This is a genomic window from Candidatus Phyllobacterium onerii (assembly GCF_028331445.1).
Lineage (GTDB): Bacteria > Pseudomonadota > Alphaproteobacteria > Rhizobiales > Rhizobiaceae > Phyllobacterium > Phyllobacterium onerii.
On sequence record NZ_JAQMHX010000006.1, the window covers coordinates 339,882 to 393,280 of the forward strand.

49 protein-coding genes, 1 tRNA gene and 1 pseudogene (1 of these 51 only partly in view) are annotated in these 53,399 nt (G+C 57.5%); 26 read left to right on the forward strand and 25 right to left on the reverse strand.

The genetic code is table 11. From position 1 onward, the window contains the following. Positions 1-322, forward strand: the final stretch of a protein-coding gene (locus tag PHA01_RS16385; protein ID WP_271897279.1) for a YdcF family protein. 377 nt of this gene lie to the left of the window's left edge; only the last 322 of its 699 coding nucleotides appear in the window; its start codon lies off the left edge, out of view; its stop codon occupies positions 320-322. 61 nt (positions 323-383) lie between these two features. Continuing rightward, positions 384-1,163, forward strand: coding sequence for a lysophospholipid acyltransferase family protein (locus PHA01_RS16390; RefSeq protein ID WP_271897281.1), 780 nt, complete (start codon positions 384-386; stop codon positions 1,161-1,163). A gap of 219 nt (positions 1,164-1,382) precedes the next feature. Here PHA01_RS16390 and PHA01_RS16395 read toward each other — a convergent pair whose 3' ends face one another. The 11 genes from PHA01_RS16395 to PHA01_RS16445 form a co-directional block, all read right to left on the reverse strand. Next, positions 1,383-4,094, reverse strand: a complete 2,712-nt coding sequence (locus tag PHA01_RS16395; RefSeq protein WP_271897283.1) for an alpha/beta hydrolase family protein — start codon at positions 4,092-4,094, stop codon at positions 1,383-1,385. A gap of 441 nt (positions 4,095-4,535) precedes the next feature. Continuing rightward, the gene (locus PHA01_RS16400; RefSeq protein ID WP_271897285.1) at positions 4,536-6,464 is read right to left on the reverse strand and encodes a DEAD/DEAH box helicase; all 1,929 of its coding nucleotides are present in this window, start codon (positions 6,462-6,464) and stop codon (positions 4,536-4,538) included. Positions 6,465-6,614: 150 nt separating this feature from the next. Then, a complete protein-coding gene (locus PHA01_RS16405; protein WP_271897286.1) occupies positions 6,615-7,091 on the reverse strand; it encodes a YaiI/YqxD family protein in 477 nt (158 codons plus the stop codon). 2 nt (positions 7,092-7,093) lie between these two features. Continuing rightward, positions 7,094-7,717: an exopolysaccharide biosynthesis protein gene (locus PHA01_RS16410; protein ID WP_271897288.1), complete on the reverse strand. Its 624-nt coding sequence runs from the start codon at positions 7,715-7,717 to the stop codon at positions 7,094-7,096. A gap of 147 nt (positions 7,718-7,864) precedes the next feature. Further along, the gene (locus tag PHA01_RS16415; protein ID WP_271897290.1) at positions 7,865-8,746 is read right to left on the reverse strand and encodes a 3-hydroxybutyryl-CoA dehydrogenase; all 882 of its coding nucleotides are present in this window, start codon (positions 8,744-8,746) and stop codon (positions 7,865-7,867) included. A gap of 104 nt (positions 8,747-8,850) precedes the next feature. Then, complete coding sequence (locus tag PHA01_RS16420) at positions 8,851-9,780, reverse strand: electron transfer flavoprotein subunit alpha/FixB family protein (protein WP_271897292.1); 930 nt, start codon at positions 9,778-9,780, stop codon at positions 8,851-8,853. 18 nt (positions 9,781-9,798) lie between these two features. Further along, positions 9,799-10,551 (reverse strand): electron transfer flavoprotein subunit beta/FixA family protein, encoded by a 753-nt coding sequence (locus tag PHA01_RS16425; RefSeq protein ID WP_271897294.1) that lies wholly within the window; start codon positions 10,549-10,551, stop codon positions 9,799-9,801. 182 nt (positions 10,552-10,733) lie between these two features. Further along, positions 10,734-11,495 (reverse strand): rhomboid family intramembrane serine protease, encoded by a 762-nt coding sequence (locus PHA01_RS16430; RefSeq protein WP_271897296.1) that lies wholly within the window; start codon positions 11,493-11,495, stop codon positions 10,734-10,736. 50 nt (positions 11,496-11,545) lie between these two features. After that, positions 11,546-12,127, reverse strand: coding sequence for a cob(I)yrinic acid a,c-diamide adenosyltransferase (locus tag PHA01_RS16435; protein ID WP_271897298.1), 582 nt, complete (start codon positions 12,125-12,127; stop codon positions 11,546-11,548). 13 nt (positions 12,128-12,140) lie between these two features. Next, on the reverse strand, positions 12,141-12,338 hold the full coding sequence (locus tag PHA01_RS16440) for a twin transmembrane helix small protein (protein ID WP_112523457.1): 198 nt from the start codon (positions 12,336-12,338) through the stop codon (positions 12,141-12,143). Between the two features lie 43 nt (positions 12,339-12,381). Beyond that, entirely contained in the window at positions 12,382-13,215 is an 834-nt protein-coding gene (locus PHA01_RS16445) for an SDR family oxidoreductase (protein ID WP_271897301.1), read from the reverse strand. Between the two features lie 94 nt (positions 13,216-13,309). Between PHA01_RS16445 and PHA01_RS16450 the strand changes: the two genes are divergently transcribed. Beyond that, entirely contained in the window at positions 13,310-14,164 is an 855-nt protein-coding gene (locus PHA01_RS16450; protein WP_271897303.1) for a YihY/virulence factor BrkB family protein, read from the forward strand. On the opposite strand, the gene PHA01_RS16455 is transcribed toward PHA01_RS16450, so the two are convergent. Together PHA01_RS16455 and gluQRS are read right to left on the reverse strand one after the other, a co-directional pair. Continuing rightward, positions 14,131-15,015, reverse strand: a complete 885-nt coding sequence (locus PHA01_RS16455) for a DMT family transporter (protein WP_271897402.1) — start codon at positions 15,013-15,015, stop codon at positions 14,131-14,133. The two genes, PHA01_RS16450 and PHA01_RS16455, sit on opposite strands and share 34 nt — an antisense overlap. A 67-nt stretch (positions 15,016-15,082) precedes the next feature. Beyond that, a complete protein-coding gene (gene gluQRS, locus PHA01_RS16460) occupies positions 15,083-15,943 on the reverse strand; it encodes a tRNA glutamyl-Q(34) synthetase GluQRS (protein WP_271897305.1) in 861 nt (286 codons plus the stop codon). A gap of 80 nt (positions 15,944-16,023) precedes the next feature. Between gluQRS and PHA01_RS16465 the strand changes: the two genes are divergently transcribed. Together PHA01_RS16465 and PHA01_RS16470 are read left to right on the forward strand one after the other, a co-directional pair. Further along, a complete protein-coding gene (locus PHA01_RS16465) occupies positions 16,024-16,668 on the forward strand; it encodes a DNA-3-methyladenine glycosylase family protein (RefSeq protein WP_271897307.1) in 645 nt (214 codons plus the stop codon). Positions 16,669-16,778: 110 nt separating this feature from the next. Next, the gene (locus PHA01_RS16470; protein ID WP_114431685.1) at positions 16,779-17,336 is read left to right on the forward strand and encodes an HNH endonuclease; all 558 of its coding nucleotides are present in this window, start codon (positions 16,779-16,781) and stop codon (positions 17,334-17,336) included. Positions 17,337-17,505: 169 nt separating this feature from the next. Here PHA01_RS16470 and PHA01_RS16475 read toward each other — a convergent pair whose 3' ends face one another. Next, entirely contained in the window at positions 17,506-18,009 is a 504-nt protein-coding gene (locus tag PHA01_RS16475; protein WP_271897310.1) for a disulfide bond formation protein B, read from the reverse strand. Between the two features lie 33 nt (positions 18,010-18,042). Beyond that, on the reverse strand, positions 18,043-18,633 hold the full coding sequence (locus PHA01_RS16480; protein WP_271897312.1) for a YqaA family protein: 591 nt from the start codon (positions 18,631-18,633) through the stop codon (positions 18,043-18,045). A 260-nt stretch (positions 18,634-18,893) separates the two neighbouring features. Here PHA01_RS16480 and PHA01_RS16485 point away from each other — a divergent pair. Next, positions 18,894-18,978: transfer RNA gene (locus tag PHA01_RS16485), tRNA-Leu, on the forward strand. A gap of 368 nt (positions 18,979-19,346) precedes the next feature. Here PHA01_RS16485 and PHA01_RS16490 read toward each other — a convergent pair. After that, positions 19,347-19,775, reverse strand: coding sequence for a hypothetical protein (locus tag PHA01_RS16490; RefSeq protein ID WP_271897314.1), 429 nt, complete (start codon positions 19,773-19,775; stop codon positions 19,347-19,349). Between the two features lie 271 nt (positions 19,776-20,046). Here PHA01_RS16490 and PHA01_RS16495 point away from each other — a divergent pair, with 271 nt between their 5' ends. Further along, positions 20,047-20,562, forward strand: coding sequence for a hypothetical protein (locus PHA01_RS16495; RefSeq protein WP_271897316.1), 516 nt, complete (start codon positions 20,047-20,049; stop codon positions 20,560-20,562). Positions 20,563-20,568: 6 nt separating this feature from the next. Here PHA01_RS16495 and PHA01_RS16500 read toward each other — a convergent pair whose 3' ends face one another. Next, positions 20,569-21,243 (reverse strand): response regulator, encoded by a 675-nt coding sequence (locus PHA01_RS16500; protein WP_271897318.1) that lies wholly within the window; start codon positions 21,241-21,243, stop codon positions 20,569-20,571. Next, a complete protein-coding gene (locus tag PHA01_RS16505; RefSeq protein WP_271897320.1) occupies positions 21,240-22,637 on the reverse strand; it encodes a sensor histidine kinase in 1,398 nt (465 codons plus the stop codon). The genes PHA01_RS16500 and PHA01_RS16505 overlap by 4 nt, the downstream gene beginning before the upstream one ends. A gap of 245 nt (positions 22,638-22,882) precedes the next feature. Between PHA01_RS16505 and PHA01_RS16510 the strand changes: the two genes are divergently transcribed. Then, entirely contained in the window at positions 22,883-23,245 is a 363-nt protein-coding gene (locus PHA01_RS16510; protein WP_271897322.1) for a nuclear transport factor 2 family protein, read from the forward strand. Positions 23,246-23,306: 61 nt separating this feature from the next. On the opposite strand, the gene bspF is transcribed toward PHA01_RS16510, so the two are convergent. The 3 genes from bspF to secA all read right to left on the reverse strand — a co-directional run bounded on the left by bspF (position 23,307) and on the right by secA (position 28,861). After that, a complete protein-coding gene (gene bspF, locus PHA01_RS16515) occupies positions 23,307-24,590 on the reverse strand; it encodes a type IV secretion system effector crotonyl transferase BspF (protein ID WP_112532268.1) in 1,284 nt (427 codons plus the stop codon). After that, positions 24,590-26,005, reverse strand: coding sequence for a lipopolysaccharide biosynthesis protein (locus PHA01_RS16520; RefSeq protein ID WP_271897325.1), 1,416 nt, complete (start codon positions 26,003-26,005; stop codon positions 24,590-24,592). Before PHA01_RS16520 ends, bspF begins: the two co-directional genes overlap by 1 nt. A gap of 129 nt (positions 26,006-26,134) precedes the next feature. Next, positions 26,135-28,861, reverse strand: coding sequence for a preprotein translocase subunit SecA (secA, locus tag PHA01_RS16525; RefSeq protein ID WP_271897327.1), 2,727 nt, complete (start codon positions 28,859-28,861; stop codon positions 26,135-26,137). A 270-nt stretch (positions 28,862-29,131) separates the two neighbouring features. Between secA and PHA01_RS16530 the strand changes: the two genes are divergently transcribed. From PHA01_RS16530 to PHA01_RS16550, 5 genes are all read left to right on the forward strand, one after another. Continuing rightward, positions 29,132-30,049, forward strand: coding sequence for a peptidylprolyl isomerase (locus PHA01_RS16530; protein ID WP_271897330.1), 918 nt, complete (start codon positions 29,132-29,134; stop codon positions 30,047-30,049). An 82-nt stretch (positions 30,050-30,131) separates the two neighbouring features. Further along, positions 30,132-31,373, forward strand: a complete 1,242-nt coding sequence (gene argJ, locus PHA01_RS16535; RefSeq protein WP_271897332.1) for a bifunctional glutamate N-acetyltransferase/amino-acid acetyltransferase ArgJ — start codon at positions 30,132-30,134, stop codon at positions 31,371-31,373. A 153-nt stretch (positions 31,374-31,526) separates the two neighbouring features. Then, complete coding sequence (locus PHA01_RS16540) at positions 31,527-32,279, forward strand: GNAT family N-acetyltransferase (RefSeq protein ID WP_271897334.1); 753 nt, start codon at positions 31,527-31,529, stop codon at positions 32,277-32,279. Further along, positions 32,276-32,683, forward strand: coding sequence for a (deoxy)nucleoside triphosphate pyrophosphohydrolase (locus tag PHA01_RS16545; protein WP_271897336.1), 408 nt, complete (start codon positions 32,276-32,278; stop codon positions 32,681-32,683). Before PHA01_RS16540 ends, PHA01_RS16545 begins: the two co-directional genes overlap by 4 nt. A 252-nt stretch (positions 32,684-32,935) precedes the next feature. Next, the gene (locus PHA01_RS16550) at positions 32,936-33,265 is read left to right on the forward strand and encodes a hypothetical protein (RefSeq protein ID WP_271897338.1); all 330 of its coding nucleotides are present in this window, start codon (positions 32,936-32,938) and stop codon (positions 33,263-33,265) included. A gap of 145 nt (positions 33,266-33,410) precedes the next feature. Here PHA01_RS16550 and PHA01_RS16555 read toward each other — a convergent pair whose 3' ends face one another. Continuing rightward, a complete protein-coding gene (locus PHA01_RS16555) occupies positions 33,411-34,301 on the reverse strand; it encodes a methyltransferase domain-containing protein (RefSeq protein WP_271897341.1) in 891 nt (296 codons plus the stop codon). Between the two features lie 63 nt (positions 34,302-34,364). Between PHA01_RS16555 and PHA01_RS16560 the strand changes: the two genes are divergently transcribed. The 5 genes from PHA01_RS16560 (at position 34,365) to PHA01_RS16580 (ending at position 37,748) form a co-directional block, all read left to right on the forward strand. Beyond that, positions 34,365-35,144 (forward strand): ComF family protein, encoded by a 780-nt coding sequence (locus PHA01_RS16560; protein ID WP_334312030.1) that lies wholly within the window; start codon positions 34,365-34,367, stop codon positions 35,142-35,144. Between the two features lie 77 nt (positions 35,145-35,221). Beyond that, positions 35,222-35,491 (forward strand): glutaredoxin 3, encoded by a 270-nt coding sequence (grxC, locus tag PHA01_RS16565; RefSeq protein ID WP_271897342.1) that lies wholly within the window; start codon positions 35,222-35,224, stop codon positions 35,489-35,491. A 10-nt stretch (positions 35,492-35,501) separates the two neighbouring features. After that, positions 35,502-36,368 carry a carbon-nitrogen hydrolase family protein gene (locus PHA01_RS16570; RefSeq protein ID WP_271897344.1) on the forward strand — a complete coding sequence of 289 codons (867 nt, stop codon included), beginning with the start codon at positions 35,502-35,504 and terminating at the stop codon, positions 36,366-36,368. Continuing rightward, positions 36,365-36,778 carry a DUF1178 family protein gene (locus PHA01_RS16575; protein ID WP_271897346.1) on the forward strand — a complete coding sequence of 138 codons (414 nt, stop codon included), beginning with the start codon at positions 36,365-36,367 and terminating at the stop codon, positions 36,776-36,778. Before PHA01_RS16570 ends, PHA01_RS16575 begins: the two co-directional genes overlap by 4 nt. A gap of 64 nt (positions 36,779-36,842) precedes the next feature. Further along, positions 36,843-37,748, forward strand: a complete 906-nt coding sequence (locus tag PHA01_RS16580; RefSeq protein WP_271897348.1) for a DMT family transporter — start codon at positions 36,843-36,845, stop codon at positions 37,746-37,748. Here PHA01_RS16580 and ubiG read toward each other — a convergent pair. Together ubiG and PHA01_RS16590 are read right to left on the reverse strand one after the other, a co-directional pair. Beyond that, complete coding sequence (gene ubiG, locus PHA01_RS16585) at positions 37,732-38,478, reverse strand: bifunctional 2-polyprenyl-6-hydroxyphenol methylase/3-demethylubiquinol 3-O-methyltransferase UbiG (RefSeq protein ID WP_271897350.1); 747 nt, start codon at positions 38,476-38,478, stop codon at positions 37,732-37,734. The two genes, PHA01_RS16580 and ubiG, sit on opposite strands and share 17 nt — an antisense overlap. An 87-nt stretch (positions 38,479-38,565) precedes the next feature. Next, positions 38,566-38,958, reverse strand: a complete 393-nt coding sequence (locus PHA01_RS16590; RefSeq protein WP_271897352.1) for a GFA family protein — start codon at positions 38,956-38,958, stop codon at positions 38,566-38,568. Positions 38,959-39,204: 246 nt separating this feature from the next. Between PHA01_RS16590 and PHA01_RS16595 the strand changes: the two genes are divergently transcribed. The 8 genes and pseudogenes from PHA01_RS16595 (at position 39,205) to PHA01_RS16630 (ending at position 50,968) form a co-directional block, all read left to right on the forward strand. Further along, a complete protein-coding gene (locus PHA01_RS16595; protein WP_271897354.1) occupies positions 39,205-40,458 on the forward strand; it encodes an aspartate kinase in 1,254 nt (417 codons plus the stop codon). 138 nt (positions 40,459-40,596) lie between these two features. After that, complete coding sequence (gene ptsP / locus PHA01_RS16600; protein ID WP_112532269.1) at positions 40,597-42,837, forward strand: phosphoenolpyruvate--protein phosphotransferase; 2,241 nt, start codon at positions 40,597-40,599, stop codon at positions 42,835-42,837. A gap of 12 nt (positions 42,838-42,849) precedes the next feature. Beyond that, on the forward strand, positions 42,850-43,926 hold the full coding sequence (gene prfA / locus PHA01_RS16605; protein WP_271897356.1) for a peptide chain release factor 1: 1,077 nt from the start codon (positions 42,850-42,852) through the stop codon (positions 43,924-43,926). Between the two features lie 5 nt (positions 43,927-43,931). Next, complete coding sequence (prmC, locus tag PHA01_RS16610; RefSeq protein ID WP_271897405.1) at positions 43,932-44,801, forward strand: peptide chain release factor N(5)-glutamine methyltransferase; 870 nt, start codon at positions 43,932-43,934, stop codon at positions 44,799-44,801. A gap of 322 nt (positions 44,802-45,123) precedes the next feature. Continuing rightward, positions 45,124-45,294 (forward strand): annotated as a pseudogene (locus PHA01_RS16615) (DUF4167 domain-containing protein); the annotation flags it as partial. A 309-nt stretch (positions 45,295-45,603) separates the two neighbouring features. Then, positions 45,604-45,939, forward strand: a complete 336-nt coding sequence (locus PHA01_RS16620) for a hypothetical protein (RefSeq protein ID WP_271897412.1) — start codon at positions 45,604-45,606, stop codon at positions 45,937-45,939. Positions 45,940-46,791: 852 nt separating this feature from the next. After that, complete coding sequence (gene clpB, locus PHA01_RS16625; RefSeq protein WP_271897359.1) at positions 46,792-49,404, forward strand: ATP-dependent chaperone ClpB; 2,613 nt, start codon at positions 46,792-46,794, stop codon at positions 49,402-49,404. A gap of 208 nt (positions 49,405-49,612) precedes the next feature. Further along, a complete protein-coding gene (locus tag PHA01_RS16630; RefSeq protein ID WP_271897407.1) occupies positions 49,613-50,968 on the forward strand; it encodes a L,D-transpeptidase in 1,356 nt (451 codons plus the stop codon). A gap of 3 nt (positions 50,969-50,971) precedes the next feature. Here PHA01_RS16630 and PHA01_RS16635 read toward each other — a convergent pair whose 3' ends face one another. Next, positions 50,972-52,924 carry a M23 family metallopeptidase gene (locus PHA01_RS16635; RefSeq protein ID WP_271897361.1) on the reverse strand — a complete coding sequence of 651 codons (1,953 nt, stop codon included), beginning with the start codon at positions 52,922-52,924 and terminating at the stop codon, positions 50,972-50,974. Positions 52,925-53,399 lie beyond the last annotated feature (475 nt).

A 53,399-nucleotide genomic window follows, 5' to 3' on the forward strand; every position in this document is an offset into this window, starting at 1 on the left:
CGACCGTTCGGCTCTGGACACGGTCGGCAATGCGGCCGAGAGCGTCAAGTGGGCCCATTTAAACCAGTACAAGCGGGTGATCGTGGTCACCAACAACTACCATATTCCCCGCACGATGGTGGAACTCCGGCGCGTCTCGCAGGACATCGAATTCATCCCCTATCCGATCATCAACACGAACCTGCGCGACGGCGACTGGATTTCCCGCGGCCTGGTGGTGCGGGTGCTTCTGGTCGAATATATGAAATATCTTGGTGCTGAAGTTCGCTCGCATCTCCCCGATAGCCTGTTCGGGCTCAAGCTTGGCGCGAAGACTTTTTGAGAGTTCACGGCATCGCGGCATTAGTATACGAAGGCGCAAGGCCAACCGTCCCGAGACTCAGATGACGATCATTCGATCAATCGCCTTCAACACACTCTTCTATCTGAATTTGATCATCCGGATGATCATCTTCACGCCCTATTATTTCTTGAGCCCGCGCAAGCAAGCGTGGAGCGTTCCGAAAAACTGGGCGAAATCAAATCTGTGGCTGCAAAAGGTGATCGTCGGCGCAGACGTCCACATCGATGGGCTGGAGAATATTCCGGATGGTCCGTATATATGTGCGCCGAAGCACCAATCCTTCTGGGATACCTATGCCTTCCTGCCGCACATCGCCGACCCGGTCTATATCCTCAAGCGCGAGCTGACCTGGATTCCGCTGTTCGGCTGGTACATTCAGAAAATGAAAATGGTGCCGATCGATCGCGGCAAGCGTTCCGCGGCCATGAAAGTGGCTGTCAGGGGTGCGCGCGAAGCTGTCGCCGGAGGGCGGCAGCTGATGATTTATCCTGAAGGCACACGGACCGCGCCGGGTGCGCCGCCGCATTACAAATACGGCGTCGCGCATATCTATGGCGAACTCGGTGTTCCCGTCGTTCCGATCGCCCACAATGCCGGGCTCTACTGGCCGCGCCGCAAGTTCATGCGCTATCCCGGCGTCATCCGCTGCCGCATTTTGCCGCCGATCCAGCCAGGACTCGACAATGACGCGTTTTTGAAAAAGCTCGAAGAGGTTACCGAAGCGGCCTGCGACGAGATCCTGATCGAAGCGGCGAAGTCGGACAATCCGCCGCCCATGCCGCCAACGGCAGTCAGGCGGCTGAAGGAACTCGGCGTCTAGGGTCCGTCGATATTCGCGCTCTGACGGCCTGCAAACGGCGTTTCTCTGCGCTCCGGTGCTCACGTACCTTAAAGTACGCTACGCTCCGGTGCTCGAAAGCCACCGTTTTCGGCTCGTCATAGCGCGAATCTCAACAGACCCAGTGCAAGTTCTGTCCAAATTACCTGTCTCCCCTCCTTGCGGTGACAAGAAGGGGAGCGATGCGCTGGTAGCAGTTCGCTATTGCTTGGCGAGCTTCTGCGAAGGTTTCTCCCGGCCAAGGTTCTGCAGTTCTATATCGGTGATGGCCACCTTGCCGCTCTCCTTGGGGAAGACGAGTTTCAGCTCTTTCAAGCTAGTCAGGTCAATGCCCTCGAAGGCCTTGAGCGGGATGGCGACCATGTTCATGAGGATCTTTACTTGACCATCGGCGAAGGGTGAATCATCCGGATGATCGACCATCGGAATGCTTGTAGCCTTTTTGTCTTCGCCCCCGTCCAGATGCGTAACCGCCGGTTCCTCATCGGACTTTTTCCGTGGCGCGTTGTAGGTTGCATTGCTGAAATCGCTTGCCTTTAGCATTGCTGTCCTGCCGGCGCTGTCTGTCAGCGTCACCTCAACCTCCTGGCCCATGGGCCGTACCACGCCGATGCGAAAGGTGAGTGAATCCATGCCCTTGGCGGAAAGGCCCTTGAGGTCGGTGACGACGGAGGGTTCTTTGGCTGACCAGGCGAGTTCGAGATGGTCGGCAATGGAAAGCATGCCACCATCACCGTATTCGAACCCAGGTAGCAGGCCAGGCAAACAATCGCCGATCGGATATTTCGTCGCTGCGTACCAAAATCCTGGCACTAAGTATGACGGGCCAATTGGCATCTCACAGCGCGCGGACGCATCAAAGCCCTTCAAGGTGATCGCACCGCCAAACTCATTCTCGGTTGCACTCTCATCGCGCGCGAAACGTGCGATGAGCTTGCGGCTGGGCGCGCCTTTTTGCACAGTCAGGACGATACGTTCGTCACATGGACCGTCCGTCGAGGGGCAGGCGGCACCCGGCAATTGCGCAGTGCCATTCCAGTATGCTGCGAATTTTTGCTCCCCGCCCACATGATAACGCATGAAGGAATTGATGAGAAAGCTGCCGCCGCGGCGCTGATCGACCCGGTTCAGGCGAATAGAGCCAGGCCGATCGTCCGCGCAATAGGATGTTCCGCCGCTGTCGAAATCATCCTCCCACCACTCGGTATTGTAGAAATTGTGGTTGGCACCAAAGACCTGGATTTGATAGCGCGGTGCCGTATCGGTGATTGGGCCGAAACGGTTGTGGTCATACGATCTTGCGCCATAGAGGGAGCTCACATCGCCATCGCATGTGGGCAGCAAATTGGCGAGCGGTACATTGTTGACGCCAAGATTGCCATTATTGTCCATCGGCGCGAGCATGAATGCGCCCTTGAAATCGTAAGGCGGGATGGTTTCCCGGCCGGCGGCATAGAAGATATTGTATTTTTTGACCGCGTCCTCGAACGTCATTTTCGCGCTATCATTCGACTGGGTTTCTTCATTATTTTCGTTCGAATTATCTTCTGCTACCGGCTGGATGATCGCCGGTATGATCGTGGCCAGCAAATCGGGAAAAAAGCCGCCCAAGGGAAAATGACCCGCGAGCAGTAGGGTTTTGGTGGCTTCGGCGTCAGGCAATAATCCGCCGACAAGTGGCGATTCTTTAGATTTGTCGTAGGCGGTCTTGAACTTTGCCTCGTCGATGCTGACCGTTGGTTCCTTCTCCACCATTTCCGTGGTCGCAGGTATGACCGTTGCTAGCAAATCGGGAAAAAAGCCACCCAAGGGAAATTGACCGGAGAGCAGTAAAGCTTTGGTGGCTTCGGCGTCAGGCAATAATCCGCCGACCAAGGGCGTTTCTTTGGATTTCTCGTAGGCGATCTTGAACTTTGCCTCATCGAAGTGGGCCGGCACGACTTTCTCGATTTTCGCGACAGCCGGCGTGACGACCGGTTGCGTCGTTGCGGGTGTTACTGCAGCGACAAGATCCGGATAGTCGTTCGCGAAGAAATCGGGATGGTCCTCCAACGCTTTTTTCAGATCGCCCGGACTGACCCCCACCCGGGTCTGATTGTATTTGATGGCGTTGGAGACACCTTGCCCGCCGCGCGAATGGCCCATGATACCGACGCGGGTGAAGTCGAGCTTGCCTTTCAGGAAATTGAGCGGTCCGGCTTCCCCCGATTCGTCGACCTGACCGAGCTCGTCAATCTGCTGCAAACGATCGAGCGTACCGAGGATCAATTGTGCCCGTGCCTGACCTTGTTTATCTCCACCCCAATTACCATTGATCGCATTCCCGTCGACTGAAAGAACGACATAGCCGTGGCTCGCCAGTTCCTCGGCGAGATAGTCATAACCTTTGTAACTGGGGTCGGACGGCGAATGTTGGCCGTGCTCGAAGACAATGACAGGAAAGCGTCCTTTTGGTGCAAGCGGCTTGGGGTCCTGCGGATAGCGTATCCAGCCGGCAACCTGAGAGATGAAAAACTTATCGTCACTAGCCGAGGTTAGATCATTTGCCACCGACGCAACAAGATTGCCGAGATCATAGTCCATCTCCGGCGATGACCGGAACGTCGCCCCGCCAGCGGTATCAGGGGCGATTTCGGTAAAGCGCCCGACCTTTGTGGCCAGCGGAATGGCAAAGCCGCCGGTGGTTACCGGGTCCTGTGCTGGCTTGCCAACAGTCACTGTACCTTTGACCGGCTCGTCCTTGGGGACCTCTGCCGTAACAACGGTTTTTACCGCCGGCACATCGAATGTCGTGTCGGATGATGTCTTATCCTCATTGCAGCCTGATAAAGTAGCAGCAAGTAGTGCCGATATGCACGCTGTTTGTGCAAGTCTGCACGCCAAGCGCGTGCCTGGTTTCAACCATTGCGTCATTGTAAATAATTCCCTCAACTGGAGGTCGTATTTTGAAAATAATCGACCGTGAAATGACAAAAAATATGAGATGGCAAATAATCATGCGGCTGCGGGACATGTATGCCCGCATCAATCATGTAAGCAATGATCGTGCCAGTTTGGGACTCAAGGGAGATTCTCAGGCGTAAAAGCCACCTCTCCGTCATCTTCGTCCCCTGGGTTTAGCCCGCGGATGACCCGAGGACCCATTTGGGAATGTCCAAACTGCAGCGTTGAGTTCTTCCTTCTGCACGAAGTGTGGGTCCTCGGGTCAAGCCCGAGGATGACGGAGAGGGCGGCGTCAGGGAGCGCAACCTCCGGATCGTGAAGGCCGCCGAACACTAGTCCTGAAACAACACCGGGCATAAAAAAAGCTCCATCGTGAGATGGAGCTTCTTTAGATTATGCGAACGCGCTGAATTACTCAGCTCCTCCTGCTGCGGCTTTCCGTGCCTTCTTGGCCTTGTACTTGTCAAAGCCATGCAGTTCGCCTGGTTTGCGTTCTTTTGGTGTTTTCTTCGGCTTTTCCGGCTTTTCTGTGGTCCAGCCTTCCGGCTTTGCCTTCGCTGGCTTGGCCGCCCAATCGGTCCTGGGCTTCTCATCATTGGAGCGCGGCTTGCGATTGTCGAATTCGCGCTTCTCGCCGAATTGCTTCCTCGGCTTGAAGTCGCCGCCCTCAGTGCGACGCGGCGAGGAAGGGCCAGCCCCTTCGCTGCGCGTGATATTCACGCCCTTTTCGCCGGAACCGAATTGCTTGATCCGCGCCATGAAGGCATCGGCCTTGCTGGCTGTGATTTCGAAACGCGTCTCCGTCTCGAGGATCTTGATCGAGCCGACATCGGTCTTGGTGATATCGCCGGCCTTGCAGATCAGCGGCAGGAGCCAGCGCGGCTCGGCGCGCTGCTTGCGGCCAACACTCAAGGAAAACCATGCTCCGCTTTCGAACTGCTCAAAGCGATCCGAACGTGGAGCGCGCTCGCCGCGGCCGGGCCGATCGTCAAAACTGCCTTTGCGGATCGGTTCCAGAACGTGCGACGGCGTGTTGGAAAGTTCTTCCGGGGCAGGGCGCGCAGCCATCTGCTGGCGCAAATAGGCGGCGGCGATCTGTTCGGCAGAATGCAGGCCGAGCAATTCGGCAACATATCCGGCCTCTTCCTCGCTCACGACTTCCGTCAGGGAAGGGTCATTGAGAATCCGGTCATGGTTGCGCTTGTTGATCGCATCGGCGTCCGGCGGCGGTACCATGGTCGTTGACAGCTTGGCACCCTGCAGCAGGCGCTCGGCGGTACGGCGGCGCGATGCCGGTACGATCAAGACGCAGATGCCTTTGCGTCCCGCGCGTCCTGTGCGTCCCGAACGATGCAGAAGCGTCTCGGAATTGTTCGGCAGGTCGGCGTGGATAACGAGGTCGAGATTGGGCAGGTCGATGCCGCGCGCCGCAACGTCGGTCGCAACACAGACGCGGGCACGGCCATCGCGCATCGCCTGCAGGGCGTTGGTGCGTTCGGCCTGGCTGAGTTCGCCTGAAAGGGAAACGACGGAAAAGCCGCGATTGGAGAGGCGGCTGGTCAGATGCTTCACCGCCTCACGGGTCGAGCCGAAAATAATGGTGTTTTGCGCATCATAGAAGAGCAGGGAATTGATGATGGCGTTTTCGCGCTCACGCGGCGCCACTGGCATGATGTGATATTCAATATCCGCGTGCTGCTCGCGGTCGCTCGTCGCGGAAATGCGCAGGGCGTCCTTCTGGAACTGCTTGGCGAGCAAAGCGATGGGCTTTGGCACGGTCGCCGAGAACATCAGGGTGCGGCGGTCTTTCGGCGCTTCGCCGAGAATGAATTCGAGGTCTTCGCGGAAACCGAGATCGAGCATCTCGTCGGCTTCATCGAGCACGACTGCGCGCAGTTCCTTCATGTCGAGCGAACCGCGGGTGATATGGTCGCGCAAACGGCCGGGTGTGCCGACGACGATATGCGCGCCCTGTTGAAGCGCGCGGCGCTCCTTGGTCATGTCCATACCGCCAACGCAGGAGGCGATGCGCGCGCCGGTCGGCTCGTAGAGCCATTCGAGTTCGCGGCGAACCTGCAATGCCAGTTCGCGCGTCGGGGCGATGACCAGCGCGTAAGGTGCGCCAATGGAGGTGAAGCGGTCTTCGCCTTCAAGCAAGGTCGGTGCGATGGCGATACCGAAGGCGACGGTCTTGCCGGAGCCGGTCTGGGCTGAGACCAGTAGGTCGGCGCCCTCGGCTTCCGGCGCCAGAACAGCGGTCTGCACCGGCGTCAGGGTCTCGTAGCCACGGGCTGCCAATGCACCGGACAACGCCGGAGCGATAGAATCAAAAATAGTCATCAATGAACTTTCAGTGCTGGTTTGGGCGTGTGGTTGGCTCGGCGTCAATGGGAGCACGAGCGGCACGCATGTAGCTTTGTTGCGCTCTCGTAGAGCCTGCGACGCGTTCCGTCAATGCCAAGAAACGCATAGCTCCCATCCGCACTCCCGTCAGGAGGTGAAGCCCGCACGTTTCAAACGCACAATAGCGAGGTCGAGGGCGGAAAGAAAGCTCGAACGATCTTTCGGGGAAAATGGGCGTGGACCGCCGGTGATCTGCCCGGCAGAACGAAGCTCGTCCATGAGATTGCGCGTGGCCAGCGTGTTGCCGATAGAGGCTTCCGTGAAGGCGCGCCCGGTCGGCGAAATGGCATCGGCCCCGGCTTTGACGCAGCGGCTGGCAAGTGGAATATCCGCCGTCACCACAACATCGCCGCGCGAGACACGCTCCGCGATCCAGTCGTCGGCTGCGTCGAAACCATCGCTGACGATGACACGTTCGATCATCGGATCGCGCGGAATTGCCATCATCGAGTTGGAGACGACGTAGACCTTCACGCCATAGCGCTCGGCAACGCGGTAAACTTCCGCTTTTACCGGGCAGGCATCGGCGTCGACATAAATTGTGATCTTTTTCTCTTCTGTCATGTTCAACCAAAAATATGCAAGGCCGCGAGCCCGACCGAGGCGCCGAGCCCGATGGCGATGCCTGCGGCAAGCGCTGCCACCAATAGGCCTGTTCCAAGCCAGACGCCGTCCTGTTCGCCAAGGCCGATGGCCAAAAGGACAATGCCGAGCGCCGGCAGCTGATTGATGAGCGGGACCGGCAGGATGACAATCAGCGACATCAGCAGCGCGACGATGCTGACGACACGCTCGACGATCATTTGCGGAACGAACCAATAGCGCGGGCGTGCCAGCTTTTCAAAGCGAACGAGCATGGGCTCCAGCCTTGCAATGAACCTGCGATAGGTTTCGACCTGCATGGATTTGCGCCGCATGAAGGCGGGAAACCACGGTTTTTCAAAGCCCAGCAGCATCTGGATCGAGAGCAGCACCAGCGGAATGCCGAAGATCGTGGAACTGCCCGGAGGAAGCGGCACGAGATTGAGCGCCGCAAAAAGGATCATGAGCGCGCCGAAACTACGTTCCGACAAGGCGTCGAGAATGTCGTCGAACGATATTCTTGTCGCAGGATCCGCGCCGATCTCGACCAGGACTTTGGACAAGCGCCGCGTATCCAGATCGTACGGCGCGCTATCATCGCCGCTCATCGATATTCACGCTCTGACGGCCTGCAAATGGCGTTTTTCTGCGCTCCGGTGCTCACGTACCTTAAAGTACGCTGCGCTCCGGTGCTCGAAACCCACCATTTTCGTCGCGTCATGGCACGAATCTCAACAGTCATGCGTAGAGGACATTCAGCGCGTCGGAACGGGATGTTCGCCGCGATAATCATAGAAGCCGCGACCGGCCTTGCGTCCGAGCCAACCGGCCTCGACATATTTTACCAGGAGCGGGCAGGGGCGATATTTGGAATCCGCCAGGCCGTCATACAGTACCTGCATGATCGACAGGCAGGTATCGAGGCCGATGAAATCGGCCAGCTGCAACGGTCCCATGGGGTGATTGGCGCCGAGTTTCATCGCGGTGTCGATGGCATCGACCGAGCCGACGCCCTCATAGAGCACATAGATCGCTTCGTTGATCATCGGCAGAAGGATGCGATTGACGATGAATGCCGGGAAATCCTCGGACACCGTAATGGTCTTGTCGAGGCTGGCGACAAATTCGCGGGCACTTTCGAATGTGACGTTCTCTGTCGCGATGCCGCGAATAAGCTCGACGAGATGCATCACCGGAACCGGATTCATGAAGTGAATGCCGATGAATCGTTCCGGGCGATCGGTGGTCGCAGCAAGGCGTGTGATCGATATCGATGAGGTGTTGGTGGCGAGAATGGCTTCCGGGTTGAGGTTGGGACAAAGCTGCGCGAAAATCTTGCGTTTTACGGTCTCATCTTCCGTGGCTGCTTCAATGGCAAGATCGACACCGGCGAGGTCCTCCATCCGCAATGCCGGACGGATACGCGACATTCCCTTGACGCGCTCAGCTTCCTCGAGCTTGCCGTGGGATACCTGGCGGGCCATGTTGCCGTTGACGGTGGCGAGGGCCTTTTCGATCTGGTCCGCCGACTGGTCATGGATCAAAACATCGTATCCAGCCAAAGCGCAGACATGTGCAATACCGCTGCCCATCTGCCCTGCGCCAACAATGCCTACGGTCTTGATCGAGCCTGCCATGTTTCCATCCGCTTTTTTATGAATATATCACACAAACTAAATGGCCGGGGTAGCGTTCGTCTACCCCGGCCAAGCAATTTCATTTTAAAGTTCGAATTAAATAATCAAAGCGCCTTTTCTAGCTCCGGCAGGATAACGAAGAGATCGCCGACGAGACCGTAGTCAGCGACCTGGAAGATCGGGGCTTCCTCGTCCTTGTTGATGGCGACGATGACCTTCGAATCCTTCATGCCAGCCAGATGCTGGATCGCGCCCGAAATACCGACGGCGATGTAAAGATCCGGTGCAACCACCTTGCCGGTCTGGCCAACCTGCCAGTCGTTCGGGGCGTAGCCGGCATCCACCGCAGCGCGCGAGGCGCCAACGGCTGCACCGAGCTTGTCGGCAACCGGGAGGATGACTTCCTTGAACTTCTCGTTCGAGCCGAGTGCACGGCCGCCGGAGATGATGATCCTCGCCGAAGTCAGCTCTGGACGGTCGCCGCCGGAAAGCTTGGCTTCGACGAACTTCGACAGGCCGGGGTTGGCAGCGGCGTTGACATTCTCGACGGAAGCCGAACCGCCTTCGCCGGCTGCCGCGAAGGTTGCGGTGCGCACAGTGATGACCTTCTTGGCATCGGTTGCCTGTACGGTCTGGATGGCGTTGCCCGCATAGATCGGGCGCTTGAACGTATCGGCCGAGATCACCTCGATGATGTCCGAGACCTGCATGACGTCGAGCAGGGCAGCAACACGCGGCAGGATGTTCTTGCCGTTGGTGGTTGCGGCCGCAATGATCGTGTCGTAATTGCCAGCGAGCGAAACGATGAGCGCTGCACTTGCCTCGGCAAGGCGGTTGGCCAGATCGTCACTGTCGGCCAGCAAAACCTTTTTGACACCGGCAAGCTTGGCAGCCTGATCGGCAACGCCCTTGGCGCCTTTGCCCGCGACGAGCACATGCACATCGGAGCCGATGGCAAGCGCTGCCGTCAGTGCCTTTGCGGTCTGGTCGGAAAGGGTCTCGTTGTCATGTTCGGCAAAAAGAAGAATAGCCATGGTGAAATTCCTTATCCTTTAAATCAGAACGCCGGCTTCGTTCTTCAGCTTGCTGATGAGTTCAGCGACATCCTTGACCTTGACGCCCGCCTTGCGGCCACCCGGCTCTTCAGTCTTGATGACCTTCAAACGCGGCTTGGTATCGACGCCATAATCGGCAGCGGACTTTTCATCCAGCGGCTTTTTCTTGGCCTTCATGATGTTCGGTAGCGAGGCATAACGCGGCTGGTTCAAGCGGAGATCGGTAGTGACGATCGCCGGGAGCGTGATTTCGATGGTCTGCAGGCCGCCATCGACTTCGCGCGTGACCTGGGCATTGTCGTTACCGAGTTCAACCTTCGATGCGAAGGTGCCCTGGCTCCAGCCGAGCAGGGCCGCAAGCATCTGACCTGTCTGGTTGGCATCGTCATCGATCGCCTGCTTGCCGAGGATGACCAGCTTTGGCTGTTCGGCATCGACGACGCCCTTCAAAATCTTGGCGACAGCGAGCGGCTCGACGATATCGTCGACCTTGACGAGAATGCCGCGGTCGGCACCCATGGCGAGCGCGGTGCGGATGGTTTCCTGCGCCTGCGCCGGTCCGATCGATACGACGACCACTTCCTCTACCTTGCCGGCTTCCTTCAGACGGAGCGCTTCCTCGACTGCGATTTCGTCGAACGGGTTCATCGACATCTTCACATTGGCAAGTTCAACGCCGGAGCCGTCGCCTTTAACCCTGATCTTCACGTTGTAATCGACTACCCGCTTTACCGGTACGAGGACTTTCATAGGGATTCCCTCTCAAATAAACGAAGGACAGATTTACCTGTCCGGTGGTGCTACCCGCTTGCCGGAAGCCGACATGGAGGTGAGAAAAACGACACGTTTGTGCCGGGATTGCGCGGGACCGTAATTATGGGCGGAGTAAAGGTCAATCTGGCTGCGCCAAGTTCAACCGATTGAAAGAACGATCATCGGCCCCACTTGACCGGTTCTGCCTCGCGGGTGACTGGCTCCGGTTGCTTATCCACCACCACTGCGCGCGGCGAAACGATGGCCCGGTCAAACAGTGGCACGCTTCGGCGTTTCATGATCACGATTAGAACAGCGCCGGCGATGATGCCGCCGACATGGGCCGGCCAGGACACCTGTTCCTGCCCGCCCCATAAAAGCATTGCGAATTGTATCACAACCCACAGCACCAGCGGATATATTGCCGGGATGCGCAGGGGAATGCGACCAAACGCCAGCACCCAGACTTTTACGCGGGGGTGAAGCAGCAGATAGGCGGAGACAATGCCGGCAATGGCGCCAGAAGCGCCGATGAGCGGCGCTTCTGAATTTGGCAGGATCACGCCATGCAGGAATGCTCCGGCTGCGGCGCACAGAAGATAGAAGATCAGAAACTTGATGTGACCGAGCGCGTCTTCGACATTGTCGCCGAAAACCCAGAGGAACAGCATATTGCCGCCGAGATGGAACATGTCGGCGTGCAGGAAAGCGTAGGTGATGTAGGTGAAATCGGACGGGACGAAGTAATAACGGGCAGGCAGAACCGCCATGTCATGGATGACGGCGGGTATGTAACCGAGGCCGATCGCGGCGGCCTGGGCAGTCTCGCCGTCAACAGCCATGACCAGATAGACAAGCACGTTGATGGCGATCAGCGAGAGCGTCACATATTGCAGCTTGATGTATTTGAGACTGTTGGCGTCATGCAACGGAATGAACATCGGCGCCGGTCCCCAGGCTTAGCAGTTATGACGTTTAGCGATTGTGGCATTTAGCGATTGTGGCCGGGCACCCATAACACGTCCTTCGCGCCATTGTCATTGACCACGCGGGCGGCGACGAAGAGAAAATCCGACACGCGGTTGATGTATTTCAGGGCGGCCGGTGTGACGGTCTCATCCGGCTTCTGGGCGAGTTCGACCATCTGCCGCTCGGCGCGGCGCGCTACGGTGCGGGCAAGGTGCAGCGCGGCGGATGCGGGCGAGCCGCCCGGCAGCACAAAGGAGCGCAATGGCGCAAGGTTTGCGTTCAACCGGTCGATCTCCGTTTCGAGCCGCAGGACCTGGCTGTCGATGATGCGCAAGGGCTCGTAGGCAAGCGTTTCGCCTGTATCGGGCGTTGCAAGATCGGCACCGAGATCGAAGAGGTCGTTCTGGATGCGCATGAGCATGGCGTCGAGCTCGGGGAACGTTTTCTCCGTGTGGAGCCGAGCAAGCCCGAGACAAGAATTTGCTTCGTCCACGGTGCCGTAGGCTTCAACGCGCAGATCATGTTTGAGACGGCGTTCGCCGCTGCCGAGGCCGGTCGTGCCGTCATCGCCCGTACGCGTGTATATCTTGTTGAGCTTGACCATATGATTGATGTCTCTAGCCTGCCGCGCGGTGGAAATAGATCGCACCGACGATGAGGATAATGGCGACCAGCTGCAATAATATGCGCAATTGCATCATCTTGTTGGAGAAGTTGGCGTCGCCGCCCTTCATCATGTTGCGCAGGCCAATCAGAAGCACGATGGTCACCGCGGCAATTGCCACGAGCGCCAGAAATTTGAAAATGACATCCATACTCTATTCCTTGATCGTCAGACTTGCCTGCAGTCTGCTCCTGTCACGACTGGCTCGCAAGCACGCGATATAGCGCACGTGCGGATAGAAATCTGCGGGCAAAGTTGGCAATTTTTGCAGGTCGCGTCACCAGATAGTGGGGCTTGGGACGTGGGCTTTCCAGCGCATGCTTCAGAACAGCGTATACGGCCTCTGGGCCAAGCTTGAAGCGCGACTTGCGGCCTTCCAGCGAGAACTGGCCGACAAGCTTGCGGTAGACCTCGCAATGCACCGATTTTTCGACGTCGATATACCGCTCGACCTGCTGGAAGGCATTGGAGGTGAAACGCGATTCGATTGCGCCGGGTTCAATGAGCGAGACTTCAATGCCGGAGCCCTTCAGTTCCATGCGCTGCGTCAGCATGAGGCCTTCAAGCGCGAACTTCGCGGCAACATAGGCTCCGCGCCATTTCATCGGCAAGAGGCCGAGAATCGATGAACAATGAACGATACGGCCGTGACCCTGTGCCCGCATAACCGGGACGATGAGCTGCGTCAGTTCATGCCAGCCAAAGAACGCGGCATCGAACTGTTCCCTGAGCGTTGCAATCGGAATGTCTTCGACAGCGCCGGGCAAGGCATAGGCGCCGTTGTTGTAAAGCGCATCCAGCGTGCCGCCGGTTTCGCTGAGCACTGCTTTGACCAGCGCAGAGATCGATTCGGATTTGCTGTAGTCCATGTAAAAGGCGGTGAAGCCGTCTGCCTGAAGCATTTCAATATCTGCGGGATTCCGGGCGGTCGCGAAGACGGTCCAGCCATCCTGCTTCAACGCCCGGGCGCAATGGGCACCTATGCCGCTGGAACATCCTGTGATCAAAATCGTTCTGGAACGGGCCATGTTTACCGGATGTTTCAACTAAGGTGTTTTAAACACTTCACATATTCGCCGTTGCCTTGCAATCTCGAGGTCAGGAAGGGGCAGACCATAATCGATGCGTAGGGCAAAAACTTTTCTTTGGCGTGTTGTCGTCGATACGTGGCGGCATTTCAGCACCGATGATGGTTGGGCGCTCGCAAGCCATGTTGCCCTTTCGGGAATTCTTGCGCTTTTTCCGTTCCTGATTTTTGCGACTTCTCTCGCAAGTTTTCTTGGCGCAAGCGCCTTCACCGATACGGCTGTTCATGTGATCTTCGATACTTGGCCGGAGGTAATCGCCAAGCCGATTGCGCAGGAAGTCCGAAATGTCCTCAATATCCAGCGCGGCGGCCTTTTGACGATCAGCGTGATCGCGGCAGCCTATTTTGCCTCGAACGGTATCGAAGCGCTGCGGGTGGCGCTCAACCGCGCTTATCGCGTGATCGATACGCGTTCGATCATCTATTGCCGCCTGCAAAGCCTCGGCTATGTCATTGTCGCGACGATCGGCATCATGGCCATCAGCTTCCTGCTGATCCTTGCGCCGCTCGCCATGCGTATAGCGGCCATCTATGTCCCGGAACTGGTTCTCGTATCAGGAACGATCAGTTTCTGGCGCTATTGTATTGCCTCGGCTGTGCTGATCATCGGCTTGCTGGTCGTGCATTTGTGGCTGCCGGCCGGGCACCGCCGGTTTGTCGAGATCTTGCCCGGCGTCCTGTTGACGCTGCTTGCCTGGACCGTTGGCGCTACGATCTTTGCAAGTTATCTCGAAACCTTTGCAACCTATGTGTCGACTTATGCGGGCCTCGCATCGATCATGGCGGCGATCGTTTTCCTCTATATTGTTGCGGCGATCTTCATCATCGGCGCGGAAATCAATGCCGCGATCATCCGTTATTGGGAAATCGAGGAAGCCACGCGTCTCTGACCCGTCGAGAGGGCAACGCCTAGGCTGGCAATGACCATTCCGACCAGCTGGAACGGTGTCAGTGTCTCGCCGAATAGCGCATAGGCCATCAGTGCCGTGACACCCGGAACCAGATAGAACAGCGATGCAACCTTGGACACTGCCCCTTGATTGATGAGCAGCATCAGCAGAAGCACAGCGCCGATCGACAGGACGAACACCAGCCAGAACATCGCGAATACCAATTCGCCCGACCAGATTATCGTGTGCGTTTCCAGTAACAGCGAGCATATGCCGGTGAGGACGGCAGCGCCGAGATATTGCAGGGTCGTACCCGCCTTCAAGTCGATAGTGCCGACGAAGCGTTTCTGCCAGACGGTGCCAATGCTGATGGCGACAACTGAAAAGATTGCTGCCGAAACGGTTGCCGGGGTGATGCCGCCGGCAGAAATGACGAGCTTTGGCCAAAGGACCATGGCGACGCCGATGCAGCCGACGGCAAGCCCGGCCCAATGACGCGGCTGGATGGATTCGCCAAGGACCAGCCCTGCGATCAGCGCTGTGATCAAGGGCTGCAGTCCAACGACGAGTGCTGACATGCCTGCGGGCAATCCATTGTGAATGGCCCAGAAGGCGGCGCCGAGATAGGCTCCGTGTATGAGGCATCCCGCAATGATCGCGTGCATTGCACCACGTTTGCTGGGCCAGTGATTGCCATCGAGTACCACCCAGACGCCAAGGATAACGCCCGCGATCAAAAACCGAATCGTTAGGAAATAGAACGGCTCTATGTAGGGCATGGCATAGCGCGCGCCGATGAAGCCGGTGGCCCAAAGAACGACGAACAGAGCGGGGAAATAGCGGACAGGCATAGTCACGGGACCGGATCGGGAATGCATTGTTGTGCTGATCTATACCCGAACGAACATCGGCGATAGATCACAACCCGATCATAGCGTGTATCTCCTGACAGGTGACACCTTCTTGCCGCAGTGAACGCAACGCCGTGTTCTTGCGGCTTTTCGAAAGTTTCTCCCCGTCTCGATCCAGGATAAGTGCATGGTGATGATAGAGAGGTGGCTCGATATCGAATAATCGCTGCAGCAGGCGATGGACGCTGGTCGCCTGGAAAAGGTCCTCGCCGCGCACGACGTGAGTGATGTCTTGCAGCGCGTCGTCGATCACGACGGATAGATGATAGCTCGTCGGCATATCCTTTCGCGCAATGATGACGTCACCCCAAACGCCCGGTGCCGCTTCAACAGCGCGTTTTTCATCGGCAAGTTCGGTCCAGAACAGTGGCTCGCCGATGTGTTCGAGTGCGCTGTCCATGTTCAGGCGCCACGAAAATGGCTGTCCTTCACTTATGCGCCGTTCGCGCTCGCGGGCTGAAAGCTGCCGGTCCGTTGGCGGATAGAGCAGGGCTCCGTCCGGATCGCGCGGCCAACTCTCATTTCCGCCAAGGTTTTCGATTTCGCTTTTGATCTCGCCGCGGCTTAGAAACGCTGGGTAGACAAGCTCCATATCGATCAGCCTATCGAGCGCCTCACGGTAGACAGCGAAGTGCTCCGACTGGCGGCGGACCGGCTTCTCCCAATCGAAGCCGATCCAGTGAAGGTCCTCCTGCATCGTCTGTTCGAGTTCCGGCGTGCAGCGCCCCCGGTCGATATCTTCCATGCGCAGGAGCAATCTGCCGCCTGCATCGCGCGCCATCTGCTGGTTGAGCAACGCGGAATAGGCATGGCCGAGGTGCAGATGGCCATTGGGGCTGGGGGCGAAACGAAATACCGGAACTGTCATGAGTGATGAGTGGCGTTCTTGCGTGGGTATCAAGGCAATTGATACGGTGTTTCCCAAACGAAGCAAAGTGAACGATCGCAATGCGCAGAATTGATACGCTCGAGGATATCGCGGAAGGGCTGGAAGCCTTGCTGCAAACCCACCCCGAACTTGTGGCGATAGCGGAACGCGCGGGGCCGCTGCCGCTGCGCCGCTCCGTCCCTGGCTTCGAGAGCCTCGCCTCGGTGATCGTTTCGCAGCAGGTCTCCAAGGCCAGTGCCGATTCGATCTGGAAGCGGCTTGTCAGCATCATCGATCCCCTGACACCGGAAAACTATCTTGCTGCCGGCGAGGAGGCGTGGCGGGTTGCCGGCCTATCCCGCGCCAAACAGGCCACTCTCGCCCGGATCAGCGAAGCAGTCATTGCCGGAGAACTCGACCTCACCGCTTTGGCGGATATGCCGATCGACGAGGCCATGCAGGTCATGACCAACGTGAAGGGTATCGGGCCCTGGACGGCGGAAGTCTATCTGCTGTTTTCGGCAGGCCATGCGGATGTCTTCCCGTCGGGCGACGTCGCGCTTCAGCATGCCTATGCCCATGCCTATGGCGAATCAGTACGGCCGGATTCCAAGGCGTTGCGGCTCTTTGCCGAGCGCTGGACCCCGTGGCGCGGTGTTGCCGCCCGACTTTTCTGGGCTTACTATGCCGCCACGCGTGGCCGCGATGGCACACCAATGCCATGAAGTTGAAATAACGGGGTTTTTCCTCAGCAAACACCGCAATTTGCTTCACATTCCTGTCACGTCCAGCTTACAATAATGCAAGCCTGATGGTTGGATTGGGAGTTGATTCCTTGACAATAGCCGTCTCGCCGGACGGGTTACCGGCTCTGGTACTCAATGCGGACTACCGTCCGCTCAGTTATTATCCCTTGTCGCTCTGGTCCTGGCAGGACGCGATCAAGGCGGTTTTTCTTGACCGTGTGAACATCGTCGCCGAATACGAACACGAGGTTTCCTCGCCCTCTTTCGCGATGCGCCTGCCCAGCGTGGTATCGCTCAAGACGTACATCAAACCCTCCCGCAATCCAGCCTTTACCCGGTTCAACGTCTTCCTGCGCGACCGGTTCGAATGCCAGTATTGCGGCTCCGAAGAAGATCTGACTTTCGATCACGTCATCCCACGCTGTGCGGGCGGCGAAACGATCTGGGAGAATGTCGTCGCGGCCTGTTCACCTTGCAATCTTCGCAAGGGCGGGCTGATGCCCAACCGTGCCAAAATGTGGCCGAGGCAGAAGCCCTATGAGCCGACGGTGCATGATCTGCACAATAATGGCCGGCTGTTTCCGCCAAACCATCTGCACGAAAGCTGGATGGATTATCTGTACTGGGATGTCGAGCTGGAACCCTAAAAACCTCTGCCAATCCAACCCATTGGCCATCTGATGCGATTTTCTGCGCTTCCGTTGCTCACGAACCCAAAAGTTCGCTGCGCTACGGTTCTCGAAAACCACACCAGCTGACCCATCAGGCTGAATTCTCAGAGGGTTTTTGCGTGGCGGCCTAAACAAGGGAACGAAGTTAAGCCTTCGCTGCGCCACGAAATGCGACGATGATCAGAATAAAGCTGGCGATGGCATTCCAGCCAGCAAAGGACAGGCCAAGTACGCGCAGCGCAGCCGTATCGCATGCGGGCGGGTGAATGGCGTTCATATCCTTCAAAAGATTACCCGCATCGGTGGTGATCGACATGGACACTGCGGTGCAATCCGTCGGTCCGGCCCAGAATTTCCATTCAACGCCCGCGTGGAAGATGGCGAGGCCGAGGCCAATGAGCATGAGTAGCCCGCCAAGTGCCAGCAGGAGACGCGTAAGGCTCGCTGGCCATTTCAGGCTGGACGAGGCAACAGCCAATGCCATCAGCGGAATGCCGGCATAATAGGGAAAGCGCTGTTCCAGGCACAATTTGCAGGGCAGATAGCCGCCGATATATTGAAAACCGAGCGCGGACCCGACCGTGAAAATCATTGCGAGGAAGAGAAATACAGCCGTCCTGAAATGGATGGGGGAATTCGTTGCAGTCATAATATCTTGACGTCCTCATTCATGGCGATCGGTTTACAACTGGGTGTAGTGGAACAGTGCATAGAGCAAGATCAAGACAACGGCGGCTGCACCGGCGATCAGGCCGAGCCGCTTTTCGATGAAGCCACGAATAGGCTCCCCATACCGCCGCAAAAGCCAGGCAAGGAAGAAAAAGCGCGCGCCGCGCGCAAGCACCGCCGAGATGATGAACAGCCAGATATTGATCCCGGCCGCTCCGGAAAGGATCGTCACGACCTTGATCGGCGGCAGGTGGGCCAGGCCCGATGTGACGAGCAGGAGCAGGATCGCATCGGCGCTGGTCGAACCGCGCAACTGCTCGAAGGCATCGAGCTTGCCGTACATTTCAAGGATCGGCTTCGCCAGTGTTTCATAGGCGTAGTAGCCGAGCAGCCAGCCCGCGATGCCTCCGAGGACCGACGCGACGGTTGCCACCAGCGCATAGCGGTAGGCGCGCTGCGGACGCGCCAGCGCCATCGGCAGGAATAGCACATCGGCCGGAACCAGGAACACCGAGCTTTCGATGAACGCGATGACTGCAAGCCAGACTTCCGCCGATTTGCGCGCAGCCAGAGACATGGTCCAATCGTATAGTCTGCGCAGCATCAAGTCGGTTCCTGTGGGGGAGGCTATTTTTGAAAAGTCGGGTGATCTTTAGAGCAAACCGCAGCCAAATGGAATCGTCTCGCTCAATTTTTGCCAAGGCTGTTTTCCTGGCCATTCGCCTCTATTTGTCTCGTGCGGGCAGGGCAACACACGACTGTGTTACATTTAAGAAATCATCTTATTGCTGTTGACCGAAGGGTGGCTCTGCATGTATTTGGCTTTTCACGGTCGTGGGTTCACCCATGTCCGAGGCTCTTGCGGCCCCCTTGGCGGAATTGGTAGACGCGCCTGACTCAAAATCAGGTTCCGAAAGGAGTGCTGGTTCGATTCCGGCAGGGGGCACCAATGATGATGCTTGCCAGTGCGTCGGAAAAGAGCGCAATGCTTCCAGTCAGCAGGTAGGCGAAAATATTTCACGCCGAGTATGAGAAGTTTGACGGCAATCTACCGACCGCAAGGTTGAGTGTCCCGTTCACCTGCGGTCAGACCAAGGTCCGAACGTTCATGGCATAGGTCTGTGGGCCGTATAAATTCCTCCAGATCGGCGGTCTAATTCCTTCAGGAAGACGAACCGTCTGGCTCGTCGCCGCTCCGCTTAGCGGGTAGCGGCAACCTTTAGGGAGTTCTTCAATATGAGAATCGCTCAATCCATTTTGGCAGGGACCAGTGTGGTTGCACTGAGTCTTTTTGGTTTCGCCGCAAGTGCGAGCGCGTCAGCTCGATCCGACCCCGGCCCGATTGCATCCGGCACGACCAACTCGGTCCTGATTGCCCGAAGCGGATCGGACAACAGCGGTCCGGGCAGCGATCACGATGGCGGCGATGACCATGGCGGTAGCGGCAGCAGTGGGTCCGGTAACAGTGGGGCCGGCAACAGTGGTCCCGGTAACAGTGGCCATGGCCACAATAATCATGACAACGATCGGGATGAAAACGATAATCGCGATAATCACAATAATCGCGATAGTCGCGATGGCCGAGATGCCAGAGGCGATCGGCCCGAGGTCGATCTGAATGTTTCGGACGAAAACTTGCGGGGCCTGCTGAACGGTTCTTTGGTTGCCGTCGACAATCTCGGTCGCGTGCTGGAGGTCGAAGTCGAACGCGAGCACGGCGTGCGTGCTGTAACCGTGAAGCCTCATGGCGGAGACTTCCGTCGCAATCCTGGTCCAATCACAAACATTTCGATCCGGCCCGCGTCTGCGCCGTGAGTCACTTCGCTTGATGCCGGCGCATTTCCCCGTCATGCGCCGGAGCGAAGAGGGCTTTTCTGCAGGTGCATGCTGATCACTGTAACGCTAGAAATCACGATTTCATGATAGCGGCAGAAAGTTGAAAATCTGTGTCGTTGCACGGCATGCCACGGCGCCATAGAATTCAGCAGGTTCGAGATCGTTTTGTGAGGTGAATGTTTTGACTTCGACAGACGTCTGTTCAATCTCAATGGCCAGCCGGGCCGCGGGCATAAGCCGCGTCTTGATAGTCCTTCTCGGCCTGTTGCTTGGCGTCTTCGGTCCAACGGGTAATGCCTGGAGCGACAAGGGTTCGAGTTCCGGGGGAAGCTCCGGTTCGGGCTCAAGTGGAGGCTCGGGCAGTAGTGGTTCAGGTTCTGGCGATAGTGGATCAGGATCGGGCTCAAGTGGGGGCTCCGGCAGTAGTGGTTCAGGCTCCGGCAATAGTGGCTCGGACAATTCCGGCTCCGGGTCCAGCGGGGGTGGTTCGCACAGTTCCGGTTCTGATGACTCAGGCGGTGACAGATCGGGTGCGACGTCGGGTACCGGGAGACAGGAACGGACCTATCAGGGCGGATGGAGGGAGCGCATTCGCAATGGCCGCTACGAGATCTTCGATCCGGCCGGCCGTCGCGTCATCAACCGGAAGGCAAACCCGGCCGATGGGCTTCGCATCAACCAAGCCGGTTCGCGCTAACTTGTTTCAGGATTGTGGTCGGGCCGCCCGCAACAAAAGGGCAGCTTCGGTGCGGTTGCGCACCTGCAGTTTCTGCAGGATGCTGGTCATGTGGTGTTTGATGGTTTTTTCCTGCAAGCCGATTTCCCGTGCGACTTCCTTGTTGCTTTTGCCGTTGGATACCAAGCCAAGTATTTGCTCCTCGCGCGGTGTCAGGGAGTGGATGGCATCGTGATTGTCGGAATCAGTTTGATTGAGCCCAACCTCGGTGTTGGAGCTACGCATTTCCATCAGAATGCGTGCGGCAAGCGCTGGCGACACATAGCGCTCACCGGCAACGACATTCTGGATGATTTCGCAAAGGGCTGCTGCCCTGACGCCTTTCAGAACGTACCCGTGTGCCCCGCTGCGCAGGGCCTGCAGCACATCCTCATCGTTTTCGGAGACAGTGAGGATAACGACTTTCAGATCAGGGCTCGCTTCGAGAATGCTGAGAAGGGCGTTCAGCCCACCACCCGGCATTGAAAGGTCAAGCAGCGCAACATTCGGCTGTAACTCGCCGACCAAGCGGACAGCGTCGCTGGCGCTCGAACCCTCTCCAACTACCTTGAATCCATTCTGCTCGGACAGGCTGACCGTAACACCCTGCCGAAAAAATGGATGATCGTCGACGACGACAATACGGATGCTTGCTTCGTTCATGTGTCCTGCGCTCCTGGGATGTGCATGGTGACTGTTGTACCCCGTCCCGGCGACGATTTGACCGCGAACGTCCCGCCCAGCCCAGCCAACCGTTCTTCCAGGCCCGTCAGTCCGAGGCCCTTGTCAGGACGGGCGGCATCAAAGCCCTGACCCTCGTCGGAGACCGTTACACTCAACCCGTCTTGGGTCGACCCGGCGATGACTTTCTGGGCGATCCCGTTGGCATGGCGAAAAGCGTTGTTGAGCGTTTCCTGGACAAATCTGTAGACGCCGATCTTTTCCGCTTGGTTCAAATCGGGCAAGTTGTCGCTGCTTTGGAAATCGACGGTCGTTCTGGTCCTGCTTTCGTGCCCCTTGATCACCCGCTTTAGTATCTCCTCTGTACCCAAATCATCAAGTTCCGGCAGCATCAGGCCGTGACAGATATTGCGGACCTCTCGCAACGCTTCCTCTAGCGAGGTCGTCACGTTTTCCAAATCGGAACCGGCGGCTGTTCCCTTGGTCGCAGTTTCGAGACGCAGGCAGGCCAGCGCAATGAGCTGGGCGGGACCATCGTGAAGCTCGGCCGAGATACGCCGGAGATACTGTTCATTGAGCGTCGCGGTACGGTGCGCTGCCTTCTCGGCACGCAATCGAAGAGATCTGTTTGAATGCAGCAGGCGATTGAGTTCATCGAACCTGTCTCTCAAGACGTCCGCCTGCCGCGCGATCAATCGGCTGCCGCGTGCAACAATCCCGAACAGAGTTCCCAGCATGGCCAACGTGACGAGGCCGACCACGATCCAGCTGCGTTTTCGGACAAGCGCAAGATCAGATTGCAGATCGGATGCTATTTCGTAGAACTCAGCAACACCAATAACGCGACCCGACCATGGTTGCCGGATCGGGCTATATATCTCGAGCAGGGGAATTCCTTTGGCACGTTCCTCCGCATTTTCGGCACTGTCGAGTTGATCGAATTCCGCTTGGACCGCGCCAGCGAGGGCTCCCCGTAGGCGACCGGTCATTGGGAATTGGCGACCAACAATATCCTGTTGGTTGCTGAACACCACAGTGCCATCAGGCTTCCATATCTTGAAGGAGACCAGCTTGTTGCCGAGCACGCCTTGGCCGAGTGTCTCGGTCAAGGCCAGCCGGGCACCTTCTCCCAGTGCTTGGGAGTCGGCAAGCTCCTGTGTCAGAGGCGCGATGACACTATCGACATAGAGGGCTGTGGCCGCGGCGGCATTGCGGGTGACCGAATCTTCTATGCGGGAAGTCACCCAGAAAGCGATAACGGCCATGCCCAGTATCAGTACAATAGTGGCTGCCAGGATGAACTGCCGGGCGAGACTCATTCCCCCAAACAATTCGGGTGGGTCTGCGGGCGGCGCGGATTTGGCGAGGGTCGTCATCAGCGTTCGCTCCTAGCGACAGTATTCTGAACCTATTGCATCGCCAGGGCGACCGCATTCGAGGTAAACACTTCAGCACACCGACTTATTCGTCGCGGCCAGTTTCGAGCACCTTCAGCTTGCGGAATCGGCCTTCAATCAAAATGACGGCACATCTTCAGAAGGACATATTCGCCATGGGCGGTGAATGATATGATGTTAGGTGAGAGTGAATGGCGGCCTATCGCTTGAACAGGAGACAGCTGATGACAACGCTAGAACTTGCCAAGGATTTCACGAATATTCTGAAAAACGGCGATCACGAGGGCGCAGGGGCAAAATACAATGCCGACGCCATCGTAAGCCATGAAGCTATGGAAGGCCCAATGGCCGTTTGCCGGGGCAAGGATGCCGTCAAAGCCAAGGGTGAGTGGTGGCAAGCAAACCACGAAGTGCATGGCGGTAACGTGGAAGGTCCATATGTTAACGGCGACCAATTTGTTGTGCGCTTTACCATGGACGTAACACCCAGGGCTACGGGGCAGCGCATGACCTTGGACGAAGTTGGAATCTATACGGTCCGGGACGGAAAGATTGTCGAGGAGCGCTTCTGCTATCTCGAAGCCTGACGCTACCCTGCCAAAGCCAATTGTGAAGCGACTCTCTCTTCGCAGCATGACGGCGACTCAGTTACTTCCGGCCCGTCAAATTCCTCAAACGCTCGCGGACCAGACGCGCGATATTCTGCGTGCGCCGGTAAAGGTGAAGCTGTGAGGCTGCCTGCCGTGCTGCGCGGTCAGCGGCGGGTGTCAGCCCGATCACCAGCGTGCCAACGGGTTCGCGTTCCATGAACAGGCGCGATGCGACAGGATGGTCGGGTACGGCACAGGAATCCGTCCGGTCGATGTTCGGATCGTCCAGGTGGTTTTTCAGCATCTCGATCATCAGGAGAACGCCGGGTGAATAGGCGGCGAGGCTCTCGTCATAGGCGGTTTTCCATGTCCACGCTTCGCCGGCTTCGACAAAGACCACGAGAACTGCGATGGTCTTGCCGTCGAGTTCGAGTGTGTGGATGCGGGCGAGATCGCGGGTCGCGAGGTTGTTGACCGCCTCGCGGGCAAAGGCAGCACGGAAACGATCGACCGCCATGGCGGAGCCACGCTGGCCTTTCCAGCCGCTGGCCTCGAGCACGAGGAAGTCCTCCAGCCGCACGCGGATATCTTCTTCGCTGCGGCTGACGGTATAGGTCAGCTTGCCCTTGTCGGCGAGGCGGCGCCATAGCCGGCGATATTCCTTGGCGTGCTTGGCGCCGATGGCGTCACGCAAGTACTCTTCGCCTTCCTTGGCGCTTTCAAGGAAGGGGCGTTCGACCTGATTGACTGTCACCATTGTAAGATTGCGGTCCAGCGCGATGGAGCGGATCAGCTGTGCCGCGGTGCGGTTCAGCAATATGTCCGGCAGCACCAGAATTTCCGGGAATTTGAGGTGCTTGCGCCCCAGCATGTCGAACAGGTCATTGAGCACACCGACCGGATCGTCCCGGTCGATCAGCGGCGTGCCCTGTGGCCCGAAGGGTGTAGCCCAGGCGCGGATGATCGAAGCCGTGACATTGAATCCCGGCCGTTCGATCGTATAGGGCATGAGGAAGCGCAAACGGCTCTTCACATCGTTTTCGTCGCGCATGACCATGAAGCGAACCTGCCGGTCGTCGAGGCGTGGCATGGCGGGGGCGAGGAAACGCGGATTGAAGAAGATGTTCGGCTCGACCGTGCGATACGTCAGATATTCAAGCTCATCGAGGAGTTCGAAACCGGCAGAGGCAGAATAGACAGAAAGCTTGCGCGGAACGGCGCGCGTGCCAAGGGTCTCTTCGAGCTGCTTGGTCGCCTCGTGCGACTCGAAGCCCGAGAGCTGGGAGAGGATCTGCGAGGACGGGCCTCCGGCAAGTTCTTCGAGAAGCGGTATGGCTGCCATCAGACTTCTTCCTTGGCAGCGCCTGTCCTGCCCGCAAAAACGAACATCGTAATGTTCAGACGATTGTAAACAGTCAGTGCCAGCGTCACCGCTTCGAACACCATCGAGAATGCGGTCGCAAAAGCGGCACCAGCAAGGCCGTAGGCCGGTATCAATACAATGCTGAGACAGATATTAACAATCAGTGTGACCGCATAGACCATGGCGCAAATTTTCTGCTTGCCGGCCATGTTGAGGAGGCTTTCCGCCGGACCGACCGAAGCGCGGGCGACGACACCGATCACCAGAATGAACAACAGCGGATAACCATCGGTAAACTGGGCGCCGAAGAGCAGGAGCAGCGGTTTGCCGAGAACGAGAAGGATGATCGCCATCGCCAGTGAAGGCCAGAAGGTCCAGCGCGCCGTATCGCTGGCGAATTGCGCAAGCTGTTCATGGTCATGGGTATGCATCAGCTCGGAATAACGCTGGGCGGCACCGGCTTTGACTGAGAAATAGACGAAATGGACCAATGCGAGCAGTTTGACCGTCGCGAAATAGGTCGCGACCTTGTCCGGGTCCATAAAGCGGCCGACCATCAGGACGTCGGCATTGGTCAAAAGGAAGAAAAACCCTTCGACCAGAAAGATCGGTAGCGAGACCGCGAACCATTCGCCAAAACGGATCGCCTTCGGGCCCGGCGACACGACCTCCCTGAACCGGTGATTGACGACCGCTAATTGCACCAGCGAGGTCATATAGGTCGCAATAATCGCCGATATTACGGCCGCGACTGCTGTCGGCGCGAAGCCGGCCACATGGGCGACGGTCATGATGACAAGCGTGAGAATTGGACGGATGATGTAGGTCGGCGTCAGCGCGACCAATGCCCAGGATCGTGACCGTGCGGTTCCGTCCAGCGTATCGCCAAGCGCAATCATCGGCAGGCAGATGAAGCCGATGATGAAGGGCGCGACGTAATAGGATTCGATAGCATCGCGCAAGAAATAGACCCCTGCAGCGCCGATGATCGCGATGCAGGTCGTCAAGCCGAGCGCGAATATCTTGCTGGTGAACAAAATACCGCGCAGGTGATCAAGCTGGCGGTGTTCCAGATATTCCGGCACGAAGCGGATGACGCTGGTCTGGAAACCCAGACAGGAGAGGTTTCCGAGAATGACCACCGTCACCCAGACAAGGACGAAAATGCCGTATTCGAACTGCCCCATCCAGCGCGCGAAGATGACCTGCGAGACGAGTGCGATGGCGGCGCTGATAATGCGGATGGAAAAGGCGATCAGTGACACGCGCTGCGCAGCGGCGTGCTCCATTGAACCGTCAAACAGCTGATCGAGGCGGACGAGCCACGGAAGAAGCTGCTTTGACAGTTTATCCGGCAAAAACCGGTCTGCAGCTTTGACCGCAGAAATTCGCAAGGGCAGCTCCACTCGTTTCCAATGCAAGACGCTTACTGCGTAAACGTTTAGAAACGGTTCGGAAAGTCAACGGCTTGTGCTGTTGGAACAAGAGAAAAGGCCGCGTTTTGAGCGCGGCCTTTGGGTTCATCAGACGAAAGCACCGTGACAGTGCTTGTATTTCTTGCCCGAGCCGCAGGGGCAGGCCTCATTGCGGCCAACCTTGCCCCATGTCTGCGGGTTATTCGGATCGCGATCCTTCGGATCAACGACACGCAAATCCTGCTGTACCGCAAGAACACTGCCGCCACCGAAATCGTCCTCACCCGTGAGGCCATCGAGGTGATGTGCTTCCATCACCGGCAATTCCGGTTCGGGCGCACTTGCGGCTTCGCGCACGAGTTCCACGCGCATCAGCTGGCTCGTGACGTTCTGGCGCAAATTGGCCAGCAGCGTCTGGAAGAGTTCGAAGCCTTCGCTCTTGTACTCGTTGAGCGGGTCGCGCTGGGCGTAACCGCGGAATCCGACGACCGAGCGAAGATGATCGAGATTGACCAGATGTTCGCGCCACAGAGCATCGAGGGTCTGCAAAATGACAGACTTCTCGACATAGGCCATGATTTCCGGACCAAACCGCTCGGCGCGATCGGCTGCTGCCTTCTCGACGGCTTCCGTCAGGCGTTCCCGGATGTCATCCGGCGTAATGCCGTCTTCGAGGGCCCATTCGGTGATCGGCAGATTGAGATTGAGAACATTGCGCACATCCTCGTCGAGCTCGGCGATCTTCCATTGTTCCGCGTAAGCGCCTTCGGGCGTGTAGCGCGCGATGAGATCGTCCACCACGTCCTCGCGCATTTCCCTGGTGGTCTGGCTGAGATCGGTGCTGTCCATCAATTCGATGCGTTGTTCGAAGATCACCTTGCGCTGATCATTCATCACGTCGTCATATTTCAGAAGGTTCTTGCGGATATCGAAGTTGCGCGCCTCGACCTTCTTCTGCGCTTTTTCCAGCGCCTTGTTGATCCAGGGATGGACGATGGCTTCGTCTTCCTTGAGGCCAAGTTTCTGCAGCATGCCGTCCATGCGTTCGGAACCGAAAATCCGCATCAGATCGTCCTGCAGTGACAGGAAGAACTTCGAGCGGCCGGGATCGCCCTGGCGGCCTGAACGGCCACGCAACTGATTGTCGATACGGCGGCTCTCATGGCGTTCGGTCGCAAGAACGTAAAGCCCGCCGGCCGCAAGTGCCTTTTCCTTGAGCTTGGCGATATCGGCTCTGATCGCCGTTTCCTTGGTCTTGCGTTCGTCACTTTCGGGCATGTCATCGAGTTCGCGCGCTATGCGCATTTCGAGATTGCCGCCAAGCTGAATGTCGGTACCACGGCCTGCCATGTTGGTGGCGATGGTGATGGCACCTGGAACGCCGGCCTGCGCGACGATGTATGCTTCCTGCTCATGGTAGCGGGCATTCAGAACCTGGAAGTCCTTGAAGCCTTCCTTGCGCAGGCGTTCAGCCAGTTGCTCGGATTTCTCGATCGACGTGGTGCCGACGAGGATAGGCTGGCCCTTGGCCGTCGCATCACGAATATCGCGAACGATCGCCTTGTATTTTTCCTCGACGGTCCGGTAGACCTCATCGTCCTCGTCGAGACGCTGAACGGGAAGATTGGTCGGAATTTCCGTTACTTCGAGACCGTAGATATTGCCGAATTCTTCCGCTTCGGTGGAAGCTGTACCGGTCATGCCGGCAAGTTTCTTGTACATGCGGAAATAGTTCTGGAAGGTGATCGAGGCCAGCGTCTGGTTTTCCGGCTGGATGGTCACATGTTCCTTGGCTTCAAGCGCCTGGTGCAGGCCTTCCGAGAAGCGGCGACCCGGCATCATGCGTCCGGTGAACTCATCGATGATGACGATTTCGTCATTGCGAACGATGTAGTCCTTATCCTTCTGGAAGAGCTTGTGCGCGCGTAAAGCATTGTTGACGTGGTGCACGACAGCAACGTTCTCGATATCGTAAAGCCCTTCGCCCTTGAGATGCCCGGCTTCCTTCAGGAGATTTTCGAGCTTCTCGGTACCCTCTTCGGTAAAGATCGCGGTCTTCTGCTTCTCGTCGATCTCATAGTCTTCAGGGTTCAATGGTTTGATGAACGTATCGATGAGATTGTAGAAATCGGATCGGTCGTCGAGTGGGCCGGAAATGATCAGCGGCGTGCGCGCTTCGTCGACAAGGATCGAATCCACTTCGTCGACGATCGCATAGTTGTGCGGACGCTGCACCATCTGGGCGCGCTCATATTTCATATTGTCGCGCAGGTAGTCGAAGCCGAGTTCGTTGTTGGTGGCGTAGGTGATATCGGCGTTATAGGCCTTGGCACGCTCTTCATCATCGAGACCGTGCACTATGATGCCATAGGAGAGGCCGAGGAAATTATAAATCTGGCCCATCCAGTGCGCATCGCGGGTGGCGAGGTAGTCGTTCACAGTGACGACATGAACGCCTTTGCCTTCAAGCGCATTCAGATAGACGGGCAGGGTCGCAACGAGGGTCTTGCCTTCGCCGGTGCGCATCTCGGAAATGCCGCCATTGTGCAGGACCATGCCGCCGATCAGCTGGACGTCGAAGGGGCGCATGCCAAGAACGCGCTTGGCAGCTTCACGCGCTACGGCAAAGGCCGGAACAAGCAGATCGTCGAGCTTGGTGCCATTGGCGAGCTTTTCGCGAAATTCCGCGGTTTTTGCCTTGAGCTCGTCGTCCGTAAGCGACGAGATTTCTGCCTCAAGCGCATTGATCTGGTCAACGCGAGGTTTGAAGCTGCGGACGCGGCGCTCATTCGAGGAGCCGAAAATCTTGCGGGCGAGGCCGCCGAAACTGACCATCCCTGGTCCTCTCTATAATACGTTTTGCCAGCAATTCTGGCATTTGAGGCATCAAAAGCCTGACATTCAAGACGCCTGATACAATACGGACACCAAGCCCAAGGTATAAGTCTATCTCTTGCCAAGCTATCTGGACGCAAAGCCGATGGACAGATAAGAGGGGGCACGAATTATGTCAATGTTGAAGCAACAAGCGATCGATCGCAGCCTCATGGCAAAATTCTGCCGTATTCATAGCCCGTACCGGTCCTCCCAAGGAGAAATTGACCCATGAACCAATTGCGTAAAACCCTTTCATTAATGACTGTCGCTGCACTTTTGACCGGTATATCTTCCGTGGCAATGGCCCAGGAAGCCGGTAAAACGGAACCTGCCAAGCCGGATGCCGCACAGGCAGATACTGCCAAGGCCGATCCCGATAAAGTGCTTGCAACAATCAACGGCAGCAAGATCACAAACAAGGACGTGGACCAGATTTCTGCGGACCTCGATCCGCAATTTGCCAAGCTGCCTGATGATCAGCGGCGTTTGGCCGCTCTGGCTGCCATTATCGACATCAAGTCACTTGCAGCGAAGGCCGAAGCCGAAAAGCTTGACCAGACCCCCGAGTTCCGGGCTCGTCTGGAGTTCCTGAAGGATCGCGCCCTGCACAATGACTACTTCAAGCAGCAGGTCGTCGACAAGATCACCGACGCCGACATTCGCGCCCGCTACGATAAGGAAATCGCAGCGATGCCGCCACAAAATGAGGTCCGCGCCCGTCACATTCTGGTGAAGACGAAGGAAGAAGCCGAAGCCATCATCAAGCAGCTCGATGGCGGAGCGAAATTCGAAGACGTTGCCAAGGAGAAATCGACGGACGGCTCTGCTGCCCAAGGCGGCGATCTCGGTTATTTCGGACCAGGTCAGATGGTGCCGGAATTTGACAAGGCAGCCAATGCGCTGGAAGTCGGCCAGTACACCAAGGAACCCGTACAGACTCAGTTCGGCTTCCATGTGATCAAGCTCGAAGACAAGCGTACCCAGCAGCCGCCTGCGTTCGATCAGGTCAAGGACCAGGTGAAATCGATCCTCATTCGCGAGAAGTACATGGAGCTGGTGAAGAAGGACCGCGGCGACCTCAAGATCGAATATACCGATCCGGCAACGGAAGCGGCGATCAAGGCTGCAACCGAAGCCCAGCAGTAGCAATACAAGACCCGGTGCAAGTCGCCGGGTCTTCCTTCGATAATTTGTGACCTGTCAAAAAAAGCGCTTCTCGAGGTAGCCGATGTCCACGTCCGTCTCTCCGCTGGCTCCGAAACATTATCCGACCATGCCGGAAATTCACGGGGTAAAGATCGCCACAGCTGAAGCCGGTATCAAATACAAGGGCCGGACAGACGTTTTGCTCATCGTATTCGATCGGCCAACGGCCGTGGCCGGCGTATTTACACGGTCCAAATGCCCTTCGGCAGCCGTGGATTACTGCCGTACAAGCCTGGAAGGCGGCACGGCGCGGGCCGTCGTCGTCAATTCCGGCAATGCCAATGCCTTCACCGGCAAAAAGGGTCGCGAGTCGGCCAAGTTGACCGCTGCAGCGGCCGCAAAGGCTGTGGATTGCAAGCCCCACCATATTTTTCTTGCCTCGACCGGCGTGATCGGTGAGCCGCTCGATGCGGGTAAGTTCAGCCATCTTCTGACGGATATGACCAAGAATGCCGTTGCCGGGCGCTGGCAGGATGCTGCGAGCGCCATCATGACGACCGATACATTTCCCAAGGTCGCAACCGAGACCGTACTGCTGGGCCGCGTGCCGGTGACAATAAATGGCATCGCCAAGGGTGCCGGCATGATTGCGCCGGATATGGCCACGATGCTGTCTTTCGTCGCCACCGATGCGCCAATTGCGGCAGATGTGCTGCAGAAGTTGCTGGCGAAATCCGTTGGCAAGAGTTTCAATTCCGTCACTGTCGACAGCGATACATCGACATCAGACACCCTGCTGCTTTTTGCTACCGGATCGGCTGCCGAACGCGGCGCTGCACCTGTTACCAAGCTCAAGGACAAGCGTCTCAAGCCTTTCGCCAAAGCGCTCGACCGCGTTCTCAAGGACCTCGCACTGCAGGTAGTGCGCGACGGCGAGGGCGCACGCAAGATGCTTGAAATCAGCGTAACCGGTGCGACCTCCGCGCGCTCCGCCAAGCGGATCGCGTTGTCGATTGCCAATTCGCCGCTGGTCAAGACCGCTGCCGCTGGCGAGGACGCCAATTGGGGCCGCATCGTTATGGCCGTCGGCAAGGCTGGTGAACCGGCCGACCGCGACCGGCTGGCGATCTGGTTCGGGGATATCCGTGTTGCTCGCGAAGGTGAACGCGATCCGGACTATTCGGAAGAAGCGACCTCCGCCTATATGAAGAATGACGATATCAAGATCCGTGTCGACATCGGTCTCGGCAAAGGCAAGGCGACTGTCTGGACCTGCGATTTGACGAAGGAATATGTGGCGATCAATGGCGATTATCGCAGCTAAAAGCCGTTTGAAACTCTACTGCGGCGGTCATCTGACGCGATTTTCTCCGCTTCCGGTGCTCACGTACTTTAAGTACGCTGCGCTCCGGTTCTCGAAAACCACGCCATATGCCGCGCCGCAGCGACTTACAAACAGGCTCTGACAAGGATCACTATGCAGTTAGCCCAAATCAGGCAATTTGAGGCGGTTGGTTTCCGGTCCTGGCCCGCATCGTCGGTGCATTATGATGGAAGCTGGGCAATTCGCATGACGGCCAGCCACCCTTCGAAGCGGTTGAATTCCGTCAATCCGCTCGACCCTGGTGATACCAATAATCTCGAACAACGTGTCGCGCGTGCAGCGCAACGGTTTCGCGCCTACGGCAGGCCGGCAATTTTTCGCCAGTCACCGCTCGCGCCGGAAGCGCTCGACCAGTACCTTGAGGAGCTCGGCTGGGCACGGTTTGACGAATCCATGGTCATGGTCGTCGATCTGGCAAATGTCGATCTTTCGGACGCGCTCGATCAAATTCCGCTCAAAGATATCGGCCGGTTCATCGATGCCGCCTTGCAGGTGCAGGAAGATAATGCCGCGCTGAAACCTGGCCTCTTCGAAGTTATCAATGCTATTCGTCCATCCAAGGGCTTGTTCGTCATCGAAGAGGGAGCCGTCCCGGTGTCAACGGCGATCTGTGTTCAGGATGGAGCACTGGCAGGTCTGTTCAATATCGGAACGGCGGCCAACCGGCGACGCGTGGGTCTTGGCCGGACGATTATCAAATCGGCATTGAAATGGGCCCTGCAGCACGGCGCGAAGAAGGCGTGGTTACAGGTCGAAATAGCGAACACGGGCGCCATCGCGCTCTACGAGCGGATGGGCTTCAATGAGGCTTATCGCTATGCCTACAGGCAGGCACCTGAGACATGAGCGAACACCCGATCCTTCTCGTGACGGCCTGTGCGCTGGTCGACGCGGATGGCCGGGTGTTGCTGACCCAGCGTCCGGAAGGCAAATCGCTTGCCGGTCTCTGGGAGTTTCCGGGCGGCAAGGTCGATCCGGGGGAAACGCCGGAAGAAAGCCTGATCCGCGAACTGCACGAAGAACTCGGCATCATTGTCAAACCGGCCTGCTTGGCGCCGCTGACCTTTGCCAGCCACACCTATGAAACCTTCCATCTGCTGATGCCGTTGTTCATCTGCCGGCGCTATGAGGGGATACCCCGCGGGATGGAGGGGCAGGTTCTCAAATGGGTACGGCCAAAGGATATGCGCGACTATCCAATGCCGCCTGCAGATATCCCACTCATCCCGTTCCTTGTCGATCTCCTGTAACAGCCCGTCTTGAAAGTCTACTGCGGCGGTCATCTGACGCGATTCTCTGTGCTTCCGGTGCTCACGTACTTTATGTACGCTGCGCTCCGGTTCTCGAGAACCACGCCATCTGACTCGCCACAGCGACTTTCCAAACTGGCTGTGAGTTTCAACCGCAAATTATATTCTTGCCGCGTTAACTCTGATGCTTAATTGATCCTTCACCTGATTGAGCGACTTTTAGTTAATCTTGACGCGTATTTCAGGTGGGGCATGGGGCGTAAGAACGACTATCTCGATGATGAACTGTTACAACCAAGCGCGCTTTCGGGTGCAGCCGGAGGTATCTTGCGGATCACGTTGCTGTTCGGTTCGGCAGCCGTTGCGCTGGCTCTGATCATTGCGCCGCTCGCTGACCGCGGTTCGCAGGCTGTCGTCGATTATTCGACCAGCCGCTCCATCGATGAGATCCAGACCGGATCGATCAAGAAGCCCGAACCAATAACCACGTCCACCTATACCATTCGCCGCAGCGTAACGCAGTCTTCGCCCAAGGCGGTCTGTATATTGAACAGCGATGGCTCAAAGATCGGCGACTGCTGAGAAAACTCTACTGCGGCGGGCATCTGCCGCGATTTTCTGCGCTTCCGGTGCTCACGTACTTTAAGTACCCTGCGCTCGTCGCAAGAGCGACCCCGAAAACCACGCCATACGTCTCGCCGCAGCGACTTTTCCAAATGGGCTCAGACTATTTCTTTTCGCCTGTTTCCACGTCCTTGAGAAAATCGGCAAGCGATGCCTTGGCGGAGCCGGGCTTCAACGGCTTCTGCTGCGATTCATGCGCAGCCCAGCCTGACATCCAGATGAACGAGAAAGTCGCCCTGATCCGGCCGTCTGGATCGCTGAAGCGTTCCGCATAAATCTCCGCAACCCGCATGAAATAATGCCGTGTCAGTGGCTGGCGCGATCGTCCGATGAGGATATTCTGCATGCCCATGGCGCGCAGGTCGCGCATCAGGGCAAGGGCCGAGTCGTAGCGTACCGTATAGGTCTCGATATCGGTGACGGGCAGGGTAAAACCCGCACGCTGCAACAGGCCGCCGACATCGCGGACATCGGCAAAGGGCACAACGCGGGGAGAGGCGCCGCCATAAATCTCGCTTTCTGCCGCCAGCAGGCATTCGCGCAATTCCGCCAGGGTATTCTCGCCGGCCATCGCACCGAGGAACAGACCATCGGGTTTCAGCGCGCGACGGATTTGCAAGAGGGTACCCGGCGTGTCGTTGGTGAGGTGCAAGGATAGTAGTGACACAATAAGGTCGATGCTGGCCGGTTTAAGCGGCAGGATCTCCTCATCCGCGACGACTGCAGGAAACGCACTGTCGAGAAACTGCCGCGCGTGCTCGACACGCACGATCGTCGTAGCCTTGCCGGATCGCTGAATTGCGCGCGCGGCGAGACCCGTGTGGCTCGCCAGATCCACGGCAACGTCGAATTGACGCTCAACGGCGGACAGGCGCTCTTCAAGGTCTTCGCAAGCCCGCGCAAGCAGGAAATCCGCAGAATTTCCATGCTGTCGCAAAGCGCGCAAACGCCTCGTCAGCAATAAATTTCGATCGAAGACCTGATGTCGATCCATTCCGGATTTCTCTGATGTCTGTATAGTCGAGGCGTAGATGCGTCGCCTTGGAGCGAATTGCAAATGAAAACCGGCGGGAAAATACTCGGCGCAACGATAAGCCACTTTGCGCGCAGCGCAACCAATGGGTTGTTTGGGCTGCTGTTTCCGCCGGTTTGTGCCGGTTGTGACAAGCATGTCGCGGAGCCAGGCTCACTGTGCGGTCAATGCTGGTCGAAGGTGCGTTTCATCGAGAAGCCCTATTGTCCGGTCCTCGGCATCCCCTTCAGTCATGATCTCGGCGCCGAAATCCTCTCCGCAGAAGCAATTGCCGAGCCGCCCCCGTTCCGGCGCGCCCGCTCGGTCGCTGTGCACGAAGGCGTCATCCGCGATTTGGTGCACCGGCTCAAATATAATGATCGCACTGACCTCGGGCCGTGGATGGCACGCTGGATGGTGCGTGCGGGTGGCGAACTGCTGGATGATTGCGATATTATCGTGCCTGTGCCGCTACACGCGCGGCGTTTCTGGTTTCGCCGGTTCAACCAATCCGCCGAACTTGCGCGGCATCTGGCGCGGTCGAGCGGCAAGGCATTTGATCCGGATGCGCTCAAACGCATTAAACAGACGAAACAGCAAGTGGGCCTCGGCCTGAATGAGCGTGTCGCCAATGTGCGCGGTGCGTTCAAGGTGCCCGTGACGCAGGAAATCAAGGTGCGCGGCCGCAATGTGCTCCTGATTGACGACGTCTATACAACTGGCGCGACCGTCAAAGCCGCCGCCCGCGCTTTGCTCCGAGGCGGCGCGATAAGGGTCGATGTTCTGACTTTCGGCCGGGTGTTATCGAAAGAATTGTCTCACTGACACTACTTATGTGCAAAAAACGGGTCTTTTCGCCTGAAGTTTTGATGCCTATATAGAAGGGCAAACGGAGCTTTCGAATGGTTGATGTAACAATCTATACGCGTAACGGTTGTGGTTATTGTACAGCCGCCAAAAGCCTCTTGTCTAAAAAAGGCGTCACTTTTACCGAGCACAATGCCTCGATCGAGCCCGCCGCCCGTCAGGAAATGCTGGCGCGCTCCAATGGCCGCACGACATTTCCGCAAATCTTCATCGGCGAGGCTCATGTCGGTGGTTGCGATGATCTGTATGCGCTGGAAAATCAGGGCCGTCTCGACACATTGTTGAAGACCGGCGAACTCGCTTGAGGACGATGATATGAGCTCATTTCGCGCTGCCGCCATCCAGATGCGCTCGGGCACAGATCCGCAAGCCAATGCCGCCGATCTTGCGACCTATGTTGCAGATGCTGCCGGCCAAGGTGCCGTGTACGTCCAGACACCGGAAATGACCGGTTCGTTGCAGCGCGATCGCAAGGCACTTGCCAGCGTTTTGAAAAGCGAAAGCGACGACATCATCGTTCGCACGGCTTCGGAGCTAGCGGCCAAGCACGGTATTCACCTTCATATAGGATCGACTGCGATTGCCCGTGACGATGGCAAGATTGCCAATCGCGCGTTTCTCTTCGGGCCGGACGGCAATATTCTCACACGCTATGACAAGATCCACATGTTCGATGTCGATCTCGACAATGGCGAGAGCTGGCGCGAATCGGCTGTCTACGCCCCGGGCGCCGATACGGTAGTGATCGATCTGCCTTTTGCGCGGCTCGGTCTTGCCATCTGCTATGATGTACGTTTCCCGCAGTTGTTCCGCGCCCAGGCATTGGCCGGTGCATCGGTGATTTCAGCACCTGCCGCCTTCACCCGGCAGACCGGCGAAGCGCATTGGAATGTACTTCAGCGGGCGCGCGCGATCGAGAATGGCGCCTTCATGATTTCGGCCGCGCAGGGTGGTGTGCATGAGGATGGCCGGGAAACCTATGGTCATTCCATCATCGTCGCGCCGTGGGGCGAGGTATTGGCAGAGGCCGATCATGCGGAGCCCGCAGTCATTGTGGCGGACATCGATCCGGCACTGAGTGCAGCAGCGCGAACGAAGGTACCCAACCTCAAGAACGCCCGGCCATTCGGGGTTGTCGTGGAAAACGATGGACAGGCGACGAGGTTCGACGCCGCATCATGATTCATTTTTCCCTCCATTGCGACGATGACCATGAGTTTGAAGGCTGGTTTCGCAGCAATGACGATTTCGACGCGCAAGTGGAGAAGCAGCTCGTTTCCTGCCCCGTCTGCGGTTCGGACAAAGTCGGCAAGGCCTTGATGGCGCCGTCGGTTGCAACGGGCCGCCAGAAGGAAAAGATCGCCATCGCGATGAGCAAGATGGCAAGTGAACTACGTGAAATGGCCAAGAAGGTTCGCGAAAATTCCGATTATGTTGGCAGTGATTTTGCCGAGCAAGCCCGCAAAATTCACTTTGGCGAGGCAGAACAGCGCGGCATTTATGGCGAGGCTACGCGCGACGAAGTCGAAGCGCTCGTGGATGACGGTGTCGATGTGATGCCGCTGCCGGTGTTTCCCGACGACCACAATTGATCTTGATAGGCTGATGGCGATGTCTATGGTGCGGTAGTCGATTCTGACTAACCGGATGAATTCCATGCCATTTCTGAATTCCGCCCCCGCGCTGCTCGTCCTGACTGGCGCTTTTCTGGGTTTGACGCTTCCGTTCGGCAAGCTGGCTTTTGCTGCGGGCATTGCTCCATCTCTATGGGCGTTCGTCATTTCGATCGGCGCCGGGACGGTGCTTCTGGCAGCCTTCCTTCTCATGGGAAAGCGTCCGCGTATCGATTCGCATATGATGCGGTACTATCTTATCGCCGCACTGATCTCCTACGCCATTCCCAATCTCATGACCCTTTCGGCGATTCCACACCTCGGCTCAGGGTTTACGGGGATCATGTACACATTGTCGCCGGTGTTCACCCTTCTGCTTTCGATCCTTTTCAAGATGCGCAGCCCTAATCTCCTTGGACTTCTCGGCATATTTACCGGCTTTGCCGGGGCCGTGATCGTGGGGTTTACCCGCGGTCAGGTCGGCCAGCCGGCAGAACCTCTCTGGGTGGCGATTGGCTTGCTGATCCCGGTCCTGCTTGCTCTCGGCAATGTCTATCGCACAATCGATTGGCCGAAGGGTGCTGATCCGACCGAGCTTGCGGCTGGTAGCCATCTGACCACAGCGGTGCTGCTGGTTCCGATTATTTTCTGGATGACAGGTACATTTCCCGTTCAACCACTCGGCGCTGTACCTTGGCTGGTCTTTGCCCAGGTTCTGGCGTCAGCTTGCATGTTTGCGCTGTACTTCCGGCTCCAGGCCGTTGGTGGTCCGGTCTATCTCAGCCAGATCGGTTACGTCGGCGCGGCAGTTGCATTGCTCGCGGGCACTTTGTTCCTGGGTGAAGTTTATCAGCTCGCAACCTGGATCGGTGCGGCGATCATCACCGTTGGCGTGTTGATGACCACGAAAGCCCAGCAGATGCAGCAGAAAGCTACAAAGGTCGCGTAGCCAGAACCATATAGTTTACATTGGTATCTCGTGAACGATTCCAGCTGTCTGCCAGCGGATTGTAACTTACGCCGACTTTTTCCACGACCTCCAGCCCGGCCTGCGACAAGGCAGTTTCCAGTTCTTCCGGGCGGACCAGCTTTTCATATTGGTGCGTTCCGCGCGGCAACCAGCGAAGCACATACTCCGCACCGAATATGGCAAGGCCGAGCGCCTTCAATGTCCGGTTGATGGTAGCGACAAAGGTCATGCCGCCGGGTTTGACCATCTGGGAACAGGCCGACATGTAGAGCTCGACATCGGCAACATGTTCGACGACCTCCATATTCAAGACCACGTCGAACTGTTCTCCCGCATCAGCGAGAGCTTCGGCTGTCGTCGCGCGATAATCGATCGAGAGCCCGCTCTGCGCCGCGTGGATCTTAGCGACTTCGATATTGGTCTCGCCGGCATCGGCGCCAACGACTGTCGCCCCAAGGCGCGCCATGGGCTCGCACAGAAGGCCGCCGCCGCAACCGATATCAAGAATACGCAAGCCCGCGAAGGGTGCCGGGACATTCGGATCGATGCCGTAGTGGGCGCAGACTTTCTCCTTGATATAGGCAAGGCGTGTGGGATTGAACTTGTGCAAGGGGCGGAATTTGCCTTGCGGATTCCACCACTCTGCTGCCATGCGCGAGAAACGCTCGACTTCCGCGTCGTCAATTGTCGTGCGCTGTGCTGTTGCCATCGGTTCTGTCCTTGTTGCTCGCTTCGAGTGGAACCTTCCAGCCAAAAATGTCAAGCCGTACCCGGCATTTCACAATGCTCTTACGGCCTAATCCTCAAAACGACCGGTGCCCTCACGATCGTGGTCGTACCGTTTCGTGAGCGGAAACGGCGGCAACCACGCCTCGCGACGGACGATCCAGTTTTCGTAGGTAGGCATCAGTTGGTTGGGGGCGTCCAGAGCTCCCAGGTGCACTTCGACTTCGTCTCCGGTGCGGGCGAAAACGGACGAGCCGCAGCGGGGACAGAAAAACCGTCCGGCGTAGTCGCGTGTTTCGCCGTCGATCGTTACTGCATCCTGAGGAAATACAGCGGCAGCGTAAAAAAGAGCCCCATGATGCTTGCGGCAGTCGAGGCAGTGACAAAGGCCGACCCGGTATGGGCGTCCCGACGCCACCATTCGGACGTTGCCGCACAGGCAGCCGCCGGTGAATCGGTCCATGCTGCGTCTCCTTTAAAATCAAGTGGGCGTGTTGTTTACAACGAACAGCTGTGTCCCTGCAAATGGCCGCGGCAGACGGGGACGGGTCGTTCTTCCGCAGCAGCGGTTAGTTCAGACAGCTGTCGGGCGTTCTTGCAGTCCGGCGATATTTTCGGTATGGGAGCCGCATTCATTTGGCGGGTGGCTGTTTCGATTCAAGCGGCTTCTCACCAATATATTTCAGGCATTCCAGAACGGTACCTTCCCATGGCACGCATTGTGATGAAATTCGGCGGCACTTCGGTGGCCGATATTGACCGCATCCGTAATGTGGCCAGGCATGTCAAACGCGAAGTCGATGCGGGACATGAGGTTGCTGTTGTGGTTTCGGCCATGGCCGGTAAGACCAATGAGCTAGTGGCCTGGACCCGCCAGACATCGCCGATGCACGACGCACGCGAATATGATGCTATTGTCGCATCCGGCGAGCAGGTAACGGCTGGTCTGCTTGCAATTGCCCTGCAGGCGATGGGCGTCCACGCCCGTTCCTGGCAAGGCTGGCAAATTCCGATCAAGACCGACAACGCCCATGGCGCTGCCCGAATCCTCGATATCGATGGTTCGTTCCTCATCGAGCGGTTTGCTGAGGGCCAGGTGGCCGTGATTTCCGGATTTCAGGGCATTGGTCCGGACAATCGCATTTCCACACTGGGACGCGGCGGTTCAGATACCAGCGCAGTTGCAATCGCAGCTTCGGTCAAGGCCGATCGATGTGATATCTATACCGACGTCGATGGTGTCTATACGACCGATCCGCGCGTCGAACCGAAGGCGCGGCGGCTGTCGCGGATATCGTTCGAAGAAATGCTGGAGATGGCATCTCTTGGCGCGAAAGTCCTGCAGGTGCGGTCTGTCGAGCTTGCCATGGTGCACAAAGTGCGCACCTTTGTCAGGTCCAGTTTCGAGGACCCCGATGCGCCGGGCATGGGTGATCTCATCAATCCGCCCGGAACACTTATTTGCGACGAGGAAGAAATCGTGGAACAGCAGGTTGTCACAGGAATTGCCTACGCCAAGGACGAAGCCCAGATTTCGCTGCGCCGTGTTGCCGACCGTCCGGGCATATCCGCCGCCATTTTTGGCCCGCTCGCCGAGTCGCATATCAATGTCGACATGATCGTCCAGAATGTTTCCGAAGACGGCACCAAGACCGACATGACCTTTACCGTGCCTTCGGGCGATCTCGACAAGGCTCTCGTGGTCCTCGAAAAGGTCAAGGCGGAGATCGGCTGCGATATCATCCAGTCGGAAGCTGGCATGGTCAAAGTTTCGGTCATAGGTATTGGCATGCGTAGTCATGCGGGTGTTGCCGCGACAGCGTTTCGCGCGCTGGCGGAGAAGGGTATCAACATCCGGGCCATCACGACCTCGGAGATCAAGATTTCCATTCTAATTGATGGCCCGTATGCGGAACTTGCAGTACGTACTTTGCATTCTGTGTACGGTCTGGATAAGCATTAGAATCAAGAAAATGTTTGTCGGCCGCGTCGCTGGCTGACATGATCACTCGAATGCGGTGAGGCCGACCGGTCTTGCCGGTATTCTTATGGAGAAAGGCTCCCAGTGCCAACGCGCGAGCAGACAACAGGTCCCCGTGTCATGCTGAAGCGTCTTCGCGAGTTAATGGCGGAGGCCCTTGAGCCGCAGGAGAGGCTTGACCGGATCGTTCGCGATATTGCGCAGAACATGGTTGCGGAGGTGTGTTCGTTCTACGTGCTTCGCTCCGATGGTGTCCTGGAACTTTACGCAACCGAAGGTTTGAACCCGTCCGCCGTGCACTTGGCACAATTGCGTCTTGGGCAGGGCCTTGTCGGTACCATCGCAGCCAGCGCCCGCCCGCTCAATCTGACCGACGCGCAGACACATCCGGCCTTCGCCTATCTGCCGGAGACGGGCGAGGAGGTCTACAATTCATTCCTTGGCGTGCCGATCCTCCGGGCGGGGCGCACCCTGGGCGTCCTCGTCGTGCAGAACCGGACCAAGCGCGTCTATCGCGAGGATGAGGTCGAAGCGCTCGAAACGACGGCCATGGTGCTGGCAGAAATGGTTGCCGCTGGCAGTCTGACGCGGCTTGCACGGCCTGGGGTCGAACTCGACATGGGCAAGCCCATGAGCTTCAGTGGCAGCGCCTTCAATGATGGCGTGGGCCTTGGGCACGTCGTGCTGCATGAGCCGCGCATCGTCGTCACAAACCTCTTCAACGAAAACATCGACACGGAAATCGACCGGCTCGAAACTTCGCTCGGTTCATTGCGCATTTCGATCGATGACATGTTATCGCGCCGTGATGTGGCCTTCGAGGGCGAGCATCGCGAGGTGCTCGAAGCCTATCGCATGTTCGCACACGATACGGGCTGGGTACGGCGTCTCGAAGAGGCAATTCGCAACGGCCTGACGGCGGAAGCCGCAGTTGAAAAAGTACAGAGCGATACCCGCGCCCGGATGATGCACCTGACAGATCCCTATATGCGCGAGCGGCTGAGCGATTTCGACGACCTTGCCAACCGTTTGCTACGCCAGCTGATGGGCCGTGATGTCAAGACCATGGCGGGTTCCCTCGCCAAGGACGCCATCATCATCGCCCGCTCGATGGGCGCCGCAGAACTTCTGGACTACCCGCGCGAACGCCTGCGAGGTCTTGTGCTCGAAGATGGGGCCGCGACCAGCCATGTAGTGATTGTTGCCCGCGCCATGGGCATCCCGGTTGCCGGGCAGGTCAAGGGTGTCGTCTCCATGGCCGAAAACAACGACGCTGTGATCGTCGATGGTGACGATGGCCGCGTTCATTTGCGCCCGCAGTCGGACGTGGAAGCCGCCTACACGGAAAAGGTTAAATTCCGCGCCAAGCGTCAGGCGCTTTACCGGGAATTGCGCGACCAGCCTTCGATGACGAAGGATGGTGTGCATATTTCGCTCCTGATGAATGCCGGTCTGCTCGTCGACCTGCCGCAATTGGTGGAAGCCGGTGCTGCTGGTATCGGCCTGTTCCGTACCGAACTTCAATTCATGGTCGCCTCGACTTTCCCGCGTGCCGAACAGCAGGAGCGGCTCTATCGTTCCGTATTGGATGCCGCTGGCGACAAGCCGGTGACATTCCGGACGCTCGACATAGGTGGCGACAAGGTGCTGCCCTATTTCCGCAGCGATGCAAACGAAGAAAACCCTGCCATGGGCTGGCGGGCGATCCGTTTGACGCTCGATCGTCCCGGCCTGTTGCGTACGCAGGTACGCGCGCTTTTGAAAGCGGCCGGCGGACGCGAGCTCCGGCTGATGCTGCCGATGGTCACGGAAGTGGCAGAAGTGCGCAAGGCGAGCGAACTGATCAACCGTGAGGTGCAGCACCTGTCGCGCTTCGCCCACAATCTGCCAACGCGTGTCAAGATCGGGGCAATGGTCGAGGTGCCATCGTTGCTGTGGCAACTCGACGAGTTGATGTCGGTGGTGGATTTTGTCTCGGTTGGCTCGAACGACCTGTTTCAATTCGTCATGGCGGTCGACCGCGGCAATTCGATCATCACCAATCGGTTCGACAATCTGTCGGTGCCCTTCTTGCGGGTGCTGCGTCAGATCGCCGATGCGGGAAACCGCAACAACACGGACGTCACGCTTTGCGGTGAAATGGCGGGAAAGCCGCTTTCTGCCATGGCGTTGATCGGGCTTGGATATCGCTCCATCTCGATGTCGCCCGCGTCGATCGGCCCGATCAAGGCCATGCTCGGCACGGTCGATGTGGCAGAACTTACCGCGCAACTCGCCGATGCGATTGACAATCACGGCGAAACCGGTTCGTTGCGCCATGTCCTGACCAAGTTCGCAGAGCGAGCCGGCGTCCCACTTTAGAGGCTAAAACCTATGTCCATTCCGCAGGATCGTATGGATCAGCTGCTGAAGCGTTTCTCCATGATGGAGACGCAGATGGCGAGCAATCCCGATTCCGAGACTTACGTGAAGCTGGCTTCGGAGTATTCCGAGCTTGAGCCGGTTGTCGCCAAGATCCGCGATCTGCTCGCTGCGCGCAGCGAAGCGGAGGGGTTGCAAGCAATGCTCGATGACCGCGCCACCGACAAGGACATGCGGGAATTGGCGGAAGCCGAGCTGCCCGACATCGAGGAGCGCATCGAGGAGCTGGAGAAGGATATCCAGGTTCTGCTCCTGCCGAAAGACGTCGCCGACGAGCGCAACGCCATCCTCGAAATTCGTGCCGGCACCGGCGGTTCGGAGGCGGCGCTGTTCGGCGGTGATCTGTTTCGCATGTATGAGCGCTATGCCGCCGCAAACGGATGGCGCGTCGAGCTGATATCGGCCAGCGATGGCGAAGCCGGCGGCTACAAGGAAGTGATCGCCATGGTTTCGGGCAAGGGCGTTTTTGCCAAGCTCAAATTTGAATCGGGCGTCCACCGGGTACAGCGCGTGCCGGATACCGAGGCGAGCGGCCGCATTCATACGTCCGCCGCGACAGTTGCCGTTCTGCCGGAAGCCGAGGAAATCGACATCGATATCCGTCCCGACGATATTCGTATCGATACGATGCGTGCATCGGGATCGGGCGGTCAGCACGTCAATACGACCGACTCGGCGGTCCGTATCACGCACATTCCTTCCGGCATCGTCGTCGTGCAGGCGGAGAAGTCGCAGCACCAGAACCGTGCCCGGGCGATGCAGGTGCTGCGTTCGCGTCTGTTCGACATGCAGCGCCAGAAAGCCGATAGCGAGCGCTCCGAGGCCCGGCGCAGCCAGGTCGGTTCGGGTGATCGCTCCGAGCGAATCCGCACCTATAATTTCCCGCAGGGGCGTGTGACCGATCATCGCATCAACCTGACGCTCTACAAGCTCGATCGCATCATGGAAGGCGATCTCGATGAACTCATCGGCGCGCTGATCTCCGACTACCAGACAGCATTGCTCGCCCAGATGAACGAAAGCTTTTGAGCGTCATGGTAGAGCATGGGACGCGCCTTGCCGATGTGCACAGAGAGGCCCGCGTTCTTTTAGCAAAAGCGGGACTCGAAACGGCCGATCTCGACGCACGGCTATTGGTCGAATGGCTGACCGGCTGCGATCAGCTCGAGGCGATCCGCAATCCGGCCCGCCCGATCGACCAGACGATCGTTGCGCAGCTTCACACAGTTCTTACCCGGCGAATCAATGGCGAGTCCGTGCATCGCATCATCGGCAAACGTGCCTTCTTCGGTATCGAACTTGGGCTTTCCGCCGATACACTCGAGCCCAGGCCCGACACCGAAGCCCTGGTGGAACTCGCGATCCCGTTTCTGCGCCAGCGTATCGAGGAACAGGGTGTCGCGGACCTGATCGACCTTGGAACCGGGACGGGCGCGATTGCCTTGGCGTTGCTTGATCAATTCAGCCAATTACGCGCAGTGGGCGTCGATATTTCTGCGGGTGCCCTTGATACGGCGCGTGACAATGCCCACATCAACAATGTATCAAATCGTTTTGCAGGCCTTCATTCGGATTGGTTTTCCGAAGTAAATGGCTCATTCGACATGATTATTTCCAATCCGCCATATATACCGTCCGCCGATATAAAAGGCTTGCAACGTGAAGTAGCGCTGCATGATCCGATCGGGGCTCTGGATGGCGGGCAGGATGGCCTAACCCCCTACCGAATCATTGCCGGGCAATCCCGGCAGCATCTCAGGCAGGGTGGTGCGGTCGCATTGGAAATCGGTTTTGGACAACGTAGTGATATCGAGGCGATCTTTTCGAAGGAGAAATTCGCTTTGGGTGCTGTCCAGAGAGATATTGGTGGGCACGAAAGGGCACTTTTATTCACACCGATGTAAAAAGATTGAAAAAAGGCTTGGAATTTGGCTGGAACACGGCTAGTTTCCGGGTACCGCACTAAACCGAAACAAATCTGGTCTGCCTGTCAAGAGATTGATACGGAAATTCCGGGTGTTTGATTTCTCTTCGGAAATAGCTTTGGGGAAATGGTTTTTGCGGCAGCACAAAAGTTTTATGAAACTTTGGATGCGATTGAAGCGCGGGGCGCGCTTCAGGTCGGCACTTGAGAAGCGAAGCTTTTTGACTCAAATGGTGAGCAAATTAGCGCCCCTGATTTTCTGAAAAGAGATAAGTATGAGGCCAGTACAGCAGAATAGGCGCATGCGCGGACGCGGTAACAATAATAACCGCAGCAAAGGTCCCAACCCATTGTCCCGTAACTACGAGAGCAACGGCCCCGATGTCAAAATCCGGGGGAATGCTCAGCACGTCGCCGAAAAATATACCACTCTTGCACGGGATGCACAGAGTGCCGGTGACCGCGTGATGGCTGAAAACTATCTCCAGCACGCCGAGCACTATAATCGAATCATTCTTGCGGCGCAGGCTCAGGCGCCTGTCCAGTATCAGCGCGATGATCAGGATCAGGATCAGGACGATGAGAACGGCTATGATGATGATGGCATGAACAATGGCAACGGTAACGGCAACGATACCGATCGTCAGGAGGTTCCTGAACGCCAGGAGTTCTCGCAGCGCCAGGATCGTCAGCAGCGTCAAGATCGCCAGGACCGGCCGGAGCGTCAGGATCGCCCGGAACGTCAGGATCGCCGCGACCGTCAAGACCGGCAAGAACGTGTGATGCATCAGCCGATCAATGGCAGCGGACCACAGCCAATCATTCAGGGAACGCCCGCCGAGGTCGTTTATGACGACGACACGGTCAGCCAGCGTCAGCCACAACCTCAGCCACAGATCCAGCCGGTTGAAAATGGCGCTGCGGTGGCACCCGAGGCAGAGGCTGCCGAAGCCAAGCCAGCGCGTCGCGCACCGCGTGGCCGCAGGCCAGCCCGGCCGCGCGTCACGGAGGAAAATGGTGCGGAAGCAAGTGCTCCGGACACCGCCAACGATCTTTCGCCTGCCGGCATCGTTGCCGAGGTGAAGAAGCGCCGGACAGCAGTCGAATCCGACGTTTGATCTGATTGATCTGAATGGATCAAAAATTACGCCACTCGCAGGGAAGCCTGCGGGTGGCGGTTTGATTCCGGGAGGTCGCAGGTCCCCTCCCTGCTGCTACGCAGCCTCCCTCCCCACAAAGGGGGAGGGTAATAGCGCTCGATCCTGCTACGTCCTCTGGCTACACTCTGCAGCGGTGACAGTTGCGACGGTCTCACCCTCCCCCTTGTGGGGAGGGAGGCTGCGTAGCAGCAGGGAGGGGCTCTTCTCATAATTTCAGTTATTTAGAAGAATAATCGTGGCTGTTTATCCACGCCCCCAAAACCTCGCTTATTCTAATCTCGTCCTTTCCACGGGGAACTGCTTCCGGAGCCGTTCGAAGTGGGGAGAGGATCGGCGCCTCCGATGGCGGGTAACGGACCCGCTGTCCGGGGAAGTTCTGTCCAAGGGTTCCCCTGCCGGTACTACGACTGGCGTGTGCTGGACGAGCACTTCGAAAGGGGCTTTCGGCAGCGGGTGACGCAATTCAGCCAACGCGGAAGGCCTCCCAAGCGGAACGGACGGGATCAAAAGTCGCCGGACGGGCGGTCTTCGGATCGCATTATTATTCTACAAAGACGCGCTTCGACGACCGCCCGTCTTCCCACAATGAAAGCAATGGCCAGACTCCGAGGAGGGCGTGGCAAGGGTGGGGCTTTTTGTGCTAAAACAACAGTCACAGGCAGTGATAAAAGCTGGAATTCCGATCTTGCAGGCTGCGGACAATATTCCCATATCTGCTTCGAGCGAATGGGTCTGCCTCTTGCAGGGGACCCGTCACCAACACACCGTGCGATGCCGCTTGAAGGGTCGTTCGGGAAAAGGAGACACCATATGAACATTGAAAAATATACCGAGCGCGTCCGGGGATTCATCCAGTCAGCACAGACCTTTGCCCTCTCATCCAACCACCAGCAATTTGCACCCGAACATTTGTTGAAGGTCCTGGTCGATGACGAGGAGGGCCTTGCTGCATCGCTGATTGAGCGGGCAGGCGGGCGCATAGCAGATGTACGCCTCGGGTTGCAGGCGGCGCTTGACGCCTTGCCCAAAGTAACCGGCGGCAACGGGCAGCTTTATCTTGCCCAGCCCTTGGCCAAGATTTTCACGACTGCAGAGGAGCTGGCACAGAAAGCCGGCGACAGTTTTGTTACTGTCGAGCGCCTTCTGACTGCGATGGCCATCGAAAAGTCGGCCAAGACCGCGGACATATTGAGCCGCGCCGGCGTGACCGCTGCGGGGCTTAATGCCGTCATCAACGACATCCGCAAGGGGCGGACCGCAGATTCGGCTTCGGCCGAAAACACCTACGACGCCTTGAAGAAATATGCGCGCGATCTCACCGCGGATGCACGGGCCGGTAAGCTCGACCCTGTGATTGGACGCGACGATGAAATCCGCCGCACTATTCAGGTATTGTCGCGTCGCACCAAGAATAATCCGGTGCTGATTGGCGAGCCTGGCGTCGGCAAGACGGCAATTGCAGAAGGCCTTGCGCTGCGTATCGTCAATGGCGATGTGCCTGAATCACTGAAAGACAAGCAGTTGATGGCACTCGATATGGGCGCTCTCATTGCCGGCGCGAAATATCGTGGCGAATTCGAGGAGCGGCTGAAAGGCGTGCTGTCCGAAGTCACTTCGGCAAATGGCCAGATCATCCTGTTCATCGACGAGATGCACACGCTTGTCGGCGCTGGTAAGGCCGAAGGTGCGATGGACGCTTCGAACCTCTTGAAGCCGGCATTGGCTCGCGGTGAACTGCACTGCGTTGGCGCGACGACGCTCGACGAATATCGCAAGCATGTCGAAAAGGATGCAGCGCTTGCCCGCCGGTTCCAGCCGGTGTTTGTCGATGAGCCGTCGGTGGAGGATACCATCTCGATCTTGCGCGGCCTGAAGGAGAAATACGAGCAGCATCATAAAGTTCGAATCTCCGATTCGGCGCTTGTTGCGGCGGCGACATTATCCAACCGCTACATCACCGACCGGTTCCTGCCCGACAAGGCGATCGATTTGATCGACGAAGGCGCAGCACGGCTTCGCATGCAGGTTGATTCCAAACCGGAGGAGCTGGACGAGATCGACCGGCGTATCATGCAGTTGAAGATCGAGCGTGAGGCGCTGAAGGTCGAAAAAGACGACGCTTCCCGCGATCGTCTTGAGCGGCTGGAGAAGGAACTCGCCGATCTGGAAGAACAGTCAACCGCGATAACCAACACATGGCAGGCTGAAAAGCAGAAGCTCGGTCATGCGGCCGACTTGAAGCGACAGCTTGACGATGCACGCAATGCGCTTGCATCTGCCCAGCGCAATGGTGAATTCCAGAAGGCCGGCGAGCTCGCCTATGGGACGATCCCCCAGTTGGAAAAGCAGCTGGCGGAGGCTGAACAGCATGACGGTTCAACCTCGATGGTCGAAGAAATCGTGACACCGGATCATATCGCTCAGGTTGTTTCGCGCTGGACTGGCATTCCGGTAGACCGGATGCTGGAAGGCGAACGTGAGAAGCTCTTGCGTATGGAGGATGAACTGGCCAAGCGGGTCGTCGGTCAGGGCGAAGCAGTCCAGGCTGTGTCGAAAGCCATTCGCCGCGCGCGGGCGGGATTGCAGGATCCGAACCGGCCTATCGGCTCGTTCATCTTTCTTGGGCCAACAGGTGTCGGCAAGACGGAGCTGACGAAAACGCTGGCTTCATTCCTGTTCTCCGACGAGACGGCCATGGTTCGGCTCGACATGTCCGAATACATGGAAAAGCATTCCGTCTCGCGGCTGATCGGCGCGCCTCCCGGCTATGTCGGTTATGAAGAGGGTGGTGCTCTTACCGAGGCTGTTCGCCGCAGGCCCTATCAGGTGATTCTCTTCGACGAGATCGAAAAGGCCCATCCGGATGTGTTCAACGTCCTTCTGCAGGTTCTTGACGATGGCCGCTTGACCGATGGTCAGGGGCGTACTGTCGATTTCCGCAACACGCTGATCATCATGACATCGAACCTCGGGGCCGAATATCTTGTCGGGCTGTCAGAGGGCCAGGATGTCGAGGAGGTTCGTGAAGAGGTGATGAACGTCGTCAAGGCATCGTTCAGGCCGGAGTTCCTCAACCGTGTGGATGAGATCATCCTGTTTCATCGGTTGCAGCGCAAGGAGATGGGCAAGATCGTGGCAATCCAGCTGCAGCATCTGCAGTCGCTTCTGACAGATCGCAAGATCGTTTTGAAGATCGATGAGGATGCAACGAACTGGCTGGCCGAGAAAGGCTACGATCCTGCCTATGGTGCGCGGCCGTTGAAGCGCGTGATCCAGAAGGAAGTACAGGACCCGCTGGCCGAGAGGATCCTGCTCGGCGAGATACTGGATGGCTCCACGGTCAAGATCACCGCTGGGTCGGACAGGCTGAACTTCAAGTCTGTTAAATCCGCTCCCGAACGGGAAAAGAGCGAGGCCGCGTAAGTGCGCTCTGCACAAAAACAGCAAACAAAGGAGATGGCCGCCATATAGCGGCCATTTTCACGTCCCGTTCATTCGATAAATGCAACGATAAAAGCCTATCGTCATTAACCATAAAGACAGGAAAATCGGTCATTTATGCTTAACGACAAGTTAGTGGCAGAAACCGGAAGCTGAAGGCATGACGTCTTATCGTTGTTCATTATTTGGAATGTTGTTGATTGCTTCAACCGGTGCTGTCGCTCCGTTCACCGCACAAGCCGCAGAAAGAGCTGTGCCCGTCGTCAACGACCAGGCTTCATATACCGTTGCGCAATGGTTCGAACCGCGCGAGCGGCGGCAAGCTTATCGATCCTATTTTGATGAGTATGGCCGTAAAATTACCGTGGATCGCCGCGGGCGGATCGTTTCGGTCGAAGAGGCGCAAACCAATCAATCGAATGAGGGGACGGATTATTTTCCCGATGCGCCGCAAGATCCGTATGACACCGGTGCAATTTCGAATGATCCCTACGGCACGGCACTGCCTTCCGAGAGCGACTATGGCAGCGTCAACCGCGAACCTTTGCCGCCCGCCAATGGCGAATCGGATTTGCAACCCACCGATCCGAACCTTGTCGAACCCGGTGCGCCAAGCGATGGCCTGACGGATGTTCCGCAGCAGGAGCAGATACCGGTTCATCCCAACCCGGCACCGACGATAGAACTGCCGAAAGGGCAGGGCGCGAAAGCCAAGATCGCCGCCATCCAGGTTCTGCTTGACCGGATCGGTGTGTCGCCAGGCGTTATCGATGGTCACAAGGGCGGGAACGTCGACAAGGCTGTTGCCGCTTTCGAGGAAATGACCGGACAGCAGTTCGATCCTCTCAACGAAGAAGGCATCAATGCATCGCTGGAACAGACCGGCGGTCCGGCGTTCATGTCCTATACAATCACATCCGAAGATGCCGCCTATCCATTCGTTGCATCCATCCCGGAAGACTACAGCCACAAGGCGCAACTGGAGCGTATGGCCTTCACGTCGGTGACGGAAATGCTGGCCGAGCGGTTTCACATGGACGAGAACTATCTGAAAGAAATGAATCCCGGCGTGGATTTCAACACGCCAGGTGTTGCCATTCAGGTAGCAAATACCGGCCAAAACGCCGGCGGCGCCGTGACGCGTATCATCGCCGACAAGGGACGCAAGCAAGTTCGTGGGTATAATGCCGAAGGGCGGCTGGTCGTTGCCTATCCGGCAACGATCGGATCGACTGATACGCCATCGCCTTCGGGTACCGTGCAGGTCGAGCGCGTCGCTCTCAATCCGAATTATACCTACAACCCGAAAATCAACTTCAAGCAGGGTGAGAACAATTCGGTTTTGACGATACCTCCGGGACCGAACGGCCCTGTCGGCACCGTTTGGATCGCCTTGTCGAAGCCGACCTACGGGATTCACGGCACACCTGAACCGTCAAAGATCGGCAAGACCAACAGTCATGGTTGTGTGCGCCTGACCAATTGGGACGCGACGGAACTGTCGAAGCTCGTGCAGAAGGGCGTAACAGTCGAATTCCAGGAGTAGGGTTCAGCCGCTGGCAGCGACCTTGGTCCCCTTCGCTTCGTCATCCTTAAGAAGCTGATCGATACGTTCACGCTCGCGCTTGAATGCGACCAGATCATCGCCGCCAAGTTCACCGCCGCTCGGAAGGCGGATGCGCATCGGATCGACCTTGGAGCCATTGACGATCACCTCGTAATGCAAATGAGGGCCAGTCGAAAGCCCGGTCGATCCGAGGTAACCTATAACCTGGCCCTGCCGCACCTTCGCACCCGGGATCACGCCGCTGGCGATAGCGTTCTGATGCGAATAACTGCTTTCATAGCCGTTGGAATGGCGTATGAGCGTCTGGTTGCCATAGCCGTTGGTCCAACCCGCTCGTTCGACGACACCATTGCCTGCAGCGATGATTGGCGTTCCACGCGGCGCTGACCAGTCCACACCCGTATGCATGCGGGAATAACCAAGGATGGGATGACGCCGCATGCCGAAGGGCGAACGGAAGATGCCGTTCGGTACCGGTTTACGCAGCAGGAACTGCTTGGAGCTCTTGCCGTCCTCGTCGTAGTAGTCGGTGTTGCCGTCCTTGCTGTGGAACCGGTAGAATTTTTTCAGGTCACCGCCAAAATTGGCTGCAACGTAGAGAATTTCCGAATCGTCGCCGGCCTTCTCCGAATCTGCCGGAAGCGAGAACAAGGCTTCCAACTCATCGGTGGGTGAAAGCTGCGACTGGAAGTCGACATCGGAAGCAAGCATCCTGATGAGCTGTTTGATCATCGGGTCCGTCATGCCATAGGCGACACCGGCGCGGTAGATGCCGTCATAGATCGTGGGCAAATCTTCAGTCCGGCGCGAGACCGGGGGATTATCATCGAATGCAACCTGCAGGCCAGGTGTCATCTCCGGTTCGTCCGCCGGGACATATTGGTCGCGGTCGTTGAGGGCGATCGTCAGGACATGCGTGCTTCCATTGTAGACGCTGGCCCGCATGATCCTGTCGGTATTGTTCTGGGACTCGATGCCAAGCCGTAATACGCTGCCGCTCTTCAAACGCGGCGAGTTCAACAGCTTGGCGATCGCCTCCGACATGCCCGTAGCGTCGCCGTTCTCGTAGCCCGCATCATTGAGTGCGGCCAGAATATCCTTGTCACTGCGGAACGGAATGAGTTCTTCCGAATAGCCGGCACTCTCGGCGTCCTCGGACAGCCGGGGAGAGACGCTGACATTTTCCTGAATGATTTTGACGGCAAGGGGACTGCGAAGATTGTAAGGATCCTCGTCTGTACCAAATCGCAGCGGGTCGACGTAGTGGAGAGAAGCGACCTGGATGGCTCCATCGGTCAGAAGTGAGCCAGTGTTGCGGACAACCTCTTCCACGTCATCCACACTCAGATCATCGGCGGGATCGTATTGCGCCGTGGCCAAGGGGAAATCCACAGTGCGGAGGCTGACCTCACTCTCCACCTTGGCACCGTAGATCAAGCCGGTTTTCGGTGTCGGGTCCGTGCCCTCATTGGCTTCCGCGAAGACATCGAGGGGATTGAACGCGGGATATCGCCGATTGGTGTTATGGACATCGGCGAGCGCGATGTGGACGAATTCGAACGGCATTGAACGAATAACGTCACGCTCGCCATCCTTGAACATCGTCGAAACATCGAGCCGTCTGCGGTCGCGATTTTTCTGGATGGGTGTCGTTGCGGCCACGCGAGCGCCTTTGGTGACATCGGAATTGCCGCCCGGTGCAGGCATTGCGTTGCGGGCCATCAATTCCGGCGGCGTCGCCAGCTGTTCGCGGCCGTCAAGCGCTGCAAACAAGGCCACACCCATTAATATGCTGGAAGTAATGCCAGTAAGAAAGGTGCCGGCAAGCCATCGTGCCGAGATCTCTCGACGATCTGGCGGGCCACGACGGCCGTCCGTAATCAACGGCGGCTCGTTGCCCGGATCGATTGATGAGTGCCCCTCGTACTCGTTCATACTGTTAAGTGTTGATCCTGTCGCCGTTATTGACTGCGGGCTTATGAGATTTTTCGGCGCTTGCCGACCAGCCTTGTACTGGTATGAAATCGATTGGGACGCAGTTTTGCCCTCCCAGCTTGCCTATGTCAACGCGCGGTCCCGCAAGCCTGTGCAAATGCTGCGTGACGCAGATTGATAGATCGGACTGATCGTGTGGCATGGGAGCGAGCGCTATGTCGGGATTTGGGCATGTTTGTGGCCGATCCATTCACATTTCAATTCGCCGGCTATATCCCGGCTATATCCACAAGGTGCCACTTTGCATGCTAAAACGGCGCCCCAAAAGACTCTGTCATATTTTTCATAATTTCTTCAAAATCGATGTTGACAGGTTTGTTAGGTGGGGTCTATATACCGGCACAACGAGGGCGGGGCGCCGCTGGCGGTTGCCGAATGCGCCCTATAGTTTGGTTGACTGGTTTGCTTGCGGGCT

Coding starts and splice junctions, on each gene's coding strand:
- PHA01_RS16390 (WP_271897281.1), top strand. CDS start 384: ATGACGATCATTCGATCAATCGCCTTCAACACACTCTTCTATCTGAAT.
- PHA01_RS16395 (WP_271897283.1), bottom strand. CDS start 4,094: ATGACGCAATGGTTGAAACCAGGCACGCGCTTGGCGTGCAGACTTGCA.
- PHA01_RS16400 (WP_271897285.1), bottom strand. CDS start 6,464: ATGACTATTTTTGATTCTATCGCTCCGGCGTTGTCCGGTGCATTGGCA.
- PHA01_RS16405 (WP_271897286.1), bottom strand. CDS start 7,091: ATGACAGAAGAGAAAAAGATCACAATTTATGTCGACGCCGATGCCTGC.
- PHA01_RS16410 (WP_271897288.1), bottom strand. CDS start 7,717: ATGAGCGGCGATGATAGCGCGCCGTACGATCTGGATACGCGGCGCTTG.
- PHA01_RS16415 (WP_271897290.1), bottom strand. CDS start 8,746: ATGGCAGGCTCGATCAAGACCGTAGGCATTGTTGGCGCAGGGCAGATG.
- PHA01_RS16420 (WP_271897292.1), bottom strand. CDS start 9,780: ATGGCTATTCTTCTTTTTGCCGAACATGACAACGAGACCCTTTCCGAC.
- PHA01_RS16425 (WP_271897294.1), bottom strand. CDS start 10,551: ATGAAAGTCCTCGTACCGGTAAAGCGGGTAGTCGATTACAACGTGAAG.
- PHA01_RS16430 (WP_271897296.1), bottom strand. CDS start 11,495: ATGTTCATTCCGTTGCATGACGCCAACAGTCTCAAATACATCAAGCTG.
- PHA01_RS16435 (WP_271897298.1), bottom strand. CDS start 12,127: ATGGTCAAGCTCAACAAGATATACACGCGTACGGGCGATGACGGCACG.
- PHA01_RS16440 (WP_112523457.1), bottom strand. CDS start 12,338: ATGGATGTCATTTTCAAATTTCTGGCGCTCGTGGCAATTGCCGCGGTG.
- PHA01_RS16445 (WP_271897301.1), bottom strand. CDS start 13,215: ATGGCCCGTTCCAGAACGATTTTGATCACAGGATGTTCCAGCGGCATA.
- PHA01_RS16450 (WP_271897303.1), top strand. CDS start 13,310: ATGCGTAGGGCAAAAACTTTTCTTTGGCGTGTTGTCGTCGATACGTGG.
- PHA01_RS16455 (WP_271897402.1), bottom strand. CDS start 15,015: ATGCCTGTCCGCTATTTCCCCGCTCTGTTCGTCGTTCTTTGGGCCACC.
- gluQRS (WP_271897305.1), bottom strand. CDS start 15,943: ATGACAGTTCCGGTATTTCGTTTCGCCCCCAGCCCCAATGGCCATCTG.
- PHA01_RS16465 (WP_271897307.1), top strand. CDS start 16,024: ATGCGCAGAATTGATACGCTCGAGGATATCGCGGAAGGGCTGGAAGCC.
- PHA01_RS16475 (WP_271897310.1), bottom strand. CDS start 18,009: ATGACTGCAACGAATTCCCCCATCCATTTCAGGACGGCTGTATTTCTC.
- PHA01_RS16480 (WP_271897312.1), bottom strand. CDS start 18,633: ATGCTGCGCAGACTATACGATTGGACCATGTCTCTGGCTGCGCGCAAA.
- PHA01_RS16490 (WP_271897314.1), bottom strand. CDS start 19,775: ATGAGGCTTCACGGTTACAGCACGCACGCCGTGCTCGCGTTCGACTTC.
- PHA01_RS16500 (WP_271897318.1), bottom strand. CDS start 21,243: ATGAACGAAGCAAGCATCCGTATTGTCGTCGTCGACGATCATCCATTT.
- PHA01_RS16505 (WP_271897320.1), bottom strand. CDS start 22,637: ATGACGACCCTCGCCAAATCCGCGCCGCCCGCAGACCCACCCGAATTG.
- PHA01_RS16510 (WP_271897322.1), top strand. CDS start 22,883: ATGACAACGCTAGAACTTGCCAAGGATTTCACGAATATTCTGAAAAAC.
- bspF (WP_112532268.1), bottom strand. CDS start 24,590: ATGGCAGCCATACCGCTTCTCGAAGAACTTGCCGGAGGCCCGTCCTCG.
- secA (WP_271897327.1), bottom strand. CDS start 28,861: ATGGTCAGTTTCGGCGGCCTCGCCCGCAAGATTTTCGGCTCCTCGAAT.
- PHA01_RS16530 (WP_271897330.1), top strand. CDS start 29,132: ATGAACCAATTGCGTAAAACCCTTTCATTAATGACTGTCGCTGCACTT.
- argJ (WP_271897332.1), top strand. CDS start 30,132: ATGTCCACGTCCGTCTCTCCGCTGGCTCCGAAACATTATCCGACCATG.
- PHA01_RS16540 (WP_271897334.1), top strand. CDS start 31,527: ATGCAGTTAGCCCAAATCAGGCAATTTGAGGCGGTTGGTTTCCGGTCC.
- PHA01_RS16545 (WP_271897336.1), top strand. CDS start 32,276: ATGAGCGAACACCCGATCCTTCTCGTGACGGCCTGTGCGCTGGTCGAC.
- PHA01_RS16550 (WP_271897338.1), top strand. CDS start 32,936: ATGGGGCGTAAGAACGACTATCTCGATGATGAACTGTTACAACCAAGC.
- PHA01_RS16555 (WP_271897341.1), bottom strand. CDS start 34,301: ATGGATCGACATCAGGTCTTCGATCGAAATTTATTGCTGACGAGGCGT.
- PHA01_RS16560 (WP_334312030.1), top strand. CDS start 34,365: ATGAAAACCGGCGGGAAAATACTCGGCGCAACGATAAGCCACTTTGCG.
- grxC (WP_271897342.1), top strand. CDS start 35,222: ATGGTTGATGTAACAATCTATACGCGTAACGGTTGTGGTTATTGTACA.
- PHA01_RS16570 (WP_271897344.1), top strand. CDS start 35,502: ATGAGCTCATTTCGCGCTGCCGCCATCCAGATGCGCTCGGGCACAGAT.
- PHA01_RS16575 (WP_271897346.1), top strand. CDS start 36,365: ATGATTCATTTTTCCCTCCATTGCGACGATGACCATGAGTTTGAAGGC.
- PHA01_RS16580 (WP_271897348.1), top strand. CDS start 36,843: ATGCCATTTCTGAATTCCGCCCCCGCGCTGCTCGTCCTGACTGGCGCT.
- ubiG (WP_271897350.1), bottom strand. CDS start 38,478: ATGGCAACAGCACAGCGCACGACAATTGACGACGCGGAAGTCGAGCGT.
- PHA01_RS16590 (WP_271897352.1), bottom strand. CDS start 38,958: ATGGACCGATTCACCGGCGGCTGCCTGTGCGGCAACGTCCGAATGGTG.
- PHA01_RS16595 (WP_271897354.1), top strand. CDS start 39,205: ATGGCACGCATTGTGATGAAATTCGGCGGCACTTCGGTGGCCGATATT.
- ptsP (WP_112532269.1), top strand. CDS start 40,597: ATGCTGAAGCGTCTTCGCGAGTTAATGGCGGAGGCCCTTGAGCCGCAG.
- prfA (WP_271897356.1), top strand. CDS start 42,850: ATGTCCATTCCGCAGGATCGTATGGATCAGCTGCTGAAGCGTTTCTCC.
- prmC (WP_271897405.1), top strand. CDS start 43,932: ATGGTAGAGCATGGGACGCGCCTTGCCGATGTGCACAGAGAGGCCCGC.
- PHA01_RS16620 (WP_271897412.1), top strand. CDS start 45,604: ATGCATCAGCCGATCAATGGCAGCGGACCACAGCCAATCATTCAGGGA.
- clpB (WP_271897359.1), top strand. CDS start 46,792: ATGAACATTGAAAAATATACCGAGCGCGTCCGGGGATTCATCCAGTCA.
- PHA01_RS16630 (WP_271897407.1), top strand. CDS start 49,613: ATGTTGTTGATTGCTTCAACCGGTGCTGTCGCTCCGTTCACCGCACAA.
- PHA01_RS16635 (WP_271897361.1), bottom strand. CDS start 52,924: ATGAACGAGTACGAGGGGCACTCATCAATCGATCCGGGCAACGAGCCG.